Genomic DNA, 57,671 nt, shown 5'->3' with positions numbered 1-57,671 from the left:
CAACCTTGTTTTCTAATCTCATGATAACGTCTTCTTTCAGTGTAGGACTTAACAGGTGAGTGATTGATTACTCACCTACCTGGCTACACTATACAGCGGACCATTTTAAATGTCAAAATATTTTAGAAAAAGGATTTAAGGCTGAAAATAACGTCGGGTAGATATGAATCTTACCGTATGGTTTAAGGGTGATTGGCCGCCTTGATCACGGTCAAAAATAAATTGATTAATAGGGAATAGTGGTTAACAGGTTGTGCTATTGTGGTTGCACCCCTATACTTAATCTATACAAGGAGGCAAGCGAACAATGAAAATATTACGACAGCTAAAGCTGGTACTGGTCCTCGCACTGGCAATCGGAGGAATTACGAGCGGGGTGACTCCTGTGGCAGCAAGTCAATCGACTAAAGCAATCGTGCTCAAGACGACTAAGGTGTCAGCAACGGCCTATCATGCAACTAAGGGGAAAATTTACCACGACACGACCCTGACTAAGGTGGCCCACAACGCTAAGAACTATCCGCGAACGACGTTATACGTCACCAAACACGCGACGATTCGCAAGGCGAACCATCAACGGGCCATTTACTACTACATAGGTAAAGGAAAAGTGAAAGGCTGGATTTGGCATGGCTATTTAAAAGCGGGGAAACCGGCTAAAAAGGGAACATCAGTCGCCAAATCAGCCGCTAAGGCGACCTTTGATGCGACTAAGATGTCCCAGAACTTTTTAGTCATTGTCAATCAGGAACGCGCGAAGTTAGGCGTGGCGCCATTGACCATGAATGACAAGCTGACTAATCTGGCCAACCAACGGGCAAAGGATAATGCTGATAGCAATACACTCTCACATACTGATGCGCAGGGGAACGCCATGTTTGAAAAGGAAGCAGATCAGTTTGGTGTTGGCGACTGGTCGACCTGGTCGGAGTGTCTCTATATGTCCGGTTACAATTCCTTAGGATTTAACTTTGGCAAGGACGCTGCCGATGGCTATTTATATGATGATGCGGATTCCGATTGGGGGCACCGTTTGAACTTGATTAGTCCGACGACTACCCAGATTGGGATTGGCTGGTACGTGAAAGCAAAGACCAGTACCGTTTACAATGCAATTGATCAGACAAACTAAATTGCTCAGAGTGGAACATAAGGCGGTTAGTTTGCGAGCATTAACGTAGTAGCAGGGATTATGCCTGATTCTGGCATAATTTTTGCTGCCGGGTTAAGCGCAACAAACTGCTTTAAGTCCCACGTTTCGGCACCCTAGTGGCGTAAATAAAAGTTGCTCCTTTCAGAATTATTGGGTTCTGAAAGAAGCAACTTTTTGAGTTATGTCCCCCACAGTAACTTCATGAAGCTAAACATTAAAATACTGAACAATTAATTGGGCAATTGTGCTAGCATGGGTTTCCAACGCAAAGTGACCAGAGTCGAGCAGGTCGACCTCAGTATTTGGGTCGTCACGTTTGAAGGCTTCCGCCCCTGGGAAGATAAATGAAGGATCGTTTTTTCCCCAAACGGCAAGGAGTTGCGGCTGATATGTTCGTAGGTAGGCTTGAAATTCCGAATAAAGTTTGATGTTATTTTGATAGTCGAAGATAAGATCTAACTGCCGTTCAGTATAACCTGGGGCATGTGTATAGGCGATGTCCAATGTATAACCGTCGGGACTGACTTGACCAGGCAATGTTCCTGTCAGATATTGGTTCTTGATGGTCGCCGGCGCAAAGGCGGTGCGATAGCTAGCACGCTTTTCAGGTGTCGGGTGATTCCAGAAGTCTTGTCGGTCGGCCCACTTTGGCCCCAGACCCTCTTGATAGATATTTCCATTTTGGCTAATGATGCCCTTAATCCAGTCTGGGTGTTGCGCAGCAATGCGAAAGCCGATAGGTGCGCCGTAGTCGAACACATAGAAGTATGCAGGAGTTAAGTTTAGTTTTGTCACGAATGCCGCCATGATTTCCGTGAGGTGGTCAAAGGTGTAGGCAAATTGACGACGGTCAGGGGCGCTGGATTGGCCGAATCCGGGGTAGTCCGGCGCAATTAGATGGAAGTGCTTTTCAAGGCGTGGCATGAGGTCACGGAACATGTGACTGGCTGAGGGAAATCCATGGAATAGAACTAGTGTGGGCAGGTCTGGTTGGCCAGCTTCACGGTAGAAAATTGATAAGTCTTGAATTTTTGTGGTGTGATAACTAATCATGATAATTCCTCCCGAATTTTTTGATTATTGGATGTTAATAACTTGGTCATTGGCGCCTTTTGGTCACCCAGCAGATCAGTGGTCGTTTGACCAAAGACCATCAGACAGTCATTGGCGGATTGGAGAAAGGCGGCACTAGTGGCTGATAGACTAATCAGTGTTGCCCGCCCCTGTGGTGTCAACGTGACCAGTTGCTTGGCGGCCAAGGTCTTGACCATCCGGGAAATGCTGGAACGCTCGTAACCAAGCCGACGACTGAGCTGTTGAATCGTTAAGGGATTGCTGTCTTCCAATGTCATCATAATATAGGCGTAAGCCGGTTTCATCCCCGTTGGCGCATAGATTTTATCAGCTAGTTGTTCGATAGAACGCATATAGCGTGCCGCGGTGAAATAGGCACAGGTCTGTGTAAAATGATGAGTCATTTGATCACCTCCATCTTTACTGTGTATATACACGATAAACCATTAAAAAAAATAAGCAAGCATCTGTTGACAAAATGTTTATGTGAGTCTATACTCACTTTATCAGGTAAGTAATTACTCACTTACCTACCGAAAAAATGTTTTGGGAGGCATTATTATGACAAATGCAGTTATTGAGCTCGATCACCTTGCGAAAAAATTTGGTGACGAGACGGTTTTAAAGGATATTAACATGAGTTTGAACAAAGGCGAAATCATTGGTCTGATTGGACCATCTGGGGCCGGTAAGTCGACCGTCATCAAAGTTGCGTTGGGGATGGAAGTTGCTAGTGGGGGCTCCGCTAAAGTCTTCGATACGGTTATGCCTAATCGACAGTTGCTAGGTCGAATCGGCTACATGGTGCAGACTGATGCCCTGTACGACACTTTGTCAGGTCGAGAAAATTTGAAATTTTATGGCATCATGAAGGGGATTTCCAAGCAAGAGATGACAAAGGAAGTTGACCATGCCGCTAAGGTCGTTGATTTAACGGGGGACTTAGACAAGCGGGTCTCCGGTTACTCTGGTGGGATGATGCGGCGGTTATCGTTGGCCATCGCCTTACTGGGAAATCCAGAACTACTCATCTTGGATGAACCCACCGTTGGGATCGATCCCGCATTGCGGCGACAGATTTGGAAAGAATTAGGTAGCATTCGGGATGAGGGTCGTAGCATCTTAATTACGACCCACGTGATGGATGAGGCCGAGTTGTGTGACCGGGTGGCGCTACTGTTGGGCGGCAAGGTTATGGCATTTGATAAACCAGCAGCGTTGGAAGCACAATACCAAGTTAATACGATTGAAGACGTATTCTTAAAGGCGGAGGGTGTTGAATAATGAGAACAATAGCAATTATGAATCGGGTTCTAAAGGAACTCTTCCGGGATAAGCGGACGTTGGCTTTGATGTTTGTTGCGCCAATTCTAGTGATGTTATTGATGAGTGTTATTTTCAACACCAATTCGACGACTAATGTGAATGTTGGAACGGTCTCCGTTACCCAGAAATTAAATAAGGAAATGGGGAACATCAAGCACGTTAATGTTAAGTCTTATGATACCAAGAGTGCTGCGAAGAAAGCGTTGAATAACGAGAAAATTGATGCCATCATTAAGAAAAATGGCAACAATTATAGTTTAACGTACGCAAACACTGACTCTAGCAAGACAGCAGCAGTTAAGTTGGCCTTCAAGAATGGACTGACTGCGACGAGTATTAGTCAATTGAAGTCAGCATTGAAGAAGAGCACAACGGGCATGGTTAAGTTGCAGGCACAGCTGCAAGCTATGCAGAAGCAACAAGCCGCTGCGAGTGCTACGACCAACTCAGCTGCCGCTGCAGCCGCCGCAAAGCAAGCTACTGCCACAAAGTCAACGTCGACTAACAATGCGACGAAGAGTACTAGTCAGAGCACACCAAAGATTACGAACCATTACGTCTATGGTGATAAGGACACGGGTTACTTTGCTAAAATGCTACCAATCTTGATGGGCTTCTTCGTCTTCTTCTTCGTCTTCCTGATTTCTGGGATGGCACTGCTAAAGGAACGGACGACGGGAACCTTGGATCGGTTGTTAGCGACGCCGGTTAAGCGATCCTCCATCGTCTTTGGTTACATGTTGAGCTATGGTATCTTAGCCGTTATTCAAACGATTGTAATTGTTTTGACGACCGTGTGGTTACTGGGAATCGAAGTGGTTGGAAATATGGCAAGCGTTGTGGTTATCAACCTGATTCTAGCCTTGGTCGCCCTCGCCTTCGGGATTCTACTCTCAACATTTGCTAACTCTGAATTCCAAATGATGCAATTTATCCCACTGGTTATCATTCCTCAAGTCTTCTTCTCCGGGATTATCCCGTTGGACTCTATGGCCAACTGGGTCAGTGATATTTCCTACATCATTCCACTGAAATACTCTGGAGATGCCGTGAACGCTATTATCATGCGGGGGTCATCGATTTTTGACGAAGGGTGGAACATTCTGGTGCTCTTAGTCTTCTTGGTAATCCTGACCTTCCTCAATATTATTGGATTGAAGCGATATCGAAAAGTTTAACCTGAAATTAAATCAGATTGTCCACGAGACCGTGTATAATGGTTATACGTTTGAAATGAGCAAAAATTAATTTAGGATAGAAAGGGTGAGTGGTGTGGAGCCAAATATCTTCAGCAATTACCGAGAATGGCTAAATCGAGAAAAAATGCCAAAGGGTAAAAAGGCGGCGTTGGTGGCCGCCATGGAGCTCTTCTCCGAAACCGGTTTTGATGGCACGTCGACTGTTCAAGTGGCTGAAAAGGCAGGCATCAGCCAGGCAACGATCTTTAAGTACTTTCACACGAAACAGGACCTCCTGTTAGCAATCGTGAAGCCGGTCATGCAACACCTCTTCCCAGCATACCGTGATGATTTTTTCCACGGCATCAGTGCATGTGAAACCTTGCCAGAAATGGTGAGCTTCATCGTCACGGACCGTTATCACTTTATCAAAGGTAATGAAGAAGCCGTTAAAATCTTGGCTACGGAAATGCTGACTAATGCAGAAATGCGGCAACTGTTTGGAAAATTAGTAGTGACTAATAACTTCAATTTTCTCGGTGAGCTCATGAATAACTTTCGGCGAACGGGCCAGTTACGCGACGATATTGATGCTGCAGGGATGATTCGTATTCTTGCTGGGCAGTTAATGGTGTATGTGGTTCAAGCAAATTTTGCCCCCGACATCGTTAAAGGTGAGGAAGAAGACCTGCAAATCATTACGGAACAAGTCGTGCGGACAATCAGTAAGTAAAAATGGTGGTGTGTCCACCTACAAATAGTTATGCCTGGAAAGCCCAGTGATTGTATAAGCTGGTTTGACGGGTATAGCTATTTTTTTGTGGAATGACCTGAGAGATACCTGATCTTGGTGACTTGCAGACAGGTCGGAAACCGTCCGTTGACTGGCGATATTCCTCGCGACAAGCGGAATCCTTGGCAGTTGGCGGGCGGCTATCGGTACTAATTTAGTGATGGCAATCCCGATTGTCGTAAGCGGAATGCGAATAATTGGGGGCTCAAATTTGAAGAGTAAATATTAATGAAATAAGTTTATTAATTAGTAAGTTATGCGGATGAATTTTTCAATTTACCTTTGCCACGACGAACTGGGGTGGTGTACACTGTTAATTAGCATCTTTAAAACGCTTTCAAGGAGGTCATCGACCGTGAAAAAATATCGTTGGCAAGCCATTTCACTGGTACTGGTCGCATTTATGTTAGGCTGTAATGAATTTATGGTGGTCGGAGTGATCTCGGATATTGCCCATTCGTTGAACGTTACGGTCGCTGCGGCGGGCTATCTCGTAACCATGTTTGCCATCGTCTATGCCATCAGTACGCCAGTGATTACGGTACTAACCAATCGGTTTGGCCGTTACCCACTGTTAATGACGCTTATGGTAATTTTTTTGATTGGCAACACGTGGAGTGGGTTTGCCAGCAATTACTGGATGTTCCTAGCATCACGGCTGATTACGGCGGCCGTGGCGGGGTCAATCGAAGCTATGATCATTGTTTTTGCCAACGATATTGCCCCGCGCCAGAAGCGGGCGATGCTGATTTCGTGGATTGCGGCCGGTTTTAGTGTGGCCTCCGTGGTGGGGGTCCCTGTGGGTGCAGCCATCAGCGCCGCAACCAGCTGGCACGTGACCTTCCATTTGATCTCGGTATTGAGCCTGATAACGTGTCTGATTTTAGGCCGGCTGTTACCGAAGAATGTGCAGCATGTTTCTGGGAGCATTAAGGATCAGCTGGTCTTGTTGACGGACCGGCGGATTTATTTGGGTGCGGTGTTGGTCTTGTTTTCGGCGGCGACGTTGTATGCGTACTACACGTATATTCGACCATTACTGACAACCCAGTTAGGTTTCGACTTAAAAACGATGACGCTGATGTTGTCATTACTGGGAGTTATGGATATTGTCGGTAACCGGTTATCCGGAACGATTGCTGGGAGAAGTGGTGTCCGCACGCTACCGTGGGCTTACTTGGCACAGATTGGATTGTTCTTGGTTATGCCGTTTGCATTGACCGCAAGATGGCCCGGTTACACAGTTTTGCTCGTGTTGATGTTGATCATCCCAATCATCAATTCGCCGATTCAGGTCCATTTCTTGGATGTGGCCGAAGCAGATTATCCACAGGCAACGGCCTTTGCTTCCTCACTCAATGCCATTTTTTATAATGTTGGCATCTCATTGGGATCGGCCACGGCTGCGGGTTCACTGACACACTTTGGCCTCAGAAACCTTGGTTGGGGCAGTCTGTTGTTTGCTGTGATCGCACTTGTCTTGACGATTCTATTGAACCGGGCGATTGCGGCGCATCGACGCGTTAAGGCGCTTGATTAGTTAAAAAAGGAGGCAATGACAATGACCAAATACCGCTGGCAGGCTAGTGCATTGGTATTAGTTGCATTTATGTTAGGTTGCAATGAATTTATGGTGGTCGGGGTAATCTCAGATATCGCCAGTTCACTACACGTTACGGTCGCTACAGCGGGGTATTTGGTGACACTGTACGCGATTGCCTATGCTGCGGGAACGCCCGTGATTACCATCTTGACCAATCGCTTTGGTCGTTACCCACTGTTGATGGTCTTGATGGTCATCTTCTTGATTGGGAATACCTGGAGTGGATTTGCTGGTAGTTACGGTACCTTTGTTATTTCACGACTGCTTTCAGCCTTGGTCGCGGGTTCGATTGAGGCAATGATTATTGTTTTTGCCAATGCAATCGCGCCGCGCAATAAGCGAGCGATGTTGATTTCCTGGCTGGCAGCCGGCTTCAGCATTGCGGCTGTCGTGGGGGTACCCGTGGGGACGGCCATCAGTACGGCTTACAGTTGGCACGCGGCATTCCACATGATTTCCATTTTGAGCCTACTGACCTGTATTGTGTTGGCGATTAGTTTGCCCCGCGGTATGAAACACGTATCCGGTGGTATTAAAGATCAACTCGTTTTACTGACAGACCGTCGCGTTTATTTGGGCGCTGTTCTGGTCTTGTTCTCGGCCGCTGCGATGTACGCCTTTTATACTTACATTCGCCCGCTATTGACGACGGGATTGGGCTTTAGTCTGCAAGCCTTGAATTGGTTACTCGTGGTCATCGGTATCATGAGTATTTTAGGCAATCGGCTGTCCGGAACCGTTGCGGAGCGTCACGGACTAAAGACGATGCCCAAATTTTACGTTGCGGACATTATCTTATTTTTGCTCATGCCATTAGCGCTGACTAACGCGTGGACCGGGTACGCGTTACTACTGGTATTGATGTTGATTATCTCGGTGGTCAACTCCCCGATTCAGGTCCACTTTCTGGACGTTGCAGAGGAAGACTATCCGACGGCCACGGCGTTTGCATCGTCACTAAATGCCATCTTCTTTAACATTGGTATCTCACTAGGGTCGGCGACAGCTGCTGTGAGTCTGAGTCACTTGGGACTGCGGCAATTAGGCTGGGGTGGGCTACTATTTGCTGGATTAGCACTCATTACAGCGGTCATTTTAAATCGGGCGATTGCTGTGCACCATGAAGAAAACGCTCTCGAAAATTAATTTCACTTTGGAGACGATTACATGAGCCTTCCCCCTGATAATTTAGGTCGAGATAGTGTACTCTGGTAAGTAGAAGACTATAGGAAATCCGGAGGAACAGAAACCGTGAACAAGTATCGTTGGCAAGCCATTGTGTTTGTGTTAGTGGCCTTTATGTTGGGCTGCAATGAATTTATCGTTGTTGGGGTCCTCTCCGACATTGCAAAGGAATATCAAATTGCGCAGGCAACCGTTGGCTATTTAGTCACGATATTTGCCACGGTGTATGCTGTTAGCACACCGTTCATTACCATTTTGACCAATCGTTTTAGTCGCTACAAGACGCTAATGACGTTAATGGTGATCTTCTTGATTGGGAATACGTTGAGTGGGTTTGCTATGAACTATGGCGTTCTGCTCCTATCGCGGATCATCACGGCGGTTGTGGCCGGGGCGATCATTTCCCTGATCATGACGTTCGCGAGTACCATCGCACCACGAGAGAAGCGGGCAGGGCTGGTTTCATGGATTTTCGCGGGATTCAGCATTGCATCGGTCTTCGGTGTGCCAATTGGGACGGCTATCAGTACGGCCTATAGTTGGCACGATGCCTTCTTCCTGATTTCAGGGGTCAGCGCAATCACCTGCGTCCTGTTAGGTTGGCTATTGCCGCGTCACGTGGAGCAGGTTCAAGGTAGCATTAAGAAGCAGTTGGTCCTGTTAAAGGATCGCCGCATTTACGTGGGCATTGCCTTGGTTCTGTTTACTGCGGCTACCATGTACGCTTACTACACTTACATTCGTCCCTTGTTGACGACTGCTTTAGGGTTCAGTACAACGAGTCTGAACTGGTTGTTATTTGTCATTGGGATTATGAGTATCATCAGCAACCGGTTATCCGGTATGCTGGCGGAACGAGATGGGTTACGCATCATGCCACGATTCTATGTCGCCGATGTCATTCTGTTAGCCCTGATGCCGCTGGCTTTGGGTAGTAAAATTAGTGGGTTGGCCGTTATTTTAATCTTGACGTTGATCGTGACAATTTTAAACTCGCCAATTCAGATTCACTTTCTGAACATTGCCGAGGCGGATTACCCGCAATCGGCTGTGTTGGCGTCATCGCTTAATTCAATCTTCTTTAACTTTGGCATTTCTCTGGGGTCAGCGACGGCTTCGGGGATGTTGGGAACGGTTGGTTTGAACCATATCAGTTGGGGTGCCGCAGTATACGCTGCCATTTCATTGGTCCTAGCCGTTATTTTGAATCGCGTCATTAAAGATCACCGGGCCAAGCAATTAGCAACGGATTAGTTCACAACTAAAACCTCCTGCGTTAAGCTGAAATTAGTAAAACGCAGGAGGTTTTTTTATGATTCCAGATGTAACGTTGAACGATGGATTTCAGATGCCAGCACTGGGCCTGGGAACGTTCCAGGTCCGTGGTGGTCAAGGCGTCAATCAAATTTTAGCAGCGATTAAAGATGGTTATCGTAGCTTAGACACGGCGACCAATTATGATAATGAGGGTGCTGTGGGTGAGGCAATTCGGCGATCAGGCATTCCACGAGCAGATTTTTTTGTGACGTCGAAACTTCCCGGCAAGTATCATCGGTATGCAGACGCTACCACGGCGATTCAGGAGTCCCTGTACCGTATGGGGCTAGACTACTTTGACCTTTTCTTGATTCACTGGCCGTTACCGAAACGGGACTTGTACGTTCAGGCTTGGCAGGCGATGGTCGATGCCAGGCAACGCGGCTTAATTCGGTCGATTGGCGTTTCTAACTTTGAACCGGAACACCTGGATCGGTTGATCAAGGAGACTGGCGTGGTACCAGCAGTCAACCAGCTTGAGGTTCACCCATACTGGGTGCAGGACCGGATGCTTAAAGAAGATACCAAACGTGGCATCATCACGGAAGCCTGGAGTCCATTGGGTCGTGGGAGCGCGGCACTAAAAGAGCCCGTCATCGTTGACTTGGCGAAAAAGTATGGCAAAAACGTCGGCCAGATTATTTTACGCTGGCACGTCCAACGTAACGTGGTGCCAATCCCCAAGGCCAGCAATCTGGTTCATCAGCGAACAAATTTAGACTTATTCGACTTTAAGTTGACACCAGACGAGATTCAGGCCATCAATGACTTAAGTCAACCGGACGGCCGAATCGACGGCCAGGATCCAAATGAGTATGAGGAATTTGATTGAATTTGAAAGGATAACGGGTCGTACTCAGAAGATGGGCTAGGGGTTACGCGTGACTAAAGATTGAAAGTTCCAAAACACCACTGATGCTTGTTGGTACAACGATCCTGATCCTAAAATTAGGCGATTTAGGCCAGTCATCACCTTACCGATCGGCAGATATGGGTTGGAATGGGGCGAACACAACTAGAAGCTTCGAAAATATCGAGCTGCCAAGCTTGGGTTTCAACCTGCAGCTCGTGATATTAGAATCGATTAAAAGAGAGACACTGTCCGGTTGGGGATGGTGTTTTTTTATGGACTGGGAAGTATCAGTGGTGAGCAGTAATTGGGGACGGCGTGCAGAAAGACAACCAGTTATTAAAAAGATCAATGACTAAATAATAATCCCAGAACACTGGCGCAACGGATTTTTGAGCTATCGCCAATAAAAGGGCGGTGTGAGGCGTAATGACTGGGATAGTCCTTTAGTCTGTTATTTAATTTTCATCGTTAAAATATAATAAAAATTATAACACGTTTAACTATCATCACCAGCAACCATCTGATATACTAAACGTGCAAAATGAAATTAACATCATTAACTATATTTGCAGAATTAAGCAGCTTGTTGGCGTAACAATTTGAGAATTGAAGGGGATCTGGGGATGTTTCAACGTAGACGACGAACCTGGCAGCAGCGATTCTGGAAATCGGGGATTCCGATGACGTTATTAGGGATGAGCCTTGGTGGTTACTGGGACATGTTAACCCAACCGCCTATGGCGCAGGCCAAGGCGCGGGCAGCGGTTCAGCACCGGACACAACGGGCAAATGGGTTCTTTGCACAGACATATCAAGGAAAAAATGGAACCTGTAAATGGCAGATCGACGGCTATGGGGTTTTGCATATCCATGCGGGAACACTCGAACCGACCGGTGGAAGCTGGTCAAAGTGGGGCGAATTTAAAGAAAAAATTCATAGTATCTCTATTGAGGGACCTGTCAAATTACCATCAAGTGCGGGATATACATTTGGTGATTTAGGAGATATTGGGGAAATAAAGGGCTTAGAAAATATAGATACTAGTCAAGTTAGGTCAATGCAGGGCCTTTTTACAGGTGACCGAATTACTGGCACATTGGATTTGAATAGTTGGGATACGTCGCACCTCTCGATGGTTATGGATTTGTTTGCTGGAGCACAGGTAGATCAGATCAAGATGAATCGCTGGGATATGAGACACGTCTCACGGACGACGAACATGTTTAGCGGTCTGCAGACGGATAGCTTAGATTTAAGTGGTTGGACACTAGCGCAGGCGACCGACTTATCCGAAATGTTTTCCGGGTCGTCGATGAGGCGCTTAAATGTTTCTGGTTGGCAAACACCACAACTAAACTATGCAAAAAATACGTTTCAAGGAATGGAAAACTTAAAATCGTTGGACCTGTCTTCATTTGATTTAACCCACATCAAAACAGACTACCATGGATATTCAGGCATGCTGAATGGTTTAGGCGAGTTGCACGAATTAAAGCTCGGACCTAAATCAGTGCTGCATGATTCGCAGAAATTGCAGTCGGCGGGCCTCAGCATGACCAGTGGAAATAGGTTGTATACCGGATTTTGGCAAAATGTTGGGAAGGGGACAGTCAAAGATCCCGTAGGCAAACAGGTCTGGACGGCGGATCAATTAATGCTGCAATACGATGGTTCGCAGCCGGAGACTTATGTTTGGCAACCAAGAATGGGGTCCGTGTTGGTCCACTATTTAGACGAAGATGGTAAAGCAATTCAGCAGGATCAGACCATTACGGGTCGTGTGACAACGGCGTACCAGCTTCCAGAGCTAGATGCCCACAAATATCAGTTACTGCAACGGTCAGACGATGGATTAGGAAACTTTGAGAGTGATCCAAGTGAGGTGACGATGACCTACCGTAAGCGCTTGGGTCAAGTAGTCGCATATTACCTTAATGGGTCAACGGGAAAACTACTGGATAGCACGACGACACGGGGACTTTTAGGTGATTCCTATGTGTTGGCTGAAAAGCAGTATCCGCATTTACACTTAGTAGCCGAGCCTAAGCTGCAGACTGGCAGCTATCAAGAGACTGAACGTGCGGTATTCTTCGTGTATCAGCCAGAGCAAGAAGAATTGAAGCCGGAGTTGCCGAAGCCAGAGTTGCCGAAGCCAGAAGTACCGAAGCCAGAAGTACCGAAGCCAGAAGTACCGAAGCCAGTATCACCAAAGCCGGAGTTGCCGAAGCCGGTGTCACCGAAACCAGAAGCACCGAAACCGGAGCAGCCCAAGCCCAGCCAACCAGCGCCGGTAGTCCCCAAACCAACGGCCCCCAAGCCAACCGTTCCAGGTACGCCAATTCTGCCTGTGACGCCAGAAACACCGGGGATTATGCCGATACGACCGGTGTTGCCCATTGTGCACCCGCATATTAGTACGCCAAAGTTGACAGTCACTGATTTACGGCGATTGACTGCTCGAAACTACACGACTTATGTGGGGGATGATGCGCCAACGTTGCGCGACTTTCAAGCAGTCGCGACAAACCGACAGGGCCAATCAGAGGTGGTCTACTTAGATTTGAGTCAGGTAAATTTGAGAGCCGTTGGGAGTTACCCGGTTACCCTAACAACTGGTGATGGTCAACGGCTCGTCGTGCAACTGGTTGTTACTGACCGGCAAGTGACCAGATCGATTTCAGGGGGCGCTAATGACCTTGTGACAGGTAGTGGTGATGGCGATGCTATTGATGAAGGAACAGTTGATGAGCAATCAGCAGTATCAGCAGATGGTAAGGGAAAAAAGAGGCAGCGTGCGACTCCCCAAACGACTAGTCAAGGTCATACGGATGATACCGTACAGCCGACGAATAAAGTACTCCCTGCAACGGGATCAGCTGAAAATTGGTTGGCCCGAATCATTGGGGTGAGCTTAGGGAGCTTGATTGTTATTTTATGGCGTCGCCGAAAATAAGCAAAAAGTGAACGGAACCAAAGGCTACAATTGGGCAACGTTGCTTAACTTTAGTCACACGTTTCGGTCATATAAACTTGAATAACAAAAGAGCCTGAGATATTTTTCCCAGGCTCTTTATTATTAATGGACAGATTGCATTTTAGCCTGCTTGATCAGTTGGTTTAGAATAGTTACAGCTTGCTGTTGCGCTACCTTTTGAACGGACTTCTCAGTTTTTTGCTTGATCTGAGCCAGTTCCTTAGCTGTTAAGCTTGGATTGGCAGCAGCTTCCTTTTTGACCGTGGTCGTTACAGTTTGCGTCAGGGTCGTCTTGGCAGCTGCTTCCCGTTTCTTAACGGCGCTGCTCAGCCATTTCGCCTGGTGCGTGCTTAGTGTGACCCATGAGTTAGGCAACACAAAGGTATTTTGATGTCCAACTAACTCGTGATGTGTCCCGGTCCAAGAAAATAACCAGCGCCAGAACCCACTATTATAGCGCCAGGTCGTCGTTTTTGTGATTAATTTGGCTTGGTGTACGTGACGGTAGTGGACGCTGTTCGTCGTTTTTAGGCTAGCGGTAGTGTGACGTTGTTGCTTTTGAGTTGCTTTGCGGTAGACGTAAACTTTTTCTGTATTTGATTTTCGAACTGGCTGATAGATTAACACGTTCAATTGCTTGTCGGGCGAAATGGATGCGATGCTTGTTGTCGCCGTTTCGGTGTGATGGTGCATCCCCCAATGCCAATTATCATTACCGATCATCAGCGTGGCGCTGGCGACCAGAATGATGAGGCCTAGCCCACCGATCGTGAGTCGTTGTCCTTTGGTGGGCATGAGCAGAAAACCGCCGACAAAGATGATGATGCCTAGAAATAATGCGATGAGAATCATGCTGTCACCTCCCGACGATGATCCTTAATGAAGATTGCGAAAATCAAATCGATAATGCCAAATGCCGTCGCAACCAAGAATGCTGCGTGAAAGCCAGACATTGCTGCCGCGTAACTTTGGTTTTGGTAGGCTAATGGCGCACTGGCCAATAGGCTATGTGCCGGTGTGTGGTTAGACATGACATTTGCCAGCACACTCCCCAAAATCGCTGTTCCCATGGAGGTCGTGACCTGACGCATGGTACTATTGACGGCCGTTCCGTGACTCAGCTGCAGTCCCTTGAGATCAATCGAACTAGCTGCCGTAATCGGCATGGTGACCAGGGCAACCCCAATCATGAGGACGGTGTATTCACAGATGATGTAACTATAAGGTGTGTTCCGTGTTAGCAGGGCAAATGGCAACGTGCCGAGTGTCAGGAGAAAGGTCCCAATCAAGGCCAAACGGCGGCCACCCATGCGGTCGTACAGGTTACCACTGATGAGGCTGACAACACCATAGACTAAGGCGCCAGGCAGAATCATTAATCCAGAGTGAAAGGGACTGAGACCACGAACCTGTTGGAGATACATGGGTAAGACGACTTGAATCCCAATCATGGCGGTGTTGGAGAGCGCTGTGACGAACGACGCAATAGTAAATGACGGAATCTTCAAGAGGCGGACGTTAAGAAATGGATCGGCCTGGGGCCACTCATGGCGAGCGAAGAGGCCAATGAAGATGAGACCGACCACGATGCCAATGATAACGCTGGTAGAGCCCCAACCATTTTCGCCAACCTCGGAAAAGCCGTAGAGCAGGCTACCGAAGCCAATGGTCGATAGAATAATGGCCAGCGTATCGATCGGTGATTTTTTAACTGGAATGACTGGTCGCACGAAGGCCAGAGATAAGATCAAAACCAAAACAACCGGAGGAATCATGACGCCGAACAGGTCGCGCCAAGTGGCGTTGTCGAGAATCCAGCCGGAAACGGTCGGTCCTAAGGCTGGCGCAAGACCAATGACGATACCGCCGAGGCCCATCATCGATCCGCGTTTATCAGCGGGAAAAGTAACTAGTAATACGGTCTGAATCGTGGGAAACGTGATACCGACCCCGATGGCTTGGACCAGTCGACCTAAGAAAATCATACCAAAGCCAGTTGCCGTGTAGCTGATGACCAACCCAACCAGGAAAAAGCTGAGCGCGGCCAGGTAGATGGTTCGCAGACTGAAGTTGTTGACCAACCAGGCACTGATTGGAATCATGATTCCCATGACTAGCAGAAAGCCGGTCGTTAACCACTGAACGGTGGCACTGGAAATTGCGAAGCGCGTCATTAACGTGGGATAGGCTGTGACTAGCATGTTGGTGGTCAGCGCCGTACAGAATGTGCCGCACATTAGGGTGACCATTAACCAGACACGGTTGAATGGTCGTCCGTTTGTATCTTTCATTAGAAATTGCCCTCTTTATCTCGGCGATAAACTATCGCTAAATTTAAAAATGATTATAGACTGTTTTAAGAAGAAAATAAACTGTTATTATCAGTTTATTTTAAATTTTAGACAGGGTATAATGGCGAAAAGGGCTTTGGAAGGGGCAACAGTATGGTTAAACGGCGGACATTAACACAGGGAAAGGTAATTGAACAAGCAAACCAACTTATTGCGGAAAATGGTATCGATAAACTGACGATTAGGTCGCTGGCCGATGCGTTGGATGTGCGACCACAATCTATTTATAATTATGTTGATAGTTTGAACGATTTGCTAGATCAAGTTGGGGTCGCTTTCGTTCACGAGATTGAACAGCGATTGATGCGGCATTTGATGGGTGTGTCTGGGAAGGAAGCGCTCATGGTGTTTGCTCGCGAATTTCGTCAGGGCTGCCACGAACAACAACACTTGGCCCCGCTTTTGCTAAATCCCAACGACCTGCAGCAGCTTCAACAGACCCATTTGGCATTGGTCACACTGTACCACCAGATGTTCGCTAGCCTCCATTTGGCAGAGGACGAGTCGTCTGGCTTAGTGGAATCGACACTGTACCGGTCCGCGTTATTTGGTTTTATCATGCAGGAAATGGGTGGCTTTCTACAATTGCCCGCCCAGCAGGTCGATGACCGGTTTGAACAGACCATGCAATTGGCGATTGACCAGTTTTCGGCGATTGATTAACTTTTTACTGAAAATTGAAAGCCAAAATGTTTGCGTTACTCTTGCGACAGTAAGAATTATCACGGCTAAATTAGTGAAAACAGCCGCACTCTGGCTGCCAGGGATGCCGCTTGCTGTGGGAATGCTTCCAGCCAAAGAACGGGCTTCCAGCTCGCCTGAGAGCCGCCAAAATCAGGTGTCTCCCAGGCTTTTTGGTGTAGATGTCATTGAAAATAAAGAAAATTTCCGTTTTTCCTTGCCTTAGAGTGCACTTTAAGGTGTTTACTAAGACTTGTAAGCAATTGAGGGAGGTCATCGTGATGACGAAACAGTATCGCATTGGCGAGTTTGCCAAACTTGTGGGGCTTTCGACCTACACACTCCGATATTATGAAGATCAAGGACTAATCGTTGCCCACCGGGATGACAACGATGTTCGCTATTACCTGGAAGAGGATATTCGTTGGGTCGGGTTTATTCTTCATTTAAAGGGAACTGGCATGCGACTGAACGATCTGAAACGCTACGTCCGATTGCGGGCGCAGGGCGACGCGACGATTGAAGAACGTCGTGACATGCTGCAAAAAGTTAAAGCCGATGCCGAAGCCGACATTGCCGAATTACAGATGCATTTGGAAGTTTTGAGCCACAAAATCGATTGGTACGACGGCAAAGTTGATCAGACGATTGCGGATACTGAGAGCTTTCAAGATTACCTACAACAATTCAATGAGCAAGGAGCGGATAAAAATGGTCAAGAATGAAGACGTTAAGAATGGTGTTATTTTCCCAGCAGGTGATAAAAACGAGGCGTATCAAAAATTCTTCGTCGGCCAAAGTTATTTAAACGGTTTAGTTAATGATCCCGATGTGAACGTGGGTGTCGGCAACGTGACCTTTGAACCAGGTTGCCGGAATAATTGGCACATTCATCACGATGGGTTCCAAATTTTATTGGTCACTGGTGGTGAAGGTTGGTACCAAGAAGCAGGCCAACCCGCTCGTCATTTGGTTCCTGGTGACGTGGTCGTTACCAAGGACGGCGTTAAGCACTGGCACGGTGCAACCAAAGATAGTTGGTTCAGCCACATTGCGATTACCGCGGGAACGCCAGAATGGCTGGAACCAGTCGATGATGCAACTTACAACGCACTCTAGGAGGCTATGAATATGGCAAAGAAACAAACGGCTGGCCGCGACAACTTGGGCGATTTTGCCCCTAAATTTGCGGAATTAAACGATGATGTTTTATTCGGTCAAGTATGGTCACGAGAAGACAAATTATCTGCGCACCAACGGAGTCTGATTACCATTTCTGCATTGATTTCTGCCGGTAACTTTGAACAGCTACCCGCTCATTTGAAGATTGGTAAGGGCAATGGAATTACGAAGGATGAAATCGCCGAAGTCATCACTCACCTGTCCTTCTACGTGGGTTGGCCAAAGGCTTGGTCTGCATTCAATATTGCTAAGGAAATCTTTACGGATTAATGATTAATAAAAAAGCGGTGGTGCTGAAGTGGGCGCTGCCGTTTTTTGTTCCAAAATTAGACTGGCACTGACTTCACTTAAATCTGACAAGTAAATAATCCAAGTCCGAGATTAGTCGCTTGTCAGTCTTAATGTTCGTCAGCTATTCGCCCTGGGCACACTCTTTTTTTGAATTCTGTCCCTCGTCGATAGAAAGTCGCGGGACTATAATGAATGTAATGAGCTGGTTAGCGTTAGTGCCAGCGTTATAGAACGAAAGGGAGTTGTGGACAGATGAAATTACATAGGGTCATCATCGGGTTGGCCGGTGTGGTGCTCGTTAGTGGTTTAGTGTTGGGGATAAATAACTTAACGACTAAGCCAACGACGGCGGAGGCCGCCTCGGCGACGACACTTTACAAGCAATGGCAGAAGGTCTACGTTGGCGGTAAGACCCAGAAGTATGTCAAGAGCAACAATGGTCAGGGCGCAACGACGGCATTGTCTGAAGGTCAAGGGTATGGCATGCTAGCGACGGTGTTGGCTGCTAAAAAGGGCGTGAAGAACACACATACCACTTTTAACCAAATGTATCAGTATTATCGCGCACACCGGGTCTCCAGTCAGGTGCCACTGATGTCGTGGCAGCAGACTAAACGTTCGGGCAAGATGACTAGTGTGGGCTCCCAGAAGAATAGCGCGACGGATGGCGATTTGGACATTGCATACGCCTTGATTTTGGCGGATAAGCAGTGGGGCAGTAAGAAAACCAACTATCGTCAAGCTGCAAAGAGTCTGATAGCGGCCATTGAGAGTAAGGAAATCAACAAGACCACGTACCTGCCAACCATGGGAAACTGGGCGACGTCGAGCTATGATGTCAGCAAGCTACGGACGGCAGATCTGATGACGGGATACTTTAAGACGTTTGCCAAGTATACGAAGGATAGTACCTGGATCAAGGTTGCCCAGCGCAGTCAAATTGCCGTGAAGAAGTTGAGTGCACGACATAAGACGGGGTTGTTCCCCGATTTCATTTTGGTTACCGGGAGTAGTTTGAAATTGAAATCGGTAACGCCCTACAGCATCGAATCTGGAACCGATAATCAAGTCGGTTACAACGCTTGCCGGGTACCTTGGCGATTAGGACAGACTTATAAGATCAGTAAGGACGCCACGACCAAGAATGCGCTGAAGAAGCAGTTAACTTTCTTTAACAAGAAAAAGAAGATTACGGCGGTTTACACATTGGGTGGAAAGGCCGTTAACAATTATGTCAACACGGCCTTTACGGCACCAGTTAATTATGGCGCCAAGGTTTTAAAGCAGACGACACTACAGAAAGAAACGGCTAAGCAATTGCCAAGTAGCATTGAAAAGCAGAATTATTTCTCCGCAACGCTACAGGTGGTTACGGCGTTATCGTAGGGGAGTTGTCTATAGAGAGTGTGGGCAGACAGTTAGTTTGCAAGCATCACGTGATAGCAGGAACCATGCTTGATTCTGGCATGGCTTTTGCTATCGGGTTAAGCACAACAAACTGCCGTATGGCGCATGCTTCGACACTATAGTGGTATAAATAAAAGTTGCTTCTTTCAGAATCGTTAGATTCTGAAAGAAGCAACTTTTTGAGTGATGTAGTATGTTTTGATCGCAATTTTTTTAAAGTGAAAATAAGAGCTGCAAGTTAAAACCAGTAATCACGGCAGTCAGTGCATAGCCTAGAACCGTGACCCACCAACGATTAACGTGTTCTCCCATGAGGCGCGACTGACTAGTTAGGGCGACCATCGGGAATAGCGTGAAGGGCAAAGCAATACTCAAAACGACCTGAGCGTAGACAATTAGGTGCTCAAACGTCCGATCATTAAAGCCGACAACGAAGCCGATAATCACAATTGGAATGAGTGTTACAAACCGTGTCAGTAACCGTCGTTGCCATAGGGGGAGGCGTAAATTAATGTAGCCTTCCATCACGATTTGGCCGGATAGGGTGCTGGTGATGGAGGAAATCAGACCAGTGATGAGCAGAGCAAAGGCAAAGAGCCAACTCATGATGGGGCTGGCGAGATTGCCGACGATGGCGCTACTTTTCAGTCCTTCATAGACGGTCTGGAGACTGGTGAGCTGACCAGTCTTGCCGAAGAAAAGGGTACCACCAAGAATCAACAATAGGGCGTTGACGATGAGCGCAGCGGCTAAATGAACGTTGGAGTCCCATTTTGCAAATCGTAGTGCTTCGTTGACCTGAGCGGGATTGTTGTGATCGTAACGACGACTTTGGGCTAACGATGAATGGAGATAGAGATTGTGGGGCATGATGGTGGCCCCAATGATCCCAACGCTGAGAATCAGTTTGGCATGATTTGTCAGGAGACTCGTGGTCGGGATAACGCCCCGCAGAATCGCGGGCAACGCCGGACGAGCACGGACGACTTCAATGGCAAAGATAATCCCCACGATGAGAATGGCGCTTAAAACAATGAATTCGACACGACGAATCCCAAATCGTAAGAATAGCAATACGATCAAAACGTCGGCGACGGTTAGGAGAATGCCATAGAGTAGGGGGAGATCAATCAGTAATTTTAAAGCAATGGCTGTGCCAACCACCCCCGTGAGATCCGTAGCCATCATGGCGACTTCATTTAATAACCACAGAGTGATTCGAACTGGTAGTGGCACTTGAATTGCGATGGCTTGGGCAAGGTCCTGACGAGCAACGACGCCAAGCTTAATGGCTAAGGACTGCATAAACATGGCAACGAGGATGGCAATGACTAACACCGCTAGAAGCTGATAACGATATTGACTACCACCGGCTAGTGATGTCAGCCAGTTGCCGGGATCCATATAACCGACGGCAACAAGGGCACCGGGACCACTGTAGGCCAGAAATTTTTGAAAAAAGGAAGCTTCGTAAACGCTGGGGACGTTGACACTCTCGTTGACTTCATCCAAACTCTTATGACGCTGAGGTTCAGGCATGGTCGTCACCGCCCTGTGCCAGTTGTTTTTGGGCCAGAGCAGCTAGAAAGTGACCAAAACGGGGATCGTCATTCATGGGTGGGACCATTTGGAAACGGTCACCACCGCTAGCTTCAAACGTCTGGTAATTTTGAACGTAATCTTCTTCGAGCGTCTCCAGACAGTCAGCGACAAAGGAAGGCGTGGCAATGAGGACGTTCCGTTTACCCAGTTCGACCAGCTGCATCAACGTATTCTTGAGGTAGGGTTTCTGCCAGGGCATGGGACCAAATTTGGACTGGAAAACGGTCTGGACCTTGTCCTTAGGCAGGTCGGGTAAACGGTCTAAAACACCCTGGGTTGTCGCATGACATTCCGTTGGGTAGGGGTCGCCGTGTTTGACCATAGCTGTTGGAATGCTGTGGTAGCTGAACAGGACAGCGTCATAGTCGGCCTCCTGATAGGCTTGTCGAACTTGTGATGCCAAGATATCGAGGTAGGCGGGTTCCTGATAAAAGTGCCGCACGATGCTGAGTGGTGCGCCGGTTGCCTGGGCCTGACGAATGATGCCGCCGTGAGTACTCTGCGTGTATTGGGGAAAGAGTGGCAACAAAACAATACGGTCACAGGACTCTCGCATGGTCGTCAACGTCTGATCAATGGCGGGTTCGCCGTAGGTCATTGCATATTGGACGTTCCAATTGGGGAGTAACGCGCGAACCTGTTCACACAGCTTACGGGTGTAGACGATGAGCGGTGAGCCGTCCTTTGTCCAGATGTGTTGATAGAAGGTGGCTGAACGCCAAGAACGCAGCGGTAAAATCATTCCACGTAAAATGGGTTGCCAAATGGCTGCTGGCATTTCAATCACACTGGGATCGCTTAAAAACGTTTTCAAATAGGTCCGCACATCAGCGGTCTGTGGCGACGCAGGGGACCCTAAGTTAACTAACAATAAGCCAGATTGCATGAACGTATCCTCCCGAATTGACTGGCAGTGTGCGCCGGGATAGTCAGTATCTGAAACAATGCTGGCTGGGCAAGCAGCTGCCAAAAGTAATAACTTTATGATAGCATAATTTGTGCCATATTAGCCGTAGGGGAAAGCCCGGAATTGAAAATTCGATTACAAAAAAGGACCCAAGACAGTCGTCTCAGGTCCCGATTAAAGTTGTGTTTAGTAAGTTGAAACGTAGGCTTGGTTAGCAGTGACGTAGTTCCCATTGCTTAACTGGAACCGGTAGGCACCCTTACTATTCTTAGCAACGCCAGTAACGGCAAGCTTTGTGCCAGTCTTAACCTTACTCGTCCGTTTGCTCTTGGTAAAGTTGGTGGACGTGTATTGGTAGACGGTCTTCTTGGCTTGAATGCCGTTCACACCAGTTGCTGTAGTGTAGTAGCTGGCAGCGGGAGTGGCAGAATTCGAACTCGAGCTGGAGAACCAACTATTAACAACGGAGCTATTCAAGACTTTGTTCAAGTCAACGTTGCCACTGATACCGGAAACGCGACCCTTGCTGCTGTATTGCCATAAATCGACAGAAGTCCCAGAAACACTAGGCTTCGTGGAGCTGTACTTGGCAATCCAAGTACCATCGAACTTCGAGAAGTCGAGCTTATTGGAGTTGGCGTACCATTCGCCAGAGTACATCACTAACGGCTTGTCGGTTAAGCTGCGCATGGTCTTCAACCAAGCGTTAACGTAAGTTTGTTCACTACTCTTGGCACCTGGCATCCGTTTTTCTTCATCCAATGCGAAGAACTTAGTATGTGAGTTGCTCCGCTTGTAGAAATCCTTAGCTTCCTGTTGGGCATCTTTAACGCTTGTAAATTCAGCGAACATGTATTGGCCAAATGGTACACCATTTTTGTAAGCACCATTTGCGTTGACATTGCTCTTCGTATCAACGATGTAACCAGGGTCACCAATACTCCCGTGTTGCACACGGATGATTGCGTACTTCAAGTCCTTAGACGCCTTGCTCCAATTAATATTTCCTTGATATTGCGAAATGTCCGCAACTTTAGTCCCCGCAGCACTAGCGGTCGTTGCGTTCAACCCCACGCCAACAGCCAAAGCCGCAGCGAAAACAGCTAATCCAGCACCCAGTTTGTGTAACGTCTTATGCATAGAATATATCCTCCTCAGTCTTTACGTCCATTGTACACGGTCTGGTCGAATGGGAGGTTACTGCTGGTTTACATTAAGTTACAGTTCGATTGCAAAAAAAATCGGTTAGCGTCAAAAAGGGCTGCTGTAATAGCGATTGATGATGATTGATGATCGACTTGGTTTAGAGCACTCATAATAGCTGATTGGATGCGTCTATTAAACGGTGGCCGAACTAATAGTCGTAGAAAACAAAAAATTGTCCTTTAAAAAATAAAGGACAACTTTTTACGGAGATAGCTAGTGTACGGCTGTATAAATTTTTAGAGCCAATTTGGCACGATTTTTGTCGGTTGTTTTGACTGGGTTATACTTGGAAAGACCAGCAGAAACTTGCTTGTAGCTATAAACGTTGCTGCTGCCACTCTCAAAGTACATCAGATCTTTCTTATTGGGCGAATGGTTCAGCCCCATCACGTGACCGAATTCATGGGCGATAGTACTAGCGTATTCGTACATTCGCCCCTCACTGGCCAACGACGTCTTGACCTTAGTCACGTCCTTTTTCAGCTGATTGTAAGCTGGAAGGGATGTTTCAACGTTGCCAGCTTCCTGATTGAAGAGACTCTGATAATTTTTATCACTGGTCGAAATTCCCTTAGCAGCTAGATTAGCCTTAGCCTTGGCTTCAATCGTGTTAGAGTACGTCGTATAGAAGGAATCATTCAGTTGATTGGTCATGGCAATGCCGATGTTTTGGGTTTCAGCTTGATAGTAAGACCAACGAACTTGGAGTTGCTTCTTAGCCGGCGTCCACCAGGCGTCACTTTGATCACTTTTAGTGGCTTTCGCCTTAGATACAGAGAAGGTCAAGGTATGGTTTTTCTTGGAACCCTGGGTGAACTGTTTTGTCCCGAGTTTTTTGTTCCAATAAGCCATGGCAAGTTTAACACTTTGCTTGAGTTGTTTATCGCTGGTCTTTACGTAGACCACGGCTTTACCGTTCTTCTTCAGTCCTGTTTGGGCATCAAACGCCAGCTTGTATTTCTTGCCTAAAGTCTTGGCATTTTTCTGGTAGTAGCTTTTGCTCTTCTTTAACGTAGCAGCCGAAGGATTGACACTGGCCGCTTGAGCGGTGACGGTACTCGTCGCGACGGCCGGCACTAGTAACACAGTGGTAGCAGCTAGTGTGAGAAGTGACCGAGCCTTTAAATGGTTTAATCCGCGCATGATGTGAACCTCCCTCAATTCCCCAAAACATTAACATTTACAATAGCATAGGCTTTTCACTGATTGGGGTCAAGTGATAAAATTCGATAGAAAAATAAGGTATCAGTCCGTAAGCTTCGGTAGTGGCAACGCTTTCTATGAAATAATAAATAGAACGTTTGTTTGGGCAATGCAAGAGAATCTGGTATAGTAACTACAGAGACAAAAATGGGGGTAACAAAAATGGTTAAACGGTGTGATTGGGCGACATCTTCTCCGACAATGCAGCAATATCACGATGAAGAATGGGGTCGTCCTGAGTATGATCGACGAAAGTTATTTGAATTGCTCTGCTTAGAGACCTACCAGGCTGGTTTGAGTTGGCAAACAGTACTGAATAAGCGGGCTGCATTCACGAAAGACTTCTATGGATTTGACCTGCAACAAGTAGCGGCTATGACACCTGCCGATGTGGAATGGTTGCTGCAAGATGCTGAAATTATTCGTAACCGGCGTAAGCTAGAGGCCACAATCAATAATGCCCAGGTCATTTTAGATTGGCCGGAAGGAAACTTCGACACCTGGCTCTGGCACTTCGTTGGTGGTCAACCCATTCGACATCACTTTACGCGGACTAGTGAGCTGCCCGGGACGACCGATTTGGCCCAGCACATTTCTCGAGAAATGAAGAAACGGGGATTGAAGTTTGTGGGACCCACAACTGTCTACTCGTTCTTACAAGCTGCGGGGTTAGTCAACGACCACCTGGTAGACTGTGATTGGGCACCGGAAACTCAGATAAAGAAGGGATAAAAAATGCGCTTTTTACATACTGCTGATTGGCATATTGGTAAAAAACTTCATGGCTATGATCTGCTGGAAGAACAGCGCGACGCGTATGAGCAGATCAAGGCGATTGCACAGGATGAACATGTTGATGCAGTCGTGATTGCCGGGGACCTCTATGACCGGGCACTTCCCAGCGAGGCTGCCGTGACTGCGTTGGATGACATGCTAGTTGATTTGAACCGCAAGCAAAAATTCCCTTTGCTTGCGATTAGTGGTAATCATGACTCTGCTGTGCGTTTAGGCTACGGACAAGAGTGGTTTGCCAGCACAAATTTTTATTTGCGGACGAGTTTTGCGGATAGTTTGCAGCCAATCGTGATGGGAGATACGCAGTTTTTCCTCTTGCCCTATTTTGAACCGATTGCCGCACGACAATATTTTCAAGACGACAGTATTCGGACGGTCAATGAAGCGATGGTACGATTAGTCGCGGCCATGCAGGCATTATTTGATCCGTCTAAAAAGCATGTATTGGTTGCCCATTTCTTTGCGGCTGGGAGTCAGCATTCGGAGTCGGAAACGCAGGTGCAGGTTGGGGGACTAAATGCCGTGCCGGTAGACCTATTGGCCCCTTTTGATTATGTTGCGTTAGGCCATTTACACCGCAAAGAGGCCTTACAAAATGAGCCAAAGATTAAGTATAGTGGGTCGCCCCTAAAATTTTCGACCAGCGAGGCAGAGGATACCAAAGGGGTCTGGATTGTAGATACGGATACAGCTCCCGTTACGGTAACATTTAAACCGCTTAAACCACTACATGATCTGGTTGTATTGACTGATAGCTTTGATCATCTCATGGACTTTGACCATCCCTATCCGGTGACGCCAGACGATTTTGTAGCAGTAGAGTTGACGGACACCACACCGATCAGTAACGTCATGCAGCGTTTAAAGACCCGGTTTCCAAAGGTCGTGGAACTTCAACGGGTCAATCAGCTTGAGGTGACTCAGTCAACATTAGATGTCAAACAGGTTCAGCAAGACCCCTTAACGTTGATGACGGATTTCTTTGAACAAGCGACCCAACACAAACTGACGGCACAGCAACAAGAGTGGGCGCAAAGTACGCTCCAAGCGGCCTTAAAGGAGGATGACGCGCAATGAGTCCGTTAACTTTACACATGGAATATTTTGGCCCTTACCGTGATGAAACGGTCGACTTCAATCGCTTTTCGGCGACACCACTATTTTTGATCAGTGGCAAGACCGGGAGCGGGAAGACGACGATCTTTGATGGCATGTGCTACGCCTTGTTTGATCAAACGTCGGGTGGTGATCGAACCGCGCAGGCGATGCGGTCGGACTTCGCAACGTCAGCGGACCAGACCCGGGTCAGCTTTACCTTTACGCATCGAGAGCGGCGCTACGAAATTATTCGCGAGCCAGAACAACTGTTGGATAAGAAGCGCGGAACTGGTCAGAGAATTGTCCCAGCCAGTGTGACACTGACGGTTTTTGAAGGCGATCAAGAAATTACACAGCTGACGAAGGTGAAACGGGTCAAGGATTATCTGCAAGATCTGTTGCAGATGGATGGTCGTCAATTTGCCCAGATTGTTCTTTTACCGCAAGGCCAGTTTCGACGGTTTCTGGTGGCACCAAGTGAAGATAAGGCGGCAGTACTGGAACAACTGTTTAACACCGAAGTTTTTGCACGGTGGGCGGCACGATTGAAGTCAAAACTAAGAGAAAATGAAAATGCTAATCGAGAAACGGCAGCGACCTTAGACCGGTTGCAAAATGAATTACAGTGGACCGCGGAAAATGCAGACCAAGCCAAAACCTTGCTTGCCAATCACCAAACAACGAATCTATTAGCACTAATGGCAGTGCAACAAACGGCCATTCAAAGTGCAAATGAGCAGGTCGGGGTGCAACTTGCGACAGCTAAGACGCAAGTAGCGCAATTGATACGTCAGGATACGAGTGAAGAACAATTGGTTCATGATCAGCAACAGCTGGTCCAACAGCAAGCACACCATGACCAATTGGCTAAGCAGCAGGCCGACATGGCCGGACTCGAACAGGTAATTTCTGAATTGGAATGGGTCCAAGAACTGCAACCTAAGTGGCAGGCACGGCAGACAGCGACGATAATGGTCCAACAACGCCAACAAGATCAAGACCAAGCAATTTCGGCGGTTACACAAGCTGATAAGGTCCATCAAATAGCGGTTGATCAGCAAAAACAGCTCGCTCCCATACAGCAGAAAATTGATCAAGAAAAAGATCAGCTGGCCCAGCAGGTAGCGATTCGACCGGTTTATGAGCAGCTGAATCAATTAAGTAAGCAACTGGTGACCGCTCAGCAGACTGTTCGGCAACGCACGACTGACTTTAGTCAGGCCAAACACGAGGTGGACGTTAATCAAGTCGCCCAAGCTGACCAGCAGAAGATTTTAGCAACCCAGACGACAGTGTATGCAACTCAGCAAAAATTGACACAACGTGCAGGCGACTTGCGGGATTGGCATCATCAATTGGCAGACTTACAAACGATTGAACAACAAACTGTCAGGCTAACCCAGCAGGTGACCACGCAAACCGATAAGGTGACGGTGGCTCAAGCGATGGCACAGCAACAACGGTTGGCGGCGGAGGAGACAAACCAACAATTCTTAAAGAGTCAAATTGCCAGACTTAGTTCGCAGTTAAAACCCGGGACGCCGTGTCCGGTTTGTGGTGCCACGGATCATCCGCAACCAGCAGTTACAGCGGTCGCCGAGGTAGCTGAAGAGACCGTAAAGAAGGCGCAAACAACGGCAAGTGCCACTGAGAAACGGGCCAGTGACTTGGCTGCAACGCTAACGCAATGGCAGAAGGCCTTAACCGAGAAGAAAGACGACCTGACAGAGAAGCTTACAATCCTACAGAAGAGCCTTGAGCAATCAGCTGCAACGACACTGCAAGAGTTGACCCAGCAGGTTGCTAGTCTGGCGGTCACTTATGACAGTGACATAATCGCTAACCGGCAACAAGTCACGGCCATCAAAACGGCACAGCAACAACTGGCACAGTTGACGACTGCGGCAACGACTTTGACGGCGGCTCAGGCCACGGCAGATGATGCCAAACAAGTAGCACAGCGAAATGTGGATCGGCTGACGACCCAGCTTGAAACACAACGTCAGCGTTTGCCCGAAAAAGCAGCCACACTGGTCGAATTCAATGAAGCTGAACGGGTCCTGCGTGATCAGCTGAATGCAGACCAACAGCAATGGCAAGCCACCAGCGACCATGTTCAACAAACACAAGAACGAGCTGCGGTCACGAAGACCAAGGCCCAAACGGCAACCAGTGAGTATCAGCAGAGCCAGGCGCGGCTAAAGGAAGCTCAAGTGGCGGTCACGTCAGCGTTAACAGCGCATTTTAATAGTGACACCATGGTATCTGAAGACCGGATAGATGAGCAACTAGTCGAGTTACCAAGCCTACCAGTTAAGCGCCAGCAGCTTCAAAGCTATCGGACACAGGTCGCACAGGTGACCACCACCATTGCCGATTTGACTAAACGAATCGACAATCGACCGGTACCCGATCGTGCGGCGACTAAGACGGCATTAACGGTGAAAAACCAGCAAGTGGAAGAGCTTCAAACCCAGCAGCATGGCTATCAAGACCTTTGGCAGCAAAACGATGCGCACGTGCAGCAGGTGACTCAGCAAATCGACCAACAAGCAGTGGCTCTGAAAAAGACCCAGGAGTTGACCGAACTGAGCGGTATCGTCAATGGCGACGGACCGAATAGCAAGGTGGGATTAGAACGCTATGTGCTCCAAACTTACTTGCGGCAAATTTTAAAGGTTGGGAATTTCCGGCTACAGCAATTGACGAACGGCCGTTATCAGTTTGTTATTGATGAATCATCAGCTAGCTATAAGAAAAACTCTGGCCTTGAAATCAACGTTTACGATGATCAAGTTGGCGGTCAACGAAGTGTGCACACGCTATCTGGTGGTGAAAGCTTCATCGCATCGCTGGCCTTAGCGTTAGCCTTGGGGGAGGTGATTCAACAGACCACGGGAAGTGTGGATGTTGACGCCTTATTTATTGATGAAGGTTTTGGCTCGCTAGATGAAGATGCCCTAGCGACTGCACTGGAATCGTTAGAAACAATCGAAGGTAAACACCGAATGATTGGCATTATTAGTCACGTGAGCGAGCTACGTGACCAAGTGACTAATCAACTTCAAGTTGTTGCTGGTGGCAATGGTGAGAGCACAATTAAATACATTTCAGATAATGGATAACGGACCACAAAAGGAGCTGTGACTATTGCCACAGCTCCTTTTGTGAAAAGTATCTTGAAAACTACTGGGGCTGTACCGGGAAAGGAGGGGTTAGCCTAAGTTAGCTGACAGGTGATTGTCAGACTTTAGCGGAGGTCTAAATGACTGGTCATTTCTGCGGATAAGCGATATGAATCAGATTGGGTACGTAATTATCAGAGTCGTTTTTTGCTGGTAACGAAACAGCCAGCTGGACAATACCTTCAGGGTAGTTGGGTCAAACCAAGATACTTTTCACGTTAAGAATACACGACTTGACCGCTCATGGATATCCGTGAACCATGAGATGGGATAAAATAGTGCAGTTTTGTCGGTGAACTTTTAATACTGAGTTAATTTTGGTGGGAAACGATTGTTACATACGAAAATTCGTACAATAAAACGTCACCCCATGTAAGATTGTGTAAACGTTTAATTGATAAATTCAATCATATAATTAACGATTATCCGTGCATAACGTATTTCAAAGGTTTACAATGATTGTTAAATAAATGAGAAACGGGATGATTTTGATGTGTACGAGTTTGACCTATGAAAACAGTCGGGGAGACCATTTTTTGGCCCGAACCATGGACTTTGCCTTCGAATTAGGCGGCCAACCGATTTTTATGCCACGCAACCAAAAGATTCAGGGGGATGCTGGTGAATTTACCACCAAGTATGGGTTTATTGGTGCCGGGAGAAATCTCAGTCACTATATGTTTGTAGATGGGGTCAATGAGTACGGTCTCGGTGCTGCTGCATTATACTTTTCAGCGTATGCAAAATATGCCAAGGAAGCATCAGCGGATAAGTTAGGTCTGGCACCCCATGATGTGACCGCGTGGGTATTGGGGAATGCTAAGAGCGTTGCTGACTTGCGTGAAAAAGTAAAGCACATTCAAATCTTAGATGTCCCAGTCGCTTTATTGGGATTAACGACGCCCTTACATTTTATTTTTAGCGATCCGACTGGCGACACGGCCGTACTGGAAGCGACTAGTCAAGAACTTCATTTGATCGATGATCCAGTGGGTGTGATGGCTAATTCACCACAGCTAAGCTGGCACTTACAAAACCTGAGCACTTACGGGACGTTGACGGCTGAAGAACTGCCGCTCCACGATTACATGGGGTTTGAGTTGACAACGCAGGGGCCAGGTACTGGTGCACTCGGTTTACCGGGGGATTATACATCGCCTTCACGGTTTGTTCGGACCGTGTTTAACCGTCATTTTAGCCAACCCACGTCGGACGTGCCAAGTACGCTGAACCTGTTACAACACTTGATGGATGGGGTCACGATTCCTAAGGGTGTTAAGCTAAAGGCCGATGGTCATAGCGACTATACGCAATATCGTGGCTATATGAGTCTCGAAGAACGGGCCTACTACATGGAGCCCTACGATAATCTCGAATTACAGGGTGTTAAAATGACTGATGAAATGCTAACAGATTGGGATACCCCCGTTGAGTATCCGCTAGATCACACGCCGCATGTTCATCAGTTGAACTAGGATGGTTGCCAATGAAAACGATGATTCAGAAAAGTTTTGCCGAATTGAGTTCCAGAGAGCTATTTCAAATTTATCAGCTGCGGGTGGCTGTCTTTGTTGTGGAGCAGGATTGTGCGTATCAGGAGGTCGATGATCTTGATTTGACGGCACAACATCTATTGCGCTACGACGATGCCGGCAATCTGATCGCGTATGCGCGGCTCATGGATGAGGGCCAACAAGTTCGTATTGGGCGGGTCGTTGTCGCACAATCGGCACGGGAAAATGGTGCGGGTCGTGATTTAGTGGCGACCGCGATTCGTGCAGCCCAAACCACATATCCGGAAGCAAAGCAGATTGTGATTCAAGCCCAGGCGTACTTACAGAATTTCTACGCGTCATTTGGATTTAAACCAGTCAGTGAAATCTATTTGGAGACCGGAATTCCGCATTTAGATATGATTTTAACGGTAAACAATAATTAATATGCCTGACTAATCTTGAGACAAAAAAACATTACCCGTTTATCGCGGATAATGTTTTTTCGTGTCTTTGTTTACCGTCGTTGATTAGCAACGAAGATAAAGTTATTGATTAATTTAGAAGTTGTCCCAAGGGCAATGACCGCCCGAAGTGGCATGTTGAGGAACATCCGATCCTTTAAGGCCAGAGACTCACCATTTTCATCGGTATCCACGAACGGATTACCACTGTTATCACCGTTGATTTGCGGTGTGATGATAGTTTCCTTAAAAATCTTCAGCAATTCCGGGTCTTGAACGATTGCTGACAGGTAGGTCTCACTCGTGACGGGTGCCGGTGAGTTCTTGAAGTCCATTGTGAGCTTCGTTTGCAGGCGCATATCGCGGGAAGAGTCCCCAATCATGATTTCGTAATCCCCAGAGTCAGCTTGCCAGCGGTGATTACGTTCGCACCACCAGCTGAAGTCACGGCGTTCCAGCTTTAAGGTGACCGGTTCAGTCTTGCCAGGTTCCACCATGATTTTTGTAAACGCGCGCAATTCCTTAGTTGGCATTGGCGCGTGAGAAGCATGGTTGGCCACGTAGAGTTGTGGGACCGCTTGACCGGCACAGTCGCCAGTGTTCGTGACGTCAAAAGTTACGGTCGCACCGCGTTCGTTTTGGTCGATGGCCAAATTTGTGTACTCAAAGGTCGTGTAGCTTAGGCCATGACCAAATGGGAAGAGTACGTGCATTTCATGGGTATCGTAGTAACGGTAGCCCATGAAAATACCTTCAGAATAGTATTCATGATGGGGATCTTGACCAAAAGTGGGTGACATGGGTGTGTCGGTCAGCTTCAACGGGAAAGTTTCAGCTAAGTGACCGGATGGGTTGACGGAACCAGTGATAACATCCCAGGTCGCTTCACCCACAGCTTCGCCGGCCAAATAGGTCTCGACGACGGCTGCAATATTTTGAATCCAAGGCATTTCGACCGCAGAGCCGTTCTGCAACACGACTGTCGTATGGGCGTTTACTTTGGATAGACTGCCGATGAGGTCAGTTTGGTTTTCAGGTAGCATCAGTGAAGACTTATCGAAGCCTTCAGATTCGGCACTCGCTGGGTAACCGGCAAAGATGATAACGTGATCAGCCGCCCTGGCTGCCTTTAAAGCCGTTTGGACTAAGCTGTCATCCGTTTCACTTTGATCGATCCGGTAACCAGGATAGTAGTCAGCACTGAGGCCACTCTTCTTTAGTGCGGCTAATGGCGTGACTAAATCGCTTGGGTTAACGTGGGAACTGCCGGCACCCTGATAACGGGGATGGTCGGCCAGTTCACCAATGACGACGACCTTACCAGCGTGATCTGGGGTTAACGGCAATTCCTGCTGATGGTTCTTGAGCAGGACAATCCCATCATCGGCTAGTTTTCGGGCAAACTGGTGATGAGCCGCATGGTCGTATTTGCCAGGCTTAGGTGCTGGCAGCCAGTTGTTGACCACGTGGAGTAAGTGACGGACGGACTTATTTAAAGTCCCTTCGTCCAATTCGCCAGTCTCGACGGCACGAATAATTTCGTCCACGGAGGCCTGACCCTTACCAGGCATTTCTAAATCAAGGCCGGCACGTAATGCAGCGGGGTGATCAGCAACAGCTCCCCAGTCGGACATGACAGCACCATGGAATCCCCATTCATCACGTAAAATTTGCCGTAACAGCCGTTGGTTTTGTGAGTTTAAGGTTCCATTGATTTTGTTATAAGAGGTCATGACGGTTGCGGGTAAGGCCGCCTTAATGATAATTTCAAACGTCCGTAAGTAGAGTTCACGCAGCGTCCGTTGTGACATGTCACTAGAAGCCGTAAACCGTTGATTTTCACGGTTGTTGGCAGCAAAATGCTTAACGGAAACGCCAACGTGCTTGGATTGTACGCCTTGAACGTAAGCGCTACCCAGCTTACCTGCGACTAGGGGATCCTCGGAGAAATATTCGAAATTCCGACCGCCTAGTGGAGAACGCTTCAGGTTGACCCCAGGTCCCAGCAATAAGCTGACCTGTTCAGCCCGAGCTTCTTCACCTAGGTGTTCACCCAGGCGTCGGAGCAGTGGTTGGTTCCAAGTGCTAGCGTTCAAGGCAGCACTTGGATAAGTGATTGCCGTCACTGCGGCGTTAATATCGTTGGCTCCAGCACTCGACTCCTGTTTCCGTAACCCTGAGGGGCCATCAGTCATCATCAAAGCTGGAATATCTAAGCGGTTAATTGCAGCAGTGTACCAATTATTTTTACCCGAAAGTAAAGCCGCCTTTTCTGGTAGCGTGAGTGCAGCAAGCGTTCGTTCGATGTCCATACGTTCAAATCCTTTCTACTCGTTCATTATGTCCAGTATACCGTTTTCATTGCTGAGATGTTAGCAGTTCACGAATATCTTCTTAGGGTTGAAAACTAGCCTGTGTGAAAATGGCCGTCATCCGGCAGTTAGGAATTTCGCTTTTGTGGGGAACGCCTTCGATCGAAGAACGGGCTTCCGGTTCGCCTGAAAGTCGCCAAGACCATGTGTCTCTCAGGTCAGTCGATACAAAATCAATGACTTTTATCCGGATACAAATCGTGGTATAACAGCATTTATGTCGACTACAACTCGTCGATAAAAACAAAACTTTTGACAAATGTTTTGAACTAGGGTAACTTTATACCTGTGCAATCCGATTAATTACAAAAAGTAAGGAGGAAAAATTACGATGATGATCAACGCAAATCAAACTCAATTGATGTCTGCTGCATGTTGCGAATGTAACGTGTGCTCTTTGCGTTGCTCAAATTCGTGATTTTTCGGCTAAACCGTAGCAATACATAACGACGACTCCGGTTGTCAGTGTAGCGGGTTACCTTTCACGATGCGAGTGAAGGGTAACCCGCTTTTTCTGTACCACGTCACAATTTAGGGATTGCACGCCACTAAATTTGAGGAAAAAGGGAGCATTAAGTTTATGAAGAAATGGACTGGATTTGGATTAGTCGCTGCAGTGATTGCTATGAGCCTGGGGTTAGCAGCTTGTGGCCAATCAACATCAGCGGCAAAACCTTCGCAGGTGCTCCGGTTACCAGCGACAGCACAGCTAGATACGATTGATCTTGCCAAGGCCACGGGTTATGGTCAGACAGGAAATGTGTTCGAAAGCTTTTATCGGTTGGGCAAGGACGGTAAGGTTGCCCCTGGTTTAGCTGACACCGTGAAGGTTTCAAAGGACAAAAAAACTTGGACGTTCCATATTCGAGACAACGCCAAGTGGAGTAACGGTGACAAGATCACCGCGCAGGACTTCGTTTACTCTTGGCGACGGACGTTAACACCATCGACCAAGTCATCTTACATGAATATGTTTTCTGGTATCAAGAACGGTGACAAGATCATCGCTGGTAAAGCGAACCCGGACAGCATTGGTATCAGTGCTAAGAACAAGCAGACGGTCGTTATCCAATTGGAGAAGCCAATTGCTTACTTTAAGATCTTAATGGCATATCCATTGTTTGCACCACAAAACGAAAAGGTCATCAATAAATACGGTAAGAAGTATGCGACAAAGTCACAGTACATGGTCTACAGTGGTCCATTTAAAATCACTAACTGGACGGGGACGGGCAACACTTGGTCCTTCGTTAAGAACAACCAGTACTGGGATAAGAAGGTCGTGAAACTTCATCGGATCAACTATCAAGTGGTCACGAACCCCCAGACCGGTCTGAGTCTGTATCAAAATAAAAAATTAGACTTCGCTCAGCTTTCAAACGAGCAAGTGAAGAATTATAAAAACAACAGTGCCTTTCAGGAGTACCCGTACTCTATTGTCATTCACTTGAAGTACAACTTCCAAGACGCTAACAAGGAAAAACGACGGATTATGAGCAACCAAAATATTCGCCAAGCCATCGCGTTGTCCATCAATCGTAGTCAGCTGACCAAGAAAGTTTTGGGAGATGGTTCCGTGACGCCAACCGGCTTCGTCGCGAGTGGATTGGCTCGTGATCCGAAGACGGGTGAGGACTTTGCTAAACAGCAGGCCGTGAAAAATACGACGGCTTATAATCCAAGCTTAGCCAAGCAAAAATGGGCGGCTGGACTGAAGGAGTTGGGAATTAAGAAGGTCAATTTGAACATCATGGCTGGGAATGATGACGTTGCGGCTAGCACCGTAACGCAGTACCTGAAGAGTGCTCTGGAAAAGAATTTGCAGGGGTTTGACCTGACGATTCAAAACGTACCTGCCTCCGTGGCCCAGTCTCGCTCGACTAGTGGTGACTTTGACCTGTACCTGTCTCACTGGGGAGCCGATTTCAACGATCCAATTTCATTCCTGCAGATTCCAGTCAGCTCAAACTCTTTGAACTATGGCAAGTGGTCTAATAAAGCTTATGATAAGCTGATTGCCAAGGCACAAAACCAGGATGCCGGGAATGATGAAGCCCGCTGGCAGGATATGGTTCAGGCGGCTAAGCTGATCAACAAGACCCAGAGCTTTACGCCGCTTTACCAGGCCAACTATGCTTACCTTCAGCGGACTGATGTTAAAGGCATCATTCACAATACGGCTGGTACACAGTGGAGTTACAAGTACGCTTATATCAAATAGACTTGGATAAGGGCAGTGGCGACTTCGCCTTACTGGCTGGTAGATATGGGTTGGATTGCCGCGCCTGAGCCCATATCTGCCGATCCCTCAGCTGACGGAGTTGGTGTGAGACAACGCGACTTATACCCCTGGCAGTCGGAGTGCGGAAATTATCACCAATTTAGCGGTGACAATTCCAAAGGTCACAAAAGTAATGTGAATAAATTAGGCTTTAACCTTTAGGTGATAATTAGAACTCGAAGCAGTGTTGGCTCGTGGGCAGATTCAGCGGGGCCAACAGTGTGTGTCGTGCAAGTGATTTTTGAATTTAATTGTAAATAAAATAGCAGGATGGTTCTCGCCAAAAGCAATCTTGGTGGGGACCGTCCTTTTGTTTGGTACGGGTCTTTGCTATAGTGAGATAGAGGTAGTGAGAGGGGGAAATACTTGTGGCAATTGGACCAGATGATGGTCAGCAATGGGACACGAACGGTGTACAGGAGTACCAGGCTTATTTTGGGACGCCAACACGCAACGACCACATTTTGTTTGAGCTGCTAACAGTCGGGGTTTTTCAAGTTGGCCTAAGCTGGCAGGCCGCGGCTAGCAAACTCCCCGTCTATCGGCGTGTTTTTGCGGGGATGGACCCCCAGCGCGTAGCCGGCTTTGAGCTGGAAATTGACGGTGATCGCATCGCCCAGGATCCTACGATGATTCGCAACGGGCGGAAGATTCGCGCTACAATTCAAAACGCGCGGGCACTTCTGCAGGTCCAACAAGAGTTTGGTAGCTTTGCGGGCTATCTCTGGAATTTCGTCAATGGCACGCCGCTGCTGTTGCCAGCGGTGACCCGTGAAGAACTGGTCAATCAGTCAACGCTGGGATCAGCGGTGGCTAAAGATCTCAAACGGCGTGGCTTCAAGTTCGTGGGTCCAGTGGTTACACATATGTTTCTACTGGCAGCGGGTATCTTAAAGGAACAGGTGCTGGATGAATAATGGGCTTCGGTCAAAAAATAACGGTTAGCCGTTATTTTCTGCAGACCACACGAGCTATTATGTGAAATTTAAGTGAGAGATTCAGCTTGACTGTAACCGATTTAATTGTTACGATGATGGTCAAATCCTAGTTTGACGGGCCCTGATATAAAATAATTTATGTCAATTCCCGCTTGACACCGGATTAAAGTTGCATTAGACTTACTGATAAATTAAGCGATTGAAAACAATGTGATCAGGAGAGTAACCACTGTTAACGGTTTAAAGAGAACCTACGATTTGCTGTAAGTGGGTAACCAACGACGGGGTGAAGATGGCCTGAAATGAATTGGCACTACTAAGTCCGAGTGATGAGGTAGTGATGACTGGCACTCATTATCGTGCACGCACTTGAAGGCGTAAGCTGGCGAGTGTTAATGAGGAGCTGGGCATCTTTTTAGCCTAACTTAAATTAGAATGGTACCACGACAAAGTTCGTTTCTATTAATTTAGGAGCGGACTTTTTGTTTTGGTCACTATTTTCAATTGTGGCGTTTCGTTTTGAGGATAGATTTAAAAATTAGGGATATCAAAGGGGTTTTAAGAATGAAGAAATCATTTAAGCATTTTAGTTGGCTCTTATTATTGTTGATTCCATTATTGATTGTTGCTGGTTGTGGGAAGTCTGCTTCCAAGGGGACCACAGTTAAGGTTGGTATCATGGGTACCGACGAAAAAATCTGGAAGCCGATTCAAAAGAAATTAGCTAAGGAAAATATTACAATCAAATTAACCACGTTTACAGATTACAATCAGCCTAACGCCGCACTTTCTAACCATGAAATCGACATGAACTCGTTCCAACACACCTACTTCCTGGATGCTTGGAATAAAGCCCACAAGACTAACTTAGTTGGGATTGCCAACACTTACTTAGCACCACTGCGTTTGTATTCCAAGAAGATCACCAAGGTTTCTCAAATCAAGAAGGGTGACCAAATCACCATTCCTAACGACTCCACTAACGAAGGTCGGGCCTTACATTTGCTGGAATCCGCTGGGTTGATCAAGGTTGATCCTAAGGTCACGTTGCCAACACCAAAGAACATCACGCAAAACAAGTTGAACTTGAAGATTACGCCATTAGATGCTGCCCAGACACCTCGTTCGTTGTCTGACGCAACCGCAGCGGTCATCAACAATGAATTTGCTGCCAGTGCTAAGCTGAATGCTAAGAAGGCGTTGTTCCAAGAAAAGGTCAATAAGTCTTCCAAGCCATACATCAACATCTTAGCTGTTAACAAGTCTGACAAGAACAAAGCTGTCTTCAAGAAGATCATCAAGGCTTACCAGACCGAAGCAACCAAGAAGAATATTCAAAAAGCTTACGATGGCTTGTCCATTCCTGCTTGGAACTTGAAATTAAAGTAAACGAAATTGCCGGCATTGGCGAGTAAGGAGAATGAAGTTAGTGACTAACGAAGCGATTATTCAATTAAAAGATATCGACGTAACCTTCCATAATAAGGGGCAAACCGTTGAAGCCGTTAAAAAGGTTTCGCTGACGGTTAACCGGGGTGACATCTACGGCGTCGTCGGCTATTCCGGAGCGGGGAAAAGTACGCTCGTGCGAGTAATCAATCGGCTCCAAAAGCCAACTGCCGGTAGCGTTGATGTGAACGGTCAAGATATTTTGGCACTGAACTCTCGTGACTTACGAGCAGCGCGGACCAAGATTGGCATGATTTTTCAACATTTTAACCTGATGGATTCTCGGACGATTGCGGACAACGTTGACTATCCCTTAAAGGGGGGCAAGTTGTCGCGGACGGAACGGAAGGAAAAGGTGGCACATCTACTTGACCTGGTTGGGTTAACGGAAAAGGCCACGGATTACCCAGCACAACTATCCGGTGGGCAAAAGCAACGGGTCGCCATTGCGCGGGCACTGGCCAATGATCCTGAGATTCTGGTCAGTGACGAAGCCACGAGTGCGTTGGACCCCAAGACGACATCAGCCATTTTGGAACTGCTGAAGCGGCTGAACAAGGAACTGGGCCTAACGGTGGTCTTGATTACCCATGAGATGGAAGCTGTCAAGGAAATTTGTAATAAGGTGGCCGTCATGGAAGATGGCGAAATCATCGAACGTGGTGACCTGGTGACTATTTTCAGTCAGCCTAAGCAACCCTTGACCAAGGACTTCATCAATACCGCCACGCAAATCAATCAGGCGTTGGAAAAAATTTATCGTCAGGCCAGCACGTTGGGACTGGACGACCATCATCAGTTGGTTCAGCTTCAGTACGTGGGGGCGACGACCGATGCGCCGCTGATTACCGAGTTGTACAAGCGGTATGAGGTCGTTTCCAACATTCTGTACGGGAACGTTGAAATTTTACAGGATACGCCGTTAGGGAACCTGATCGTGGTCATGACCGGGGAACCCGATAAGCTGAGCACAGCTTGGCAATACTGTCAGGATGCTGGCATTACCATTACACATTTAAAGCCAAAGAAACCGGGGGTGGCCTAAGTTGGGTTGGTTCGCAAAGTATTTTCCAAACGCAGTGACGATGAAGAGCGACTTCATTCAAGCAACGGGTGAGACGCTGTACATGACGGCCATCACCGCAATTATTGCCGGAATTCTTGGAATGGCAATTGGGATTGGGTTGATTGTGACGCAACCCGGAGGCATTCTGGAAAACCGGATTGTTTATAACATTTTAGATAAATTCGTTAACCTGTTCCGGTCGATTCCATTCGTTATCTTGCTGGCCATCATTGCACCAGTGACGCGAATTATCGTGGGAACGGCAATTGGGACGACCGCAGCCATCGTGCCATTGGTTATCGGATCCGCACCATTTTACGCGCGGCAAATTCAAAATGCCCTGGCCGAAGTTGACCATGGGGTGATTGAAGCTGCTGAGTCAGTTGGTTCCGGTCCCATCGCAATCATTTTTCGGGTTTATCTTAAGGAAGGTTTAGCGGATATTATTCGGTCCTCCGTCCTAACGTTGATCAGTCTGATCGACTTGACCGCTATGGCCGGTGCCATCGGTGGTGGGGGCTTAGGGAACTTAGCCGTCAACATCGGGTACAACCGATTCCAGACCGATGTCATTTTCTTAGCAATGCTGATTATCTTGGTCATTGTCTTCATCATTCAGTTGGTGGGTGACTGGTTGGCACGGCGGGTTGACCATACGGCTTAGGTCGGGACTCGCTTAGAGTAGGCGACGCTGGTTACCTGCAGCTGGGGTTGGATGCTTTCGTAATAAATGTTAATCAGTCAGATGACTTCCTCGATTGTGGGCACCATGGTCTTGGTAAGTTGGTTTCGAGTAATCGTAGAGTAGTGATTGTGACCTGTGGGTTGCGGTCACTATTTTATTTATAAGACAAATGGGTTTACGGTTTTACACGGGACGGCTATACTCAGAGAATAAGTGAAATGGGAGCAGCCCAAGCGGTTGCTCCCATTTCTGGTGAAGAGATGTCTAAGTGGCCAAATAGAAAAACGGACAAAGCTGATTGGCGTATCAATCGTGTAAATGGTGCCGTTAAAAAACTTTTAGATTTTAGACATTTTGCCGTTAAATTCTAATGGTCGTTCGGTAAAATAGAAAAATTATGGATCAGGTTAAATTAGGTCGTTTTTTGATGTGAAGGTGTTGGTAATTTACTCGGGCGTACTGGTTAACGAATTAGTTAGTCGAGTAATCTATCTATCACAAGTTTTACAGATGCATGGAATTATGACTGCTATGAAAACACCTCTGGCAGCTAATTAACACGAATCAAATTTAGGATGCATACACCATCACTGTGGGTATGGGAGAGAAAGGATTTATCGAGTTTTGAAGAATATTGGGGCACCGACGGAAAATGTCATGAAGGGTATCTTTTGGGCCACCGTTGCATCGGCCATGTTTGGCGTTTCCGGAACGGTTTTACAGTTTATTTCGCAGGGACAGGCTATTCCTACCAGTTGGTTTTTATCCGCCAGAACGATGGGTGCTGGCGTTATTTTACTGATCATCAGTTTTATTTTGTACGGGAAGAAAACGTTCGCTGTTTTTCATAGTTGGCGGGAAATCCTCTGGATTGTCGCTTACGCGCTCATTGGATTAGGCGCTAATTTACTAACCTTTTATATTGCGGTCCAAAGCGGTAATGCGGCGGCTGCGACCATTCTTCAATATTTGAGTCCTTTATTTATTGTTCTAGGAAGTCTATTATTTAAACATGAACGACCATTGCGAAGTGATTTAATTGCTTTTGGTGTGGCACTGATTGGCGTTTTCTTAGCCATCACGCGCGGTAATATCTCCCAATTGGCAATTCCGTTAGACTCTTTACTCTGGGGGATTGGTTCCGGAATTACCGCGGCCTGTTACGTGGTTTTACCGCGGCCATTGGTTCGGGATTACGGGCACGCGCCAATTACAGTGTTAGGTTGGGGAACATTTATTGCTGGAATCGTCTTTAATCTCTACCACCCAGTATTTATGAATATGCCACCGATTACGAGTACGTTGATTGGCTCGATGGCGACGGTGATTATTGTTGGGACGATTTTACCCTTTTCATTACTGCTCTACAGTAGCCACTTTGCGCCGTCCGATGTAATTAGTATTGTGGACGCCACGCAACCAGTGGTGACCTTTATTCTATCGATTCTATTTTTAAGCTTGAAAATTTCAGTTGCGGAAGTGATTGGTTCGGTATTGGTCATCGTGGCCATTTACCTGTTACAACAGGGACGACGCAAGATCGAAACGCAATTTGAGAAGCAATAGGAAGTGACATTATGACGACTTTTGATTGGATACGACACGGTCAAACGCAGGCAAATGTGGACCAGGTCATGCAGGGACAGTTAGATAGTGCCGTCACACATTTAACGGTCACTGGGCTCCAACAAGCAGAACGGGTCGCGCAGTGGTTACGTGGGCGGTCGTATGATCAAATCGTCAGCAGTCCACTCCACCGTGCCCGCCAAACAACGGCCGCGTTGACTGAGGTGCTGTCATTGACACCACAGTTTGATGATCGGCTGATGGAAGCTGCTTACGGCGAGTGGACTGGCAAAAATTTCGTCGGCTTACGTGAGCAACGACCGCAGGATTTCGATACGGTTACCGGGGAAGCCTTACCAGATGTGCTGAGCACGGTTGGTGGGGAATCTTATTTGACGATTCAACGGCGGGTCGGTCAGTGGTTGGCTGAAGAGGTGGTTGATCATCCCAATGACCATATCTTAGTGGTCAGTCATGGCCTTACCATTAAAGCTACGGCCTTGTTGATGCTGGGGGCACCGGCGACCACTGCGTTACCGGAACCCGCAAACACTAGTGTGACGCAAATGATGATTGATTCGGCCACAGGGCAACGGTATTTGACGGCCTATGGGGTCACACCAAAACTAATGTAGAAGTTGGAAAGGAGCCTGGTGTAAAACGCCAGACGCCTTTGGTATCTCCGAGTTTATAGTGCTGAAACGTGGGACAAAAGGGCAGTTAATCGCCTTTTGTCCCACTCTCAGAAGTTGAAAAAAGAGTCTGGGAATTAATCCCAGACTCTTTTTTAGGTTGAAACAGCCGGTTACTTCTTGAGGTTTTCTTCAACGTAAGCCCGAACTTCATCGTCGGACTTAGCATCGATTTTCTTCATAGAAGCTTCAGATTCATCGGTGTTGTGACCATTGGATTCCATAAAATGATCCCACAATGCGTCGCGAACAGGCATATCCTGGTCGGACCAGTCGAATACATCCTTCATAATTTCATCCAATAAAGCAGTCTTAAATACAACAGCCATAACCAATTACCTCCAAAATGAAAATTGGGGTCAGCGGTATCTGTTCTTGGCATGTGCCACCGGCTTCAATTTTCATGGTAGTCCTTTTAGGGGGAAAAGGTAAATATTTTGTCGTCCATATTGGTTGAAATCGTTGACGACGTTCCTAAAAAACGGCAAAATAGGTTGGAGAATGGCAATCAAGATAGCTGAAAGTGAGGACTTAACATGGATTACCGGGTATTAGGTAAAACAGGTTTTAAGATTAGTGAAGTTTCCTTAGGAACGTGGCAACTTGGTTCAAAATGGGGTGACCCATTTGATGAAAATGATGCCCAAAACACATTGGCTGCGGCTTATGATGCGGGGGTTAACTTCTTTGACACAGCGGATATTTATCAGGACGGTCATAGTGAACGGGCTTTAGCCAAGTTCATTAAGGGGAAGCAAGACAAGGTCTTTGTTTCGACAAAAATTGGCCGGAAGCTAGACCCCCATGTTGCTAGTGGGTACACGGCCGAAAACTTAACGAAATTTGTTGAAGAAAGTCTGACCAATCTGGACGTCGATGCCTTAGATAATGTTTTATTGCACTGTCCACCAACGCCTGTTTACTACACACCAGAAGTTTTCTTTACCCTTGATCAACTGAAAAAAGAAGGAAAAATCAAGAATTACGGTGTCAGTGTCGAACGGGTCGAGGAAGCCATGAAGGCGTTAGACTACGATATTTCTGCCGTTGAAATTATTTACAACATGTTCCGGTTACGACCAGCCGATAACTTTTTCAAAATGGCTCAGGAACATAACGTTGGCATCATCGCGCGGGTACCACTGGCTAGTGGCTTGCTGAGTGGAAAGTACACGCTTGAGACCACATTTGGCAAGGAAGACCACCGGACGTTCAACCGTCATGGTGAAGCCTTCGACCAAGGTGAAACTTTCTCCGGCGTGGACTATGCACTCGGCGTCAAGGCGGCCGATGAGTTGAAGGAACGCCTGGGTGCCGGTAATCAACTGGCACAAATGGCCCTGCGTTACATCCTGATGGCTGATGCCGTTAGTACCGTGATTCCAGGCGCTTCCAAGCCGGAACAGATTACCCGTAACGTTGCCGCGGCTGACTTGCCAGCCTTTACGGCGGACCAAATGGCCGTTGTGCGCGATGTTTACGACAAGTACATTAAGAATCCGGTTCAGTATCGTTGGTAAAACGAAGGTTAGTCTCAGGTAGTCTAAGGTAAATGGCGTGTTCAAATACGAAGTGGAAGGCACCGATATTGTCTGAGAAATCAGATCGTATCGGTGCCTTCCATTTAAGTTAGAGTTTAATTGAACCTTGTTATGAAGAGCTGATTTAGGGCCAAATCAACAGGTCAGATACCAAGCTACTTGGACTGTTGTCGCAGTCCATCCAGAAACCCCATAAATAAGTTGTCAACTTGTGGGACAAGCAACAGGGTCAGTGTAAAAATGGCGAGGGCAATCACCCACCGGGACAGGGGGACACGTTGGTGGCGCTGGTTCCAGTAGACTAAGCCAAGCAAGCCGAGGACGCCAATCAGGACGAGCGATTGGGTGGCGTTGACAAAGGCTGTTAGCCCAATGTTTAGACTGAGGGAAATGATGGCGCCAACGATGGCCAGAGCTGAACTACTTAGTACTATCAGGGTAAATGGTCCAGTAACCGGATGTTCCAGGTGTTTCATCATGTGTTCGTCCTCACGAATCAAGTCGTCGATGGTTAGTCGAAAGAGTTGACTGAGGGTGACGACGTTGGCAAAGCTGGGGAGGGCGGTTCCACGTTCCCATTTTGAAACCGATTGACGCGAGATGCTTAGGCGGTCGGCTAATTCCTGTTGTGACCAGTGTTGGTGTTCCCGTTGTATTTTGATTTGTTCTCCGATTTCCATGAATGATTCCTCCAATTAACAACTGTCTCAATCCTAGCAAACTTAGGTGGCGGCTGCACGAACCGTTTAGTTGCGAGACTGGAAAATTAACTATAACCCGGGTTAAGCGGCAAAATATTTTTCAAAATAAAAGAGCTACGACAAGTGTCGCAACCCTTGATTTCACTCTAAAATTACCTGTGGAGACTATAGTGGGACATAAGGCGGTTAATTTGCGAGTATTAACGTGATAGCAAGGATTACGCTTGATTCTGGTCTGATTTTTGCTGTCGGGTTAAGCGCAACAAACTGCTTTATAGCGCACGCTTCGATATCATAACGGTGTAAATAAAAGTTGCTCCTTTCAGAGCCGTTAGATTCTGAAAGGGGCAACTTTTGAGTTATGTCACACACTCTCTTTTTCTAGGCGACCTGCAACTCCAAAATCCAGTTGTCGGGTTGCTTATTCTGATTGATAGTTGCTGGGTCAGCCGTTAAGTCTTCATTCACTTTGATCACGGTGCCAGCGTAAGGTGTCTTGAAGTTTTCAACGGCCTTGTCACTTTCAACCTCCAGAATATCATCGCCAGCTGCAAGAACGTCGTCGGTCATGATGGGAAGATCAGCAAAACTAATGTCGCCGATCTGTTCGAGGGCATCACTGGAGAGTCCCATGCGATAGTGTCCTTGATCGCGCATCTGTAACCAGACCCCATCCTTTATAGTGATTGCCGGAACTGCGGGCTTGCTATCACGGTGAAACCAGCCTAACAGGCGTTGCCAAAATGTTTGTGGGTGTTCGGTCATGATAAATTCCTCCCTAGTGTCGTTAGCCGGCTAGTCGATTGGAACCACTAGCCATAGTGTTTACCCTTTAGTATACCCTTTGCTTGCAATCGCTGACAATAAGACGCTTGTTGGCCGCTTCACGAATCAGAGTTGGTTGTTGCCGGTCGGTGTCTATGCTAAAATGTAAGCACTTAATCGGGGGAGAATGAAGGGAGAATTCAGCATGTTTTTAATTGATACGAATCGTCAAGGGAAGGTCGTCACGGATGCCATTGTGAACCAATCCATCGACAACTACTTGGTCAATGACCTGAAACTACCCGGTCATGGATTAATGATGTATGTGAATCAACCGGCCGTAATTGTCGGGATCAATCAGAGTGTGATGGCCGAGGTAGATTTTCACTATCTCGCCAAGCATGATGTTCAATTGGTGCGACGGACGTCCGGTGGTGGCGCCGTTTACCACGACGAGCGGAATTTAATTTTTGAGCACATCGTGAACGGTGATCCACAAGATGGGTCTAAATTTGGCGATTATACCGTCTTTGCCGAGCCAATTCTCCGGGCACTGGCGGCAATGGGCGTAGAGTCACCTGATATCAGTAACAAGAGTGCTTTAGTGGTTGACGGGAAGAAATTTTCCGGAATGACCATGTTTAAGAGCGGTGACGGGTACGCTGCTGGCGGGACGATCATGTATGATTTAAACGTTGACGCTGCCCATCAGGCACTGCTGCCTGCTAGTGACCGGCCGCATAGAGGCGTCGCGTCCAATCGCGTTCCTATCACGAATCTCCGCCAGTATCTTGCACCTCAATATCAGAATTTAGATATCCAGGCCTTCAAGGAAGCGCTGATTTGTCATATCTTTGAAGTCGACCGGCTCGATCAAATTGAGACATATCACTTATCAGAACATGATTGGGCGATCATCGATCAACGGCTCAGCGAAAAATATCGAACCGATGAATGGAACTACGGGGCCAATCCAGGTTTTCGCGAGTATCGGGCAGTCGTATTACCGACTGGTCAGCTCCATCTAAACTTTACGGTCCACGCGGAGAAACTCAAGACCATTGCCCTTTTTGGCACCGTGGCGACGCCGGAAAAATTGCATAGGGTTTCTGAAAAATTGACCGGCATTGACGCCACACCATCAGCGGTGACGGCGGTCTTAAGTCAACCGGATGTGTTAGACGTGTTGGGGAATGCTGCCGTGAATCCAATCGTTACGGCGCTGACAGCAGAGGCACCGCATGAAGGCTAAGTACGATGTAAATCAGTACATTGGCGTACCAGTTGCGGCGAATGCTTCCGGGCAATATGAGATCAAACGAGAACCAGATGGCGACTTTAAGCTCCATTCCTGGCGCACGGGGCGACACAGTAAGGGCAAGTACAAAGGTCTCGGTCAAATATTTTTGACTGAGAACAGTTTAAAAGTGGCCGTTGTTGCTGCGTATCCGGTGGCCTACAAGGACCGCCACGATTTCACGCCGATGCAACGGCTGACCAGTGAATTTGTTGGGGAAGAGCTCGTACAGACTGCTGTGAAGAAATTACCATAAGTTAGGTGAGAACCACTTAAAAAGCGAAGTGGGATATAAGACGGTTAGGTTGCGAGCATTAACGTGATAGCAGAGATTATGCCTGATTCTGACATGATTTTTGCAGTCGGGTTAAGCGCAACAAACTGCCTTATGGTGCATGTCTCGACACCATAGTGGTGTAAATAAAAGTTGCTCCTTTCAGAATCGTTAGATTCTAAAAGGAGCAACTTTTTTTGAGCGATGTCCCAGTCTGTCTTTTTGACGGTTATTTGACGAAATAAGCTTCCTTGAAATTCGATTGCGTGCCCACGGTGTTGTACTGAACGCCATTAAGCTTGGGGTTAATCAGGTAAGTGCTAGCAGGTTGTAATAGCGGTGTGACGCCCTGTTGTGCCATGAGGACACCATCGGCCTTCAACAAGGTTTGCCAGCGGTGGGTACTAAATGAAGTGGCATTGCTGGCCTCGGCGACCAAATTATCGTAGGTCTGGTTTGACCAGTGTCCCAGGTTAGCAGTACTTGAACGGGTGTAAAGCGCCAGCATGGCCAGTGGATCGGCGTACTGCGCACGTTGGGTGAGGATGGTGAGGTCGGCTTCAAGTGGCCCAGCCTGTTCATCAACGGTCCAACCACGTGACTTAAGCTTGATTGTTAAACCAGGTAGGGTGGACTCAAGTTGTTGTTTTAGCTTTCTAGCGAGCTTTGCACTATAAATGGCGTCTAAATAACTCACGGACAAGGTCACGTGTTTGACGCCGGCTGACTTCAGCGCTGTTTGCCATTCTTTTTTTGCCTGTTTAGGTTGGTAGGCCACGGTCTTTTGATTGGGCTGTGCCGCTGCAAAATCAGCTGTTCCCCGTTGCCCGCGGCTCAAGCCAGCTGGAACTATGCCCTGTGCTGGTAGCGACGTACTCCCATAAGAGGCTCGTGCTAATTTTTGGCGGTTAACCGCGTGAGAAATGGCTAATCGAGCCGTTTTTTGTAGGAGCAACTGGTTAATTGTGGTGTTCTTCCCAGTTGTCCGGTAGGCAAGCAGCACCATTTTAGAATAGGGACGAGCCGTGTAAGCTGCCTGCTTTTCGTAGTATTTCATGTTGGACTGTGACCACAGCCGAACCTCGTCTAGCTTGCCACTCTGGTAGGCATGCCAAGATTTTTTTAGATTGTGATAAACGTTGACGTTGATCCGACTGAGATAGACGTGTTCCCGGTCCCAGTAGTGGGGGTTGGGGACCATGTGCCAGTGCTGCTTGGTGTTGCCCGTGGAGGCGACCATGAAAGGACCCGCGTAGACTTGATACTGTGGCTTCGTCCCGTAGCGCTTGCCAAATTTCTCAGCAATACGTTCATTTTGCGGTCCAAATAGGGGATAAGTCAGTCGCTGTGGGAGTTCTGCCATGGGATGGTCGAGATGAACGACCAACTTAAACTTGCTGGGAGCACTCACGCCAAGTTGTGTGGCGGGGAGACGTCCGTCAAGAATTTTCCGTGCGTTGTGAATCCCAACAAATAGGTCGGCATCCGGTGCCTTGGTCTGGGGTGTGAGCGCCCGTTGCCAGGAGTAGACGAAATCGTTGGCAGTGATAAGGTCGCCGTTACTCCAGTAGGAATCCTTCCAGAGCGTAAAGGTGTAAGTGGTGCGTGATTTGTTAAGGGTGACCTTTTTGGCGAGGGCAAGTTCGGTTTGACCATCACCGGTTGCCGAAAAGAGGCCTTCAATCGTATTATTGAGCCGACCAAACTGACTCATCTTGTCAGTATCTAAGGTGGTGAGGGGATGCGACGTGGATAGGTTAAGTACCTGATTCTTCGTCATGACCCCTTTACTATCACTAGGTGACACCGTTTCTTGGACCACAGTGCACCCAGCCAGCCCGATACATAGTAGCAGGCCTATTAAAAATGTTTCCCAGTGTTTCAATTTATCCACTCCGTTAGTTGGTATTCTTTCCTGATAATAGGGGAGTGAACGGGTCTCGTCAAGCTTTAGTTCCCTTCTATAGCTGTTGATGTGAAATGACTAAGAAATTTTGCGTGCAGTGGGAGTTACGCCGAGACGGAAAGGCGATTCGCAAGCTCATTTTGAAGCTGTGAAAAGCAGACGTCTGCAAAATAGCTTGTACTGTAAAATAATTTTAAGCCAGCCTTGGTAACGATGTTAGTCAGGGTCACCTCACCTGATTTAACTTGAGGGGGCAGCCTGAGTGACACGTGAATTCCGCGGCTTGCGGCTGATCCAGAAGCCCATATCTTGGCTGAAGCTGTTTTCCATAGCAGACGGGTATCATAACTTGACGCACACTTGTTCAAAACACTGAGTTTGGCTAGAATAGGAACAATTAGTGAGTTGAAGGGACGGAAGATGATTATGGAGCACTGGTCAGCAACTACGATTCAAGCATTTCGCCAGACCCTTTTGGCATGGTATGACCGCGAAGGACGTGATTTACCTTGGCGGCAAGACCAGGACCCGTACCACGTGTGGGTCAGTGAGGTTATGCTGCAACAGACGCAGGTCAACACGGTGATTCCGTACTACTTAAACTTTATGGCTACATTTCCAACGGTCAATGATCTGGCTTCAGCTGATCAAGAGACTTTATTGAAGGCGTGGCAGGGATTGGGCTATTACTCACGTGCACGTAACTTACAGCGTGCAGCACAGCAGGTGGTACAGGACTATCATGGAAAATGGCCGGAGACGGCGGCTGGATTAGCTGATTTGACTGGAATTGGGCCTTACACTTCCTGTGCGATTGCGAGCATTGCCTTTGGAGAGGTCGTTCCCGCGGTTGACGGCAATGCCTTTCGCGTTTTTAGTCGGCTACTGATGATCGAAGACGACATTGCCAAGCCACAGACGCGTAAGTTGTTCGAGCAAATTATCCAACCGATTGTTGATCCCACTCGGCCGGGAGCCTTCAATCAAGCTATCATGGACCTGGGGTCGAGCTACATGACCAGTAAGAATCCGGATACAGTGCATTCACCGGTCAGGGAGTTCGATGCCTCGTTTAAGGCTGACCGTGTTCGCGAGTTTCCGTTAAAAACGAAAGCCCCGCGCCCCAAACTAATACCTTACTATGCCGTCATCGTGCAATCGCCCGCAGGCTTTTTACTCACACAACGGACGGCACAGGAAATGTTGACGGGGTATTGGACCTTTCCACTGGTGACACAAACTGATCTGCAGGATGAAAATACCGCTGAACCAGCCAGTCTAGATGCCGATATTGCCACCTTAGAGCACCGCTGGGCCACCGAGTATCAGGTGCCGGTAAAGTTGTCCCCGGTGGGTGGTCAACCGGTTAGCCACACGTATACCCACCAACGTTGGCAGGTCAAATTGTTAGTGGCGGTATTAGCAAAAACGCCCACGCTGACTTTTTATCCTGGAAAATGGGTGTCGGCTGAACAGATTGTGGACTTGCCTTTACCCAAGGTGCAGGAAAAAATTATGGCTCGCTACGAAAAACAAGGTCATCCGGGTGTGTTTGGGGTGAATTAGTTTCCGTGGCCCCCAAATTGCAGTATCATTTAATTAATTAAGACGAACCGATTTGATGAGGGAGTGACGAATCGTGCAAACAGTTTTTGATGTTTTAAAATTTATTTCGGTCAATCACCAAGAAGTCGAGAGTCATCAGGTCCTGGTGACGGATGCTGTGGGGAAGCCCAACGGTCTATTAACGGATTTACTACATGATTTAATTAATAATGCACTGTTATTTGTGACGCTGAGAGATGTCAGTTCAGCAACTGAACTAATAGAACATCTGCGGACGCACACACCATTACCAGCTGATGTGCTAGCAGAGTACGCAAAAATTTTAACGGAAGACTGCTATGGCTTGAACTTCGCACCTCAAAAGGGTCAAATCGAATTGATCGTGCATCGTTAGATTGAGGAGGAATGATCGTGACTGACGCAGATCTAATTGAAACGGCACCGGGCGCAAACACCGCGCCACCACTGTTGTTGTTACAAGGAACGGGCGGAACGAACGAGGAAATGTTGACGTTTGGCCGGCGATTAGCGCCGCAGAGTCCATTGATCACAATCGCTGGTCGCATTGGAACGGGCGCACAGCGACAGTATTTCCAGCAGACGGCGAGTCAGACAGCAAATCCCGAACAGATTTCTCAAGAGGCGGCTTGGCTGGGGATGATGGTTGAACAAGTCTGTCAGCAACATCGTTGGTCGAGTGATGATTTAATTGTGGTCGGCTATTCGAATGGCGCTGCTATGGCTGCCTATGGTGTTCAAACTGGGCTGATTCCTGGGCAAGCAGCAATTTTATTTCATCCCTTGCGAGTAACCGCACCAATGACCACAAAACGACCGGATTATCGGGTCTGGTTATCGGCCGGTCAACACGATCCCTTAGTGCAGGTGGCGACGGTCCAGCAAGTGGCGGCAGACTGCGAACGAGCCGGGATGACGACAACGTTAGAAATGACCGGTGGGACCCATCAGTTGACCCCGCAGGAAGTCATGGCTGCCCACAACTGGTTAGCAGAAAATTATTGACTGATATTTAAAAATTAATAGACTTTTTGGCACTTTCTATTTGCTATTATCGGAAATACCTGTTATCCTATGTTTAATGTATTTATGGTTCGGAAGTTTTAAAGGCTCGACGTTCTTTAAGAATGGCTCCTTTTTACCCCAGCTTTCAAATGCAAATATATTGCGCTATGCGCACGGAGGTTTCATTCTTATGGAACAAGGTACTGTTAAATGGTTCAACGCTGATAAAGGTTACGGCTTCATCACTTTGGAAAACGGCTCAGACGTTTTCGTTCACTTCTCTGCTATCAACAGTGAAGGCTTCAAGACTCTTGAAGAAGGCCAACACGTATCCCTTGATGTAGAACAAGGCGACCGTGGCCCACAAGCTGCTAACGTTTCGGTTGTTGACTAATTTATTAGCCTAAATCGAGTCGAAAAAAACCATCGACACACCGTCGATGGTTTTTTTGTGTTCCAAAATAAAAAGCGTTCGGTCGCATCCGAGCGCTGAGATAGAGATAGATTAACTTAATCGCCGATCAGAATCGTTGTGGAATTTGTCGTGATTGGCGAGATGCTTACTCTTTTGACGAAAAGCAGTCCGGTTGTTCAGGTACAATTGACCTAAAGCAGCAATTACAATAATTAATAAAATAGCAATAACAGCATGCATAGAAATTCCCCCTCAACATTAGGTTACAGTTATATTATCTTAATGTTACAGGAATATTGCAAGCTTTGTGCCTGGAAAAATAAATTCTTCAGAGTATCGTAACATTTTTAGCGCGTTGTTTATGGTGCTAAAAGGTGGGAGCCCTTACGTACTAATGACAGTTGCGACCTTGTCGTTGTGGGCCTTGAAGTTAGGCAACTGAGCGTTTCTTTTAGCCGACAATTAAGGCTGAAAGCCAAAATATTTGCGTTACTCTTGCGACAGTAGGAATTATCACGGCTAAATTAGTGAAAGCAGCCGCACACTGACTGCCAGGGATTCCGTTTGTTGTGGGGAACGCCTCCAGCCAAACTATTCACCTTAGTCTTGTGACCGTAGGAATTATCACCGTTAATGTGTACCAGCTAAGCCCTTGCCGGCACATGCTCTTCCTCTAGCTCAGATTGTGTGCATCTATTTCAATTTCAACCACGAAATTAATTTTTAGTCGAAGAACTTTCCTGCTTCTTAGAAGATTCTTTCTTTGCAGACACCTGTTTTTCCTGATGCTTCTTCTGTGCCTTACGAACCTGATCAGAGATCTGATTGGTGGGACTAACGGTCGCTTTGCCAGACAGATTGGAGATGGGGTAGGCAATGAAGAGAACGACAGCGGCAATGATGAGGTATTTGATATTTTGTTTCCGTTCGCCCAGAGCCTGTGTGATTTGGAAGAAGTAATAGATCAGAGTGATGGCGGCAAAGAAAACGACGACTTCAGCACCGATATGAATGTAGGTCATAAGAAATCCCCCCCTGTGATTTAGTCCAACTCTAGCCGAAAGCAGGGGGGGCGTCAACTAACCACTCCTGCAATATCTGGAATTGACACGGCGCATTGGCTTCTCTATAATTAAGAAGTTGTTGGTTATCAGACCACATTAGGTCGCAATAGCTCAGCTGGATAGAGCAACGGTCTTCTAAACCGTAGGTCGAGGGTTCGAATCTCTCTTGCGACATCAATTGAATTAGGAAAGTATAAAGGGGCCGATGAAGAATCGTAGCGCCTTTTCTTTTTGAAAATAGAGTCAAAACAGACGGTTCAGAATCGAAATTTCTCTCGATTCTGAACCGTCTGTTATTCTACTTGTTTAATTTAGTCTTCGTATTGGCCAACAATGGGGAGGTTCTTTAAAACTTTCCGACCGTGAGGTGATTGGCCGTCGATAACGCTAGTCAATTCTTGGCCGGCCAGATTACCGTGATGCTTGCCACCAGCCCAAGCTTCAACGCCGGTAACATCGTACACAACACCGGCAACCGCAACGTAAGCTGGTTGACCGTCTTGGCCGTTAAATTTTGCTAATGCTGCTTTGTTAAATACTTTTTCACTCACAAGACTCACCACCTATTTAATTTACACTAATAGTAAACTGTCTTATCTAATAACACAAGCGATTTGGTTTTCAGGTGATAAATTGATGTGGCGAACAATGAAAAGTCCATTGGAGGCATGGGACTGATAAATTTGGGGCAGACTATAGTCTTAACGGGGTGGTCGTCCCACGCAAACAAACTAGACGTTGTCGTCAAACTTTCGTAAATTTTGTGATACAGTAAATGCAACGATAAGAACCGTAAAGGAGTTGAATAGGGCATGAAGACCCTAGTACTAGTTTCACACCCAAGATTAACTGATTCTACCAGTCAACAATTTTTAAAGGCCAGTTTGCCGGCACAAGACGTGACTTGGGAGCACTTGGAGAGTCAAGAAAGTTTCAATGTCGCACGAGAACAAGATCAGCTACGGCAGGCCGACCGTATCATTTTACAGTTTCCCTTATATTGGTACGCGGCACCAGCTGGTTTGAAACAGTGGGAAGATGAGGTGTTGACTCGCACCTTCGTGTATGGCGACCACCGATTTCCGTTGGCCGATAAGGAGTTGGGAATCGTGGTGACGACGGGGATGCCAGAGAAAGCCTTCCAACGTGGTGGGGCCGAGGGCCTTACGTTGGACGCCGCGTTGGCACCTTTGGCTGCGGTGGCTTCACGGGCGCACATGCGCTGGCTACCGACTTTTCCTATTTATCAGTTTGGTTACCTGGAAGAACCGGAAAAATTACAATTGGTCGTGGACTATCAACGCTATCTCACGCAGACACAGCCGGATAGTTTAGAGCAACGGCAAGCCTGGTTTGGGCATAGGCTACCAGCTATGATTGACCAACTACCCCCTGAGCAACAGGCGACTGGCCGACTGATTCAGGCTGAATTGGATCAACAAAAGGACGATATCGAGGCGTTGGCCGATACGTTGGCCATGATTAAGGAGCAGGAAGATGACTGAGCAAGCACAGTGGTTACACAGCCAAATTGAGACATTGGCTAGTCAGCAAGTTCACTTCACTGACCGGGCATTTTGGCTGGCTCTAGATAAGTTAGTTACCGAACAGGACCAGCGTAATAGTCAACTGCAAGGTGAGGTCGACGGTCGTAGCTGGCGGCCAGACCGTTGGTGAGACGTAAACTGGCTGTGCTTCAGCGGTGACAGTTGTTTTGATGACAGTAGGAAATATCACCGCTAAATTAGTGGCAATGGTCGTACCCTGGTTGCCAGAAAAAAGACGCTGCGACTTTCGTCACAACGCCTGCGATAAAATTTTTAGTAATCACGGTTCTGAGCCGCCCAGTGGTTAACGGGGCCGAATTTGTGGCCGACCTCAATTGGGCTTCCGATTGCCGTGTTGACGAATTGTTTGGCAATTTCGATGGCACGTTTCATAGGAGTCCCCTTAGCCAATTCAGCTGTGATACATGCTGAAAGTGAGTCGCCAGTACCGTTGACGCGGTCCGTTTGGTGGTAAGGTTCGCTTAACCAGAACTCTTCACCGGATTCAAGCAAGACAAAGTCACGAACCTCAGTCTGGTCGGTCTTGGCATGACTGCCCTTGGCAATAATGTTTTTGGCCCCCATCTGTTGCATTTTGTGAGCGGCCTTGACCATGTCATCGGCAGATGTAATGTTCATTTCAGCAATCTTCTCGGACTCGTAAAAGTTTGGGGTCAAAACGGTGGCCAACGGCAGTAAGGTGGTTCGCAACGTGTTGAACGCACTTTCTTCTAGCAACTGGTTTCCGTGCTTGGTCATGATAACGGGATCGACGACTAATGGTCCAAAATCAGCTTGATGATAGTTTTTGACGACATCATTGATCAATTCTGAATCGGCGAGCATGCCGGTCTTGGCTGCCCGAATGTGGTAGTCAGCGGCAAGGTCCGCAAATTCTTGGTCAATGAAGTCAGTGGGCATGGGAACACTGGCATGGATACCGTAAGAGTTTCCGGCCACGCAAGCAGTAATGACGGACGCCCCGTAAACCTGACGGGCGAAAAAGGTGTGTAAATCGGCTTGCATACCGGCACTGCCATCGCTATCGGACCCAGCAATGGTGAGGGCTTGTGGATAAGAATTAACAACCATGATTCATCGAACCTCCGCTTTAAATTTAGAACAGCTTCAGCATAGCATAAGTGACTAGGCAAAGGCCAACGATATCGGGTATAAATTTTGTTATACTAACTTGCGTCCTTAAGCCACGCGGGATAAGGGATTTGAGACGGCCATGAGTGAACTAGTTGGATTGACGGTTGCCAGAGACGCTAGCCGGGTTTGAGAATTGTTTGTGGCTGAGAAGCAGATTTTTAAGACACTTCGAAATGACGAGAAGTGGACCATTCTTAACCGAAGATGAGAAGCTATCTAACAGTGACGACACAACCGAGTGCCATCTATGATCACATCCAGATCGGCTTGTGTCCGGGTCATTTTAGTCCATAGCTGTCGGCTAGTAAGACGAAAATCAGCGGGTTACCAATTGAAAAATAAAGCGGCTAACTATTTGAGAGGGGGTGCTACCATGAGAACAGAAGTTATGCGACCATTGAGCTGGTGTGTGGTCGGAAGCTTTGCCAGTTGGGTAGCTGTCAGGGGGGCGGTAGACGTATTGTATCGTTACTTTCCCAACGAACCGCTGACTTTAACGTTCGGATTAGCACTAACTGTGATAAGCTTAATAGGGATTGTTCGTTCTGCACGTCGGGGGCCATGGTGGTGTCTGATACCAACAACGGTGGTTGCGATTGCCGCTACGATTGGAATAGTCACTGATAGCACGCTGTTACTGCTGGGATTGACAATCTCCGGTTTTTATTGAAAATGTTCGTTAAATCGACCAGGAGGAAAGTACGCATGTTAATTCAACAAGGGCGCATTGAAAACGCCAAGCAACCACAAGATATCCGGATTGAAGATGGCAAATTTACGGCTATTGCCGACCATTTAACGCCCCAAGATAATGAAAAGGTGATCGATGCTCAGGGCAAGCTGATCATTCCACCATTTGTTGACCCACATGTTCATTTGGATAGTACCATGACGGCCGGGGATCCGGAGTGGAACCAATCAGGAACGTTATTTGACGGAATTCGAATCTGGTCCGAACGTAAGAAGACATTGAGCATCGAAGACGTCAAGACGCGTGCTCGGATGGCTTTGGAACGGCAAGCGGCCAACGGTATTCAATTTGTGCGGTCTCACGTGGATGTTACCGATCCTAGCCTGACGGCGCTCAAGGCGTTGATTGAAGTTCGGGATGAGGTCAAAGACTTTATTGAACTTCAATTGGTTGCGTTCCCACAAGAAGGAATCTTATCCTTCCCACATGGTAAAGAGTTGATGGAACAATCCGCTAAGCTCGGTGTCGACGTTATCGGTGCCATTCCTCATTTCGAATTCACGCGTGAATATAGCGTGGAATCACTGCACTTCGCTGTTGAATTGGCACAAAAGTATGGCAAACTCGTTGATGCCCACTGTGATGAAATCGACGATCCTGCTTCTCGGGGACTAGAAACGTTGGCGACCTTGGCTTTGGAGACTGGCTTGGGCGATCAGGTGACGGCTAGTCATACTACGGCGATGGGCTCATACAATAATGCTTATGCTTACAAGCTGATGCGTCTATTGCAGATGTCCCACATCAACATGATTTCTAACCCACTGATCAATACCCACTTGGGTGGTCGTTTCGATACTTATCCTAAGCGTCGGGGCTTAACGCGGGTCAAGGAATTAAATGCAGCTGGAGTTAACGTTGCCTTTGGTGAAGATGACATCAAAGATCCTTGGTATCCAATGGGCGATGGCAACATGTTGGATTCCCTTCACATGGGGATTCACGTGACACAGATGATGGGCTACGATGACATTATGAACTCTTATCAATTCGTGACGACCCATGGGGCCAAGGCCATGCATGTGACTGACCACTATGGTATCGAGGTCGGTAAGCCAGCTAACTTAGTTGTTATGAATAACGACAACTTCTATGATGCTTTGAACCAACGGTCAGAAGTACTTTATTCTATTCACCATGGTAAAATTATCGTGCAAACGGACCCGAAACAAGTTCATATGAACCTATAATCGTAGAATAACTAGCTTTAATTAAATGGGTTCTTCGTCAACTGTTGTTGGTGAACAAAATATTGGAGTTCTAATCACTTGGTGATTAGGGCTCTTTTTGTATGA

Annotated in this window: 56 protein-coding genes, 1 tRNA gene and 1 pseudogene (1 of these 58 running past the window's edge); 40 read left to right on the top strand and 18 right to left on the bottom strand. The window is 47.4% G+C overall.

What is annotated here, in order from left to right:
* Window positions 1-22 (bottom strand): annotated as a pseudogene (locus EKM89_RS01090) (SDR family NAD(P)-dependent oxidoreductase) (it extends 781 nt beyond the left edge of the window).
* 285 nt (window positions 23-307) lie between these two features.
* Between EKM89_RS01090 and EKM89_RS01085 the strand changes: the two are divergent.
* The gene (locus EKM89_RS01085; RefSeq protein WP_125685311.1) at window positions 308-1,132 is read left to right on the top strand and encodes a CAP domain-containing protein; all 825 of its coding nucleotides are present in this window, start codon (window positions 308-310) and stop codon (window positions 1,130-1,132) included.
* 228 nt (window positions 1,133-1,360) lie between these two features.
* On the opposite strand, the gene EKM89_RS01080 is transcribed toward EKM89_RS01085, so the two are convergent.
* Together EKM89_RS01080 and EKM89_RS01075 are read right to left on the bottom strand one after the other, a co-directional pair.
* Window positions 1,361-2,206: an alpha/beta fold hydrolase gene (locus EKM89_RS01080; RefSeq protein WP_125685310.1), complete on the bottom strand. Its 846-nt coding sequence runs from the start codon at window positions 2,204-2,206 to the stop codon at window positions 1,361-1,363.
* The gene (locus tag EKM89_RS01075; RefSeq protein ID WP_125685309.1) at window positions 2,203-2,631 is read right to left on the bottom strand and encodes a MarR family winged helix-turn-helix transcriptional regulator; all 429 of its coding nucleotides are present in this window, start codon (window positions 2,629-2,631) and stop codon (window positions 2,203-2,205) included. The genes EKM89_RS01080 and EKM89_RS01075 overlap by 4 nt, the downstream gene beginning before the upstream one ends.
* 157 nt (window positions 2,632-2,788) lie before the next feature.
* Here EKM89_RS01075 and EKM89_RS01070 point away from each other — a divergent pair, with 157 nt between their 5' ends.
* The 8 genes from EKM89_RS01070 to EKM89_RS01030 all read left to right on the top strand — a co-directional run bounded on the left by EKM89_RS01070 (window position 2,789) and on the right by EKM89_RS01030 (window position 13,436).
* Window positions 2,789-3,511 (top strand): ABC transporter ATP-binding protein, encoded by a 723-nt coding sequence (locus EKM89_RS01070; RefSeq protein ID WP_125685308.1) that lies wholly within the window; start codon window positions 2,789-2,791, stop codon window positions 3,509-3,511.
* Window positions 3,511-4,731 (top strand): ABC transporter permease, encoded by a 1,221-nt coding sequence (locus EKM89_RS01065; RefSeq protein WP_125685307.1) that lies wholly within the window; start codon window positions 3,511-3,513, stop codon window positions 4,729-4,731. The genes EKM89_RS01070 and EKM89_RS01065 overlap by 1 nt, the downstream gene beginning before the upstream one ends.
* 85 nt (window positions 4,732-4,816) lie before the next feature.
* On the top strand, window positions 4,817-5,464 hold the full coding sequence (locus EKM89_RS01060; RefSeq protein WP_225421786.1) for a TetR/AcrR family transcriptional regulator: 648 nt from the start codon (window positions 4,817-4,819) through the stop codon (window positions 5,462-5,464).
* Window positions 5,465-5,780: 316 nt separating this feature from the next.
* Entirely contained in the window at window positions 5,781-7,064 is a 1,284-nt protein-coding gene (locus EKM89_RS01055; RefSeq protein WP_318530988.1) for an MFS transporter, read from the top strand.
* 21 nt (window positions 7,065-7,085) lie between these two features.
* Window positions 7,086-8,273: an MFS transporter gene (locus EKM89_RS01050; protein ID WP_125685305.1), complete on the top strand. Its 1,188-nt coding sequence runs from the start codon at window positions 7,086-7,088 to the stop codon at window positions 8,271-8,273.
* Window positions 8,274-8,378: 105 nt separating this feature from the next.
* Window positions 8,379-9,566, top strand: a complete 1,188-nt coding sequence (locus tag EKM89_RS01045) for an MFS transporter (RefSeq protein ID WP_125685304.1) — start codon at window positions 8,379-8,381, stop codon at window positions 9,564-9,566.
* Between the two features lie 58 nt (window positions 9,567-9,624).
* The gene (locus EKM89_RS01040) at window positions 9,625-10,461 is read left to right on the top strand and encodes an aldo/keto reductase (RefSeq protein ID WP_125685303.1); all 837 of its coding nucleotides are present in this window, start codon (window positions 9,625-9,627) and stop codon (window positions 10,459-10,461) included.
* Between the two features lie 644 nt (window positions 10,462-11,105).
* On the top strand, window positions 11,106-13,436 hold the full coding sequence (locus EKM89_RS01030; RefSeq protein WP_125685301.1) for a MucBP domain-containing protein: 2,331 nt from the start codon (window positions 11,106-11,108) through the stop codon (window positions 13,434-13,436).
* Between the two features lie 123 nt (window positions 13,437-13,559).
* On the opposite strand, the gene EKM89_RS01025 is transcribed toward EKM89_RS01030, so the two are convergent.
* Together EKM89_RS01025 and EKM89_RS01020 are read right to left on the bottom strand one after the other, a co-directional pair.
* Entirely contained in the window at window positions 13,560-14,309 is a 750-nt protein-coding gene (locus EKM89_RS01025; RefSeq protein ID WP_125685300.1) for a DUF4811 domain-containing protein, read from the bottom strand.
* Window positions 14,306-15,748 (bottom strand): MDR family MFS transporter, encoded by a 1,443-nt coding sequence (locus EKM89_RS01020; protein WP_125685299.1) that lies wholly within the window; start codon window positions 15,746-15,748, stop codon window positions 14,306-14,308. Before EKM89_RS01020 ends, EKM89_RS01025 begins: the two co-directional genes overlap by 4 nt.
* Window positions 15,749-15,901: 153 nt before the next feature.
* On the opposite strand from EKM89_RS01020, the gene EKM89_RS01015 reads away from it, so the two are divergent.
* From EKM89_RS01015 to EKM89_RS00990, 6 genes are all read left to right on the top strand, one after another.
* Window positions 15,902-16,471, top strand: a complete 570-nt coding sequence (locus EKM89_RS01015) for a TetR/AcrR family transcriptional regulator (RefSeq protein ID WP_125685298.1) — start codon at window positions 15,902-15,904, stop codon at window positions 16,469-16,471.
* The gene (locus tag EKM89_RS01010) at window positions 16,464-16,715 is read left to right on the top strand and encodes a hypothetical protein (protein ID WP_125685297.1); all 252 of its coding nucleotides are present in this window, start codon (window positions 16,464-16,466) and stop codon (window positions 16,713-16,715) included. The genes EKM89_RS01015 and EKM89_RS01010 overlap by 8 nt, the downstream gene beginning before the upstream one ends.
* 52 nt (window positions 16,716-16,767) lie before the next feature.
* A complete protein-coding gene (locus EKM89_RS01005; RefSeq protein ID WP_125685296.1) occupies window positions 16,768-17,214 on the top strand; it encodes a MerR family transcriptional regulator in 447 nt (148 codons plus the stop codon).
* Entirely contained in the window at window positions 17,201-17,608 is a 408-nt protein-coding gene (locus EKM89_RS01000) for a cupin domain-containing protein (protein WP_125685295.1), read from the top strand. The genes EKM89_RS01005 and EKM89_RS01000 overlap by 14 nt, the downstream gene beginning before the upstream one ends.
* Window positions 17,609-17,620: 12 nt before the next feature.
* The gene (locus EKM89_RS00995; protein WP_125685294.1) at window positions 17,621-17,941 is read left to right on the top strand and encodes a carboxymuconolactone decarboxylase family protein; all 321 of its coding nucleotides are present in this window, start codon (window positions 17,621-17,623) and stop codon (window positions 17,939-17,941) included.
* Window positions 17,942-18,214: 273 nt separating this feature from the next.
* Window positions 18,215-19,348: a glycosyl hydrolase family 8 gene (locus EKM89_RS00990; protein ID WP_125685293.1), complete on the top strand. Its 1,134-nt coding sequence runs from the start codon at window positions 18,215-18,217 to the stop codon at window positions 19,346-19,348.
* Window positions 19,349-19,582: 234 nt separating this feature from the next.
* On the opposite strand, the gene EKM89_RS00985 is transcribed toward EKM89_RS00990, so the two are convergent.
* The 4 genes from EKM89_RS00985 to EKM89_RS00970 form a co-directional block, all read right to left on the bottom strand.
* The gene (locus tag EKM89_RS00985) at window positions 19,583-20,908 is read right to left on the bottom strand and encodes an Nramp family divalent metal transporter (protein WP_125685292.1); all 1,326 of its coding nucleotides are present in this window, start codon (window positions 20,906-20,908) and stop codon (window positions 19,583-19,585) included.
* The gene (gene hemH, locus EKM89_RS00980; protein ID WP_125685291.1) at window positions 20,901-21,857 is read right to left on the bottom strand and encodes a ferrochelatase; all 957 of its coding nucleotides are present in this window, start codon (window positions 21,855-21,857) and stop codon (window positions 20,901-20,903) included. The genes EKM89_RS00985 and hemH overlap by 8 nt, the downstream gene beginning before the upstream one ends.
* Before the next feature lie 207 nt (window positions 21,858-22,064).
* Window positions 22,065-23,018, bottom strand: coding sequence for a GH25 family lysozyme (locus EKM89_RS00975; protein ID WP_125685290.1), 954 nt, complete (start codon window positions 23,016-23,018; stop codon window positions 22,065-22,067).
* Between the two features lie 279 nt (window positions 23,019-23,297).
* Window positions 23,298-24,227: a matrixin family metalloprotease gene (locus EKM89_RS00970; protein ID WP_125685289.1), complete on the bottom strand. Its 930-nt coding sequence runs from the start codon at window positions 24,225-24,227 to the stop codon at window positions 23,298-23,300.
* Window positions 24,228-24,449: 222 nt separating this feature from the next.
* Here EKM89_RS00970 and EKM89_RS00965 point away from each other — a divergent pair, with 222 nt between their 5' ends.
* The 5 genes from EKM89_RS00965 to EKM89_RS00945 all read left to right on the top strand — a co-directional run bounded on the left by EKM89_RS00965 (window position 24,450) and on the right by EKM89_RS00945 (window position 31,304).
* On the top strand, window positions 24,450-25,019 hold the full coding sequence (locus tag EKM89_RS00965) for a DNA-3-methyladenine glycosylase I (protein ID WP_125685288.1): 570 nt from the start codon (window positions 24,450-24,452) through the stop codon (window positions 25,017-25,019).
* Window positions 25,020-25,022: 3 nt separating this feature from the next.
* A complete protein-coding gene (locus EKM89_RS00960) occupies window positions 25,023-26,159 on the top strand; it encodes an exonuclease SbcCD subunit D (protein WP_125685287.1) in 1,137 nt (378 codons plus the stop codon).
* Window positions 26,156-29,305: an AAA family ATPase gene (locus tag EKM89_RS00955; RefSeq protein WP_125685286.1), complete on the top strand. Its 3,150-nt coding sequence runs from the start codon at window positions 26,156-26,158 to the stop codon at window positions 29,303-29,305. Before EKM89_RS00960 ends, EKM89_RS00955 begins: the two co-directional genes overlap by 4 nt.
* Before the next feature lie 551 nt (window positions 29,306-29,856).
* On the top strand, window positions 29,857-30,840 hold the full coding sequence (locus tag EKM89_RS00950; RefSeq protein ID WP_125685285.1) for a choloylglycine hydrolase family protein: 984 nt from the start codon (window positions 29,857-29,859) through the stop codon (window positions 30,838-30,840).
* Between the two features lie 11 nt (window positions 30,841-30,851).
* Complete coding sequence (locus EKM89_RS00945) at window positions 30,852-31,304, top strand: GNAT family N-acetyltransferase (RefSeq protein ID WP_125685284.1); 453 nt, start codon at window positions 30,852-30,854, stop codon at window positions 31,302-31,304.
* 71 nt (window positions 31,305-31,375) lie between these two features.
* On the opposite strand, the gene EKM89_RS00940 is transcribed toward EKM89_RS00945, so the two are convergent.
* Window positions 31,376-33,634: a glycoside hydrolase family 3 C-terminal domain-containing protein gene (locus EKM89_RS00940; RefSeq protein WP_125685283.1), complete on the bottom strand. Its 2,259-nt coding sequence runs from the start codon at window positions 33,632-33,634 to the stop codon at window positions 31,376-31,378.
* Between the two features lie 640 nt (window positions 33,635-34,274).
* Here EKM89_RS00940 and EKM89_RS00935 point away from each other — a divergent pair.
* From EKM89_RS00935 to EKM89_RS00905, 8 genes are all read left to right on the top strand, one after another.
* Complete coding sequence (locus tag EKM89_RS00935; protein ID WP_125685282.1) at window positions 34,275-35,915, top strand: peptide ABC transporter substrate-binding protein; 1,641 nt, start codon at window positions 34,275-34,277, stop codon at window positions 35,913-35,915.
* Window positions 35,916-36,349: 434 nt separating this feature from the next.
* The gene (locus EKM89_RS00930) at window positions 36,350-36,892 is read left to right on the top strand and encodes a DNA-3-methyladenine glycosylase I (protein ID WP_164510470.1); all 543 of its coding nucleotides are present in this window, start codon (window positions 36,350-36,352) and stop codon (window positions 36,890-36,892) included.
* A gap of 585 nt (window positions 36,893-37,477) precedes the next feature.
* Window positions 37,478-38,302: a MetQ/NlpA family ABC transporter substrate-binding protein gene (locus tag EKM89_RS00925; protein ID WP_125685280.1), complete on the top strand. Its 825-nt coding sequence runs from the start codon at window positions 37,478-37,480 to the stop codon at window positions 38,300-38,302.
* A gap of 31 nt (window positions 38,303-38,333) precedes the next feature.
* Window positions 38,334-39,407 (top strand): methionine ABC transporter ATP-binding protein, encoded by a 1,074-nt coding sequence (locus tag EKM89_RS00920; protein ID WP_125685279.1) that lies wholly within the window; start codon window positions 38,334-38,336, stop codon window positions 39,405-39,407.
* 40 nt (window positions 39,408-39,447) lie between these two features.
* Entirely contained in the window at window positions 39,448-40,092 is a 645-nt protein-coding gene (locus EKM89_RS00915; RefSeq protein WP_191988738.1) for a methionine ABC transporter permease, read from the top strand.
* Between the two features lie 239 nt (window positions 40,093-40,331).
* Entirely contained in the window at window positions 40,332-40,484 is a 153-nt protein-coding gene (locus tag EKM89_RS13975) for a hypothetical protein (protein WP_164510463.1), read from the top strand.
* 286 nt (window positions 40,485-40,770) lie between these two features.
* Window positions 40,771-41,679 (top strand): DMT family transporter, encoded by a 909-nt coding sequence (locus EKM89_RS00910; protein WP_125685396.1) that lies wholly within the window; start codon window positions 40,771-40,773, stop codon window positions 41,677-41,679.
* 11 nt (window positions 41,680-41,690) lie between these two features.
* A complete protein-coding gene (locus EKM89_RS00905; protein WP_125685277.1) occupies window positions 41,691-42,314 on the top strand; it encodes a histidine phosphatase family protein in 624 nt (207 codons plus the stop codon).
* 170 nt (window positions 42,315-42,484) lie between these two features.
* Here the strand turns inward: EKM89_RS00905 and EKM89_RS00900 are convergent, their stop codons facing one another.
* Window positions 42,485-42,700, bottom strand: coding sequence for a P8 family protein (locus tag EKM89_RS00900; protein WP_125685276.1), 216 nt, complete (start codon window positions 42,698-42,700; stop codon window positions 42,485-42,487).
* Window positions 42,701-42,907: 207 nt separating this feature from the next.
* Here EKM89_RS00900 and EKM89_RS00895 point away from each other — a divergent pair, with 207 nt between their 5' ends.
* A complete protein-coding gene (locus tag EKM89_RS00895; RefSeq protein ID WP_125685275.1) occupies window positions 42,908-43,891 on the top strand; it encodes an aldo/keto reductase in 984 nt (327 codons plus the stop codon).
* A 176-nt stretch (window positions 43,892-44,067) separates the two neighbouring features.
* On the opposite strand, the gene EKM89_RS00890 is transcribed toward EKM89_RS00895, so the two are convergent.
* Window positions 44,068-44,592 carry a helix-turn-helix domain-containing protein gene (locus EKM89_RS00890; protein WP_125685274.1) on the bottom strand — a complete coding sequence of 175 codons (525 nt, stop codon included), beginning with the start codon at window positions 44,590-44,592 and terminating at the stop codon, window positions 44,068-44,070.
* Window positions 44,593-44,994: 402 nt separating this feature from the next.
* Window positions 44,995-45,378, bottom strand: a complete 384-nt coding sequence (locus EKM89_RS00885; RefSeq protein WP_125685273.1) for a glycine cleavage system protein H — start codon at window positions 45,376-45,378, stop codon at window positions 44,995-44,997.
* Between the two features lie 205 nt (window positions 45,379-45,583).
* Between EKM89_RS00885 and EKM89_RS00880 the strand changes: the two genes are divergently transcribed.
* Window positions 45,584-46,630, top strand: coding sequence for a lipoate--protein ligase (locus EKM89_RS00880; protein WP_125685272.1), 1,047 nt, complete (start codon window positions 45,584-45,586; stop codon window positions 46,628-46,630).
* On the top strand, window positions 46,620-46,931 hold the full coding sequence (locus EKM89_RS00875; protein ID WP_125685271.1) for a DUF7671 family protein: 312 nt from the start codon (window positions 46,620-46,622) through the stop codon (window positions 46,929-46,931). Before EKM89_RS00880 ends, EKM89_RS00875 begins: the two co-directional genes overlap by 11 nt.
* A 247-nt stretch (window positions 46,932-47,178) precedes the next feature.
* Here the strand turns inward: EKM89_RS00875 and EKM89_RS00870 are convergent, their stop codons facing one another.
* The gene (locus EKM89_RS00870; protein ID WP_404819948.1) at window positions 47,179-48,843 is read right to left on the bottom strand and encodes a peptide ABC transporter substrate-binding protein; all 1,665 of its coding nucleotides are present in this window, start codon (window positions 48,841-48,843) and stop codon (window positions 47,179-47,181) included.
* A gap of 438 nt (window positions 48,844-49,281) precedes the next feature.
* Between EKM89_RS00870 and mutY the strand changes: the two genes are divergently transcribed.
* The 4 genes from mutY to EKM89_RS00850 all read left to right on the top strand — a co-directional run bounded on the left by mutY (window position 49,282) and on the right by EKM89_RS00850 (window position 51,838).
* A complete protein-coding gene (gene mutY, locus EKM89_RS00865) occupies window positions 49,282-50,421 on the top strand; it encodes an A/G-specific adenine glycosylase (protein ID WP_125685394.1) in 1,140 nt (379 codons plus the stop codon).
* A 73-nt stretch (window positions 50,422-50,494) separates the two neighbouring features.
* Window positions 50,495-50,815 (top strand): hypothetical protein, encoded by a 321-nt coding sequence (locus EKM89_RS00860; RefSeq protein WP_125685270.1) that lies wholly within the window; start codon window positions 50,495-50,497, stop codon window positions 50,813-50,815.
* Between the two features lie 17 nt (window positions 50,816-50,832).
* Window positions 50,833-51,444, top strand: a complete 612-nt coding sequence (locus EKM89_RS00855) for an alpha/beta hydrolase (protein ID WP_225421783.1) — start codon at window positions 50,833-50,835, stop codon at window positions 51,442-51,444.
* 190 nt (window positions 51,445-51,634) lie between these two features.
* Window positions 51,635-51,838: a cold-shock protein gene (locus tag EKM89_RS00850; protein ID WP_011668621.1), complete on the top strand. Its 204-nt coding sequence runs from the start codon at window positions 51,635-51,637 to the stop codon at window positions 51,836-51,838.
* A 111-nt stretch (window positions 51,839-51,949) separates the two neighbouring features.
* Here the strand turns inward: EKM89_RS00850 and EKM89_RS13970 are convergent, their stop codons facing one another.
* Window positions 51,950-52,099, bottom strand: coding sequence for a hypothetical protein (locus EKM89_RS13970; protein ID WP_164510462.1), 150 nt, complete (start codon window positions 52,097-52,099; stop codon window positions 51,950-51,952).
* Between the two features lie 476 nt (window positions 52,100-52,575).
* Window positions 52,576-52,881 carry a hypothetical protein gene (locus tag EKM89_RS00845; RefSeq protein ID WP_125685268.1) on the bottom strand — a complete coding sequence of 102 codons (306 nt, stop codon included), beginning with the start codon at window positions 52,879-52,881 and terminating at the stop codon, window positions 52,576-52,578.
* A 142-nt stretch (window positions 52,882-53,023) separates the two neighbouring features.
* Here EKM89_RS00845 and EKM89_RS00840 point away from each other — a divergent pair.
* Window positions 53,024-53,097 (top strand) — tRNA-Arg (locus EKM89_RS00840).
* A 137-nt stretch (window positions 53,098-53,234) separates the two neighbouring features.
* On the opposite strand, the gene EKM89_RS00835 is transcribed toward EKM89_RS00840, so the two are convergent.
* A complete protein-coding gene (locus tag EKM89_RS00835; RefSeq protein ID WP_125685267.1) occupies window positions 53,235-53,474 on the bottom strand; it encodes a cytochrome b5 domain-containing protein in 240 nt (79 codons plus the stop codon).
* Window positions 53,475-53,735: 261 nt separating this feature from the next.
* Here EKM89_RS00835 and EKM89_RS00830 point away from each other — a divergent pair, with 261 nt between their 5' ends.
* Both EKM89_RS00830 and EKM89_RS00825 read left to right on the top strand, forming a co-directional pair.
* Window positions 53,736-54,428, top strand: coding sequence for an NAD(P)H-dependent oxidoreductase (locus EKM89_RS00830; RefSeq protein ID WP_125685266.1), 693 nt, complete (start codon window positions 53,736-53,738; stop codon window positions 54,426-54,428).
* On the top strand, window positions 54,421-54,600 hold the full coding sequence (locus EKM89_RS00825) for a hypothetical protein (RefSeq protein WP_125685265.1): 180 nt from the start codon (window positions 54,421-54,423) through the stop codon (window positions 54,598-54,600). The genes EKM89_RS00830 and EKM89_RS00825 overlap by 8 nt, the downstream gene beginning before the upstream one ends.
* Window positions 54,601-54,743: 143 nt before the next feature.
* Here the strand turns inward: EKM89_RS00825 and thiD are convergent, their stop codons facing one another.
* Window positions 54,744-55,562 carry a bifunctional hydroxymethylpyrimidine kinase/phosphomethylpyrimidine kinase gene (thiD, locus tag EKM89_RS00820; protein ID WP_125685264.1) on the bottom strand — a complete coding sequence of 273 codons (819 nt, stop codon included), beginning with the start codon at window positions 55,560-55,562 and terminating at the stop codon, window positions 54,744-54,746.
* Between the two features lie 436 nt (window positions 55,563-55,998).
* Between thiD and EKM89_RS00815 the strand changes: the two genes are divergently transcribed.
* Window positions 55,999-56,295, top strand: a complete 297-nt coding sequence (locus EKM89_RS00815; protein ID WP_125685263.1) for a hypothetical protein — start codon at window positions 55,999-56,001, stop codon at window positions 56,293-56,295.
* A gap of 35 nt (window positions 56,296-56,330) precedes the next feature.
* Window positions 56,331-57,566, top strand: a complete 1,236-nt coding sequence (gene codA, locus EKM89_RS00810) for a cytosine deaminase (RefSeq protein WP_125685262.1) — start codon at window positions 56,331-56,333, stop codon at window positions 57,564-57,566.
* The last annotated feature ends 105 nt before the right edge of the window (window positions 57,567-57,671 follow it).

Source organism: Levilactobacillus fujinensis, assembly GCF_003946335.1.
Taxonomy (GTDB): domain Bacteria; phylum Bacillota; class Bacilli; order Lactobacillales; family Lactobacillaceae; genus Levilactobacillus; species Levilactobacillus fujinensis.
The sequence above is the reverse complement of the archived record's forward strand: the minus strand, read 5'-3'. Positions and strand labels throughout refer to the sequence as shown.

Coding starts and splice junctions, on each gene's coding strand:
- EKM89_RS01085 (WP_125685311.1), top strand. CDS start 308: ATGAAAATATTACGACAGCTAAAGCTGGTACTGGTCCTCGCACTGGCA.
- EKM89_RS01080 (WP_125685310.1), bottom strand. CDS start 2,206: ATGATTAGTTATCACACCACAAAAATTCAAGACTTATCAATTTTCTAC.
- EKM89_RS01075 (WP_125685309.1), bottom strand. CDS start 2,631: ATGACTCATCATTTTACACAGACCTGTGCCTATTTCACCGCGGCACGC.
- EKM89_RS01070 (WP_125685308.1), top strand. CDS start 2,789: ATGACAAATGCAGTTATTGAGCTCGATCACCTTGCGAAAAAATTTGGT.
- EKM89_RS01065 (WP_125685307.1), top strand. CDS start 3,511: ATGAGAACAATAGCAATTATGAATCGGGTTCTAAAGGAACTCTTCCGG.
- EKM89_RS01055 (WP_318530988.1), top strand. CDS start 5,781: ATGCGGATGAATTTTTCAATTTACCTTTGCCACGACGAACTGGGGTGG.
- EKM89_RS01050 (WP_125685305.1), top strand. CDS start 7,086: ATGACCAAATACCGCTGGCAGGCTAGTGCATTGGTATTAGTTGCATTT.
- EKM89_RS01040 (WP_125685303.1), top strand. CDS start 9,625: ATGATTCCAGATGTAACGTTGAACGATGGATTTCAGATGCCAGCACTG.
- EKM89_RS01030 (WP_125685301.1), top strand. CDS start 11,106: ATGTTTCAACGTAGACGACGAACCTGGCAGCAGCGATTCTGGAAATCG.
- EKM89_RS01025 (WP_125685300.1), bottom strand. CDS start 14,309: ATGATTCTCATCGCATTATTTCTAGGCATCATCATCTTTGTCGGCGGT.
- EKM89_RS01020 (WP_125685299.1), bottom strand. CDS start 15,748: ATGAAAGATACAAACGGACGACCATTCAACCGTGTCTGGTTAATGGTC.
- EKM89_RS01015 (WP_125685298.1), top strand. CDS start 15,902: ATGGTTAAACGGCGGACATTAACACAGGGAAAGGTAATTGAACAAGCA.
- EKM89_RS01000 (WP_125685295.1), top strand. CDS start 17,201: ATGGTCAAGAATGAAGACGTTAAGAATGGTGTTATTTTCCCAGCAGGT.
- EKM89_RS00995 (WP_125685294.1), top strand. CDS start 17,621: ATGGCAAAGAAACAAACGGCTGGCCGCGACAACTTGGGCGATTTTGCC.
- EKM89_RS00990 (WP_125685293.1), top strand. CDS start 18,215: ATGAAATTACATAGGGTCATCATCGGGTTGGCCGGTGTGGTGCTCGTT.
- EKM89_RS00985 (WP_125685292.1), bottom strand. CDS start 20,908: ATGCCTGAACCTCAGCGTCATAAGAGTTTGGATGAAGTCAACGAGAGT.
- hemH (WP_125685291.1), bottom strand. CDS start 21,857: ATGCAATCTGGCTTATTGTTAGTTAACTTAGGGTCCCCTGCGTCGCCA.
- EKM89_RS00975 (WP_125685290.1), bottom strand. CDS start 23,018: ATGCATAAGACGTTACACAAACTGGGTGCTGGATTAGCTGTTTTCGCT.
- EKM89_RS00970 (WP_125685289.1), bottom strand. CDS start 24,227: ATGCGCGGATTAAACCATTTAAAGGCTCGGTCACTTCTCACACTAGCT.
- EKM89_RS00965 (WP_125685288.1), top strand. CDS start 24,450: ATGGTTAAACGGTGTGATTGGGCGACATCTTCTCCGACAATGCAGCAA.
- EKM89_RS00960 (WP_125685287.1), top strand. CDS start 25,023: ATGCGCTTTTTACATACTGCTGATTGGCATATTGGTAAAAAACTTCAT.
- EKM89_RS00955 (WP_125685286.1), top strand. CDS start 26,156: ATGAGTCCGTTAACTTTACACATGGAATATTTTGGCCCTTACCGTGAT.
- EKM89_RS00950 (WP_125685285.1), top strand. CDS start 29,857: ATGTGTACGAGTTTGACCTATGAAAACAGTCGGGGAGACCATTTTTTG.
- EKM89_RS00945 (WP_125685284.1), top strand. CDS start 30,852: ATGAAAACGATGATTCAGAAAAGTTTTGCCGAATTGAGTTCCAGAGAG.
- EKM89_RS00940 (WP_125685283.1), bottom strand. CDS start 33,634: ATGGACATCGAACGAACGCTTGCTGCACTCACGCTACCAGAAAAGGCG.
- EKM89_RS00935 (WP_125685282.1), top strand. CDS start 34,275: ATGAAGAAATGGACTGGATTTGGATTAGTCGCTGCAGTGATTGCTATG.
- EKM89_RS00925 (WP_125685280.1), top strand. CDS start 37,478: ATGAAGAAATCATTTAAGCATTTTAGTTGGCTCTTATTATTGTTGATT.
- EKM89_RS00920 (WP_125685279.1), top strand. CDS start 38,334: ATGAAGTTAGTGACTAACGAAGCGATTATTCAATTAAAAGATATCGAC.
- EKM89_RS00915 (WP_191988738.1), top strand. CDS start 39,448: ATGAAGAGCGACTTCATTCAAGCAACGGGTGAGACGCTGTACATGACG.
- EKM89_RS13975 (WP_164510463.1), top strand. CDS start 40,332: ATGGGAGCAGCCCAAGCGGTTGCTCCCATTTCTGGTGAAGAGATGTCT.
- EKM89_RS00910 (WP_125685396.1), top strand. CDS start 40,771: ATGAAGGGTATCTTTTGGGCCACCGTTGCATCGGCCATGTTTGGCGTT.
- EKM89_RS00905 (WP_125685277.1), top strand. CDS start 41,691: ATGACGACTTTTGATTGGATACGACACGGTCAAACGCAGGCAAATGTG.
- EKM89_RS00900 (WP_125685276.1), bottom strand. CDS start 42,700: ATGGCTGTTGTATTTAAGACTGCTTTATTGGATGAAATTATGAAGGAT.
- EKM89_RS00895 (WP_125685275.1), top strand. CDS start 42,908: ATGGATTACCGGGTATTAGGTAAAACAGGTTTTAAGATTAGTGAAGTT.
- EKM89_RS00890 (WP_125685274.1), bottom strand. CDS start 44,592: ATGGAAATCGGAGAACAAATCAAAATACAACGGGAACACCAACACTGG.
- EKM89_RS00885 (WP_125685273.1), bottom strand. CDS start 45,378: ATGACCGAACACCCACAAACATTTTGGCAACGCCTGTTAGGCTGGTTT.
- EKM89_RS00880 (WP_125685272.1), top strand. CDS start 45,584: ATGTTTTTAATTGATACGAATCGTCAAGGGAAGGTCGTCACGGATGCC.
- EKM89_RS00875 (WP_125685271.1), top strand. CDS start 46,620: ATGAAGGCTAAGTACGATGTAAATCAGTACATTGGCGTACCAGTTGCG.
- mutY (WP_125685394.1), top strand. CDS start 49,282: ATGGAGCACTGGTCAGCAACTACGATTCAAGCATTTCGCCAGACCCTT.
- EKM89_RS00850 (WP_011668621.1), top strand. CDS start 51,635: ATGGAACAAGGTACTGTTAAATGGTTCAACGCTGATAAAGGTTACGGC.
- EKM89_RS13970 (WP_164510462.1), bottom strand. CDS start 52,099: ATGCATGCTGTTATTGCTATTTTATTAATTATTGTAATTGCTGCTTTA.
- EKM89_RS00845 (WP_125685268.1), bottom strand. CDS start 52,881: ATGACCTACATTCATATCGGTGCTGAAGTCGTCGTTTTCTTTGCCGCC.
- EKM89_RS00830 (WP_125685266.1), top strand. CDS start 53,736: ATGAAGACCCTAGTACTAGTTTCACACCCAAGATTAACTGATTCTACC.
- EKM89_RS00825 (WP_125685265.1), top strand. CDS start 54,421: ATGACTGAGCAAGCACAGTGGTTACACAGCCAAATTGAGACATTGGCT.
- thiD (WP_125685264.1), bottom strand. CDS start 55,562: ATGGTTGTTAATTCTTATCCACAAGCCCTCACCATTGCTGGGTCCGAT.
- EKM89_RS00815 (WP_125685263.1), top strand. CDS start 55,999: ATGAGAACAGAAGTTATGCGACCATTGAGCTGGTGTGTGGTCGGAAGC.
- codA (WP_125685262.1), top strand. CDS start 56,331: ATGTTAATTCAACAAGGGCGCATTGAAAACGCCAAGCAACCACAAGAT.